This is a genomic window from Burkholderia sp. L-4 (assembly GCF_056856535.1).
The window spans coordinates 2,943,772-3,001,442 of sequence record NZ_JBXEOX010000002.1 but is presented as its reverse complement, the minus strand read 5'-3'; the positions used below and the strand labels follow the sequence as shown (position 1 = coordinate 3,001,442).

At 66.1% G+C, this 57,671-nt stretch carries 46 protein-coding genes and 1 pseudogene (1 of these 47 running past the window's edge); 26 read left to right on the top strand and 21 right to left on the bottom strand.

Annotation, left to right across the window (positions count from 1 at the left end):
• Positions 1–120: 120 nt before the first annotated feature.
• The 3 genes from AC1VVG_RS30370 to AC1VVG_RS30360 all read right to left on the bottom strand — a co-directional run bounded on the left by AC1VVG_RS30370 (position 121) and on the right by AC1VVG_RS30360 (position 3,662).
• Complete coding sequence (locus AC1VVG_RS30370) at positions 121–519, bottom strand: hypothetical protein (protein WP_473375567.1); 399 nt, start codon at positions 517–519, stop codon at positions 121–123.
• A 211-nt stretch (positions 520–730) separates the two neighbouring features.
• Positions 731–1,645, bottom strand: a complete 915-nt coding sequence (locus AC1VVG_RS30365; protein ID WP_049028318.1) for a glutaminase — start codon at positions 1,643–1,645, stop codon at positions 731–733.
• A gap of 1,600 nt (positions 1,646–3,245) precedes the next feature.
• Positions 3,246–3,662 (bottom strand): DUF6538 domain-containing protein, encoded by a 417-nt coding sequence (locus tag AC1VVG_RS30360; protein WP_482837161.1) that lies wholly within the window; start codon positions 3,660–3,662, stop codon positions 3,246–3,248.
• Between the two features lie 333 nt (positions 3,663–3,995).
• Here AC1VVG_RS30360 and AC1VVG_RS30355 point away from each other — a divergent pair, with 333 nt between their 5' ends.
• A complete protein-coding gene (locus AC1VVG_RS30355; RefSeq protein ID WP_034189512.1) occupies positions 3,996–4,706 on the top strand; it encodes a response regulator in 711 nt (236 codons plus the stop codon).
• A 64-nt stretch (positions 4,707–4,770) separates the two neighbouring features.
• Positions 4,771–5,901 (top strand): ATP-binding protein, encoded by a 1,131-nt coding sequence (locus AC1VVG_RS30350; RefSeq protein WP_034189329.1) that lies wholly within the window; start codon positions 4,771–4,773, stop codon positions 5,899–5,901.
• A gap of 18 nt (positions 5,902–5,919) precedes the next feature.
• Here AC1VVG_RS30350 and AC1VVG_RS30345 read toward each other — a convergent pair whose 3' ends face one another.
• Complete coding sequence (locus tag AC1VVG_RS30345; RefSeq protein ID WP_034189330.1) at positions 5,920–8,328, bottom strand: patatin-like phospholipase family protein; 2,409 nt, start codon at positions 8,326–8,328, stop codon at positions 5,920–5,922.
• A 270-nt stretch (positions 8,329–8,598) separates the two neighbouring features.
• Here AC1VVG_RS30345 and mreB point away from each other — a divergent pair, with 270 nt between their 5' ends.
• The 5 genes from mreB to AC1VVG_RS30320 all read left to right on the top strand — a co-directional run bounded on the left by mreB (position 8,599) and on the right by AC1VVG_RS30320 (position 21,974).
• Complete coding sequence (gene mreB / locus AC1VVG_RS30340) at positions 8,599–9,633, top strand: rod shape-determining protein (protein ID WP_034189331.1); 1,035 nt, start codon at positions 8,599–8,601, stop codon at positions 9,631–9,633.
• 230 nt (positions 9,634–9,863) lie between these two features.
• Positions 9,864–10,523 carry a YdcF family protein gene (locus AC1VVG_RS30335; RefSeq protein WP_034189332.1) on the top strand — a complete coding sequence of 220 codons (660 nt, stop codon included), beginning with the start codon at positions 9,864–9,866 and terminating at the stop codon, positions 10,521–10,523.
• Positions 10,524–11,251: 728 nt separating this feature from the next.
• Positions 11,252–19,249: an autotransporter-associated beta strand repeat-containing protein gene (locus tag AC1VVG_RS30330; RefSeq protein WP_482837159.1), complete on the top strand. Its 7,998-nt coding sequence runs from the start codon at positions 11,252–11,254 to the stop codon at positions 19,247–19,249.
• A gap of 154 nt (positions 19,250–19,403) precedes the next feature.
• A complete protein-coding gene (locus tag AC1VVG_RS30325) occupies positions 19,404–21,626 on the top strand; it encodes an amylo-alpha-1,6-glucosidase (RefSeq protein WP_034189334.1) in 2,223 nt (740 codons plus the stop codon).
• A 96-nt stretch (positions 21,627–21,722) separates the two neighbouring features.
• Positions 21,723–21,974, top strand: coding sequence for a hypothetical protein (locus AC1VVG_RS30320; protein ID WP_006482135.1), 252 nt, complete (start codon positions 21,723–21,725; stop codon positions 21,972–21,974).
• Between the two features lie 518 nt (positions 21,975–22,492).
• Here AC1VVG_RS30320 and penR read toward each other — a convergent pair.
• The gene (gene penR / locus AC1VVG_RS30315) at positions 22,493–23,383 is read right to left on the bottom strand and encodes a beta-lactamase transcriptional regulator PenR (RefSeq protein WP_482837157.1); all 891 of its coding nucleotides are present in this window, start codon (positions 23,381–23,383) and stop codon (positions 22,493–22,495) included.
• Between the two features lie 125 nt (positions 23,384–23,508).
• Here penR and blaPEN-bcc point away from each other — a divergent pair, with 125 nt between their 5' ends.
• Positions 23,509–24,456, top strand: a complete 948-nt coding sequence (gene blaPEN-bcc / locus AC1VVG_RS30310) for a PEN family class A beta-lactamase, Bcc-type (RefSeq protein ID WP_124607671.1) — start codon at positions 23,509–23,511, stop codon at positions 24,454–24,456.
• A 480-nt stretch (positions 24,457–24,936) separates the two neighbouring features.
• On the opposite strand, the gene AC1VVG_RS30305 is transcribed toward blaPEN-bcc, so the two are convergent.
• The 5 genes from AC1VVG_RS30305 to AC1VVG_RS30285 form a co-directional block, all read right to left on the bottom strand.
• Positions 24,937–25,137 carry a DUF805 domain-containing protein gene (locus AC1VVG_RS30305; RefSeq protein WP_034189337.1) on the bottom strand — a complete coding sequence of 67 codons (201 nt, stop codon included), beginning with the start codon at positions 25,135–25,137 and terminating at the stop codon, positions 24,937–24,939.
• 512 nt (positions 25,138–25,649) lie between these two features.
• Entirely contained in the window at positions 25,650–26,018 is a 369-nt protein-coding gene (locus tag AC1VVG_RS30300) for an antibiotic biosynthesis monooxygenase family protein (RefSeq protein ID WP_343727453.1), read from the bottom strand.
• A gap of 33 nt (positions 26,019–26,051) precedes the next feature.
• Positions 26,052–26,498, bottom strand: a complete 447-nt coding sequence (locus AC1VVG_RS30295; RefSeq protein WP_034189339.1) for a MarR family winged helix-turn-helix transcriptional regulator — start codon at positions 26,496–26,498, stop codon at positions 26,052–26,054.
• 240 nt (positions 26,499–26,738) lie between these two features.
• Positions 26,739–28,115 carry an ATP-binding protein gene (locus AC1VVG_RS30290; RefSeq protein ID WP_059556826.1) on the bottom strand — a complete coding sequence of 459 codons (1,377 nt, stop codon included), beginning with the start codon at positions 28,113–28,115 and terminating at the stop codon, positions 26,739–26,741.
• Positions 28,112–28,774 (bottom strand): response regulator, encoded by a 663-nt coding sequence (locus AC1VVG_RS30285; protein ID WP_124670256.1) that lies wholly within the window; start codon positions 28,772–28,774, stop codon positions 28,112–28,114. Before AC1VVG_RS30285 ends, AC1VVG_RS30290 begins: the two co-directional genes overlap by 4 nt.
• 231 nt (positions 28,775–29,005) lie before the next feature.
• On the opposite strand from AC1VVG_RS30285, the gene AC1VVG_RS30280 reads away from it, so the two are divergent.
• The 8 genes and pseudogenes from AC1VVG_RS30280 to AC1VVG_RS30245 all read left to right on the top strand — a co-directional run bounded on the left by AC1VVG_RS30280 (position 29,006) and on the right by AC1VVG_RS30245 (position 35,479).
• Positions 29,006–29,359 carry a YgiW/YdeI family stress tolerance OB fold protein gene (locus AC1VVG_RS30280; RefSeq protein ID WP_034189342.1) on the top strand — a complete coding sequence of 118 codons (354 nt, stop codon included), beginning with the start codon at positions 29,006–29,008 and terminating at the stop codon, positions 29,357–29,359.
• A gap of 55 nt (positions 29,360–29,414) precedes the next feature.
• A complete protein-coding gene (locus AC1VVG_RS30275) occupies positions 29,415–30,275 on the top strand; it encodes a MurR/RpiR family transcriptional regulator (RefSeq protein ID WP_049032225.1) in 861 nt (286 codons plus the stop codon).
• A gap of 59 nt (positions 30,276–30,334) precedes the next feature.
• A complete protein-coding gene (locus AC1VVG_RS30270; protein ID WP_069245977.1) occupies positions 30,335–30,760 on the top strand; it encodes a GNAT family N-acetyltransferase in 426 nt (141 codons plus the stop codon).
• Positions 30,761–30,944: 184 nt separating this feature from the next.
• Positions 30,945–32,610, top strand: a pseudogene (locus AC1VVG_RS30265) (hypothetical protein).
• 130 nt (positions 32,611–32,740) lie between these two features.
• Positions 32,741–33,601 (top strand): isocitrate lyase/PEP mutase family protein, encoded by an 861-nt coding sequence (locus AC1VVG_RS30260; protein ID WP_034189346.1) that lies wholly within the window; start codon positions 32,741–32,743, stop codon positions 33,599–33,601.
• A 141-nt stretch (positions 33,602–33,742) separates the two neighbouring features.
• Positions 33,743–33,922, top strand: a complete 180-nt coding sequence (locus AC1VVG_RS30255; protein ID WP_482837155.1) for a hypothetical protein — start codon at positions 33,743–33,745, stop codon at positions 33,920–33,922.
• A 14-nt stretch (positions 33,923–33,936) separates the two neighbouring features.
• Positions 33,937–34,203, top strand: a complete 267-nt coding sequence (locus AC1VVG_RS30250) for a YodC family protein (RefSeq protein ID WP_049032821.1) — start codon at positions 33,937–33,939, stop codon at positions 34,201–34,203.
• A gap of 106 nt (positions 34,204–34,309) precedes the next feature.
• Positions 34,310–35,479, top strand: coding sequence for a cytochrome P450 (locus AC1VVG_RS30245; RefSeq protein WP_482837154.1), 1,170 nt, complete (start codon positions 34,310–34,312; stop codon positions 35,477–35,479).
• Positions 35,480–35,494: 15 nt separating this feature from the next.
• On the opposite strand, the gene AC1VVG_RS30240 is transcribed toward AC1VVG_RS30245, so the two are convergent.
• Entirely contained in the window at positions 35,495–35,821 is a 327-nt protein-coding gene (locus AC1VVG_RS30240; RefSeq protein ID WP_034189349.1) for a superinfection immunity protein, read from the bottom strand.
• A gap of 90 nt (positions 35,822–35,911) precedes the next feature.
• Positions 35,912–36,331, bottom strand: a complete 420-nt coding sequence (locus AC1VVG_RS30235; RefSeq protein WP_049032816.1) for a rhodanese-like domain-containing protein — start codon at positions 36,329–36,331, stop codon at positions 35,912–35,914.
• 114 nt (positions 36,332–36,445) lie between these two features.
• Here AC1VVG_RS30235 and ftrA point away from each other — a divergent pair, with 114 nt between their 5' ends.
• The 6 genes from ftrA (at position 36,446) to AC1VVG_RS30205 (ending at position 42,761) form a co-directional block, all read left to right on the top strand.
• A complete protein-coding gene (gene ftrA, locus AC1VVG_RS30230) occupies positions 36,446–37,408 on the top strand; it encodes a transcriptional regulator FtrA (RefSeq protein ID WP_034189351.1) in 963 nt (320 codons plus the stop codon).
• Positions 37,409–37,493: 85 nt separating this feature from the next.
• Positions 37,494–38,564: an NAD(P)H-dependent flavin oxidoreductase gene (locus tag AC1VVG_RS30225; RefSeq protein ID WP_482837152.1), complete on the top strand. Its 1,071-nt coding sequence runs from the start codon at positions 37,494–37,496 to the stop codon at positions 38,562–38,564.
• Between the two features lie 79 nt (positions 38,565–38,643).
• Entirely contained in the window at positions 38,644–40,098 is a 1,455-nt protein-coding gene (locus tag AC1VVG_RS30220; RefSeq protein ID WP_034189352.1) for a M20 family metallopeptidase, read from the top strand.
• Positions 40,099–40,153: 55 nt separating this feature from the next.
• Positions 40,154–41,263 (top strand): malate/lactate/ureidoglycolate dehydrogenase, encoded by a 1,110-nt coding sequence (locus AC1VVG_RS30215; RefSeq protein ID WP_482837151.1) that lies wholly within the window; start codon positions 40,154–40,156, stop codon positions 41,261–41,263.
• Entirely contained in the window at positions 41,260–41,883 is a 624-nt protein-coding gene (locus tag AC1VVG_RS30210; RefSeq protein WP_482837150.1) for a TfoX/Sxy family protein, read from the top strand. The genes AC1VVG_RS30215 and AC1VVG_RS30210 overlap by 4 nt, the downstream gene beginning before the upstream one ends.
• Positions 41,884–42,182: 299 nt before the next feature.
• Complete coding sequence (locus AC1VVG_RS30205) at positions 42,183–42,761, top strand: NnrU family protein (RefSeq protein ID WP_059556818.1); 579 nt, start codon at positions 42,183–42,185, stop codon at positions 42,759–42,761.
• A gap of 20 nt (positions 42,762–42,781) precedes the next feature.
• Here the strand turns inward: AC1VVG_RS30205 and AC1VVG_RS30200 are convergent, their stop codons facing one another.
• Both AC1VVG_RS30200 and AC1VVG_RS30195 read right to left on the bottom strand, forming a co-directional pair.
• Entirely contained in the window at positions 42,782–43,039 is a 258-nt protein-coding gene (locus AC1VVG_RS30200) for a hypothetical protein (protein WP_482837148.1), read from the bottom strand.
• Positions 43,040–43,092: 53 nt separating this feature from the next.
• On the bottom strand, positions 43,093–43,830 hold the full coding sequence (locus AC1VVG_RS30195; RefSeq protein WP_482837146.1) for a sulfite exporter TauE/SafE family protein: 738 nt from the start codon (positions 43,828–43,830) through the stop codon (positions 43,093–43,095).
• Positions 43,831–44,084: 254 nt separating this feature from the next.
• Between AC1VVG_RS30195 and AC1VVG_RS30190 the strand changes: the two genes are divergently transcribed.
• The gene (locus AC1VVG_RS30190) at positions 44,085–44,519 is read left to right on the top strand and encodes a hypothetical protein (protein WP_034189357.1); all 435 of its coding nucleotides are present in this window, start codon (positions 44,085–44,087) and stop codon (positions 44,517–44,519) included.
• Between the two features lie 225 nt (positions 44,520–44,744).
• On the opposite strand, the gene AC1VVG_RS30185 is transcribed toward AC1VVG_RS30190, so the two are convergent.
• The 7 genes from AC1VVG_RS30185 to AC1VVG_RS30155 form a co-directional block, all read right to left on the bottom strand.
• Positions 44,745–44,888 (bottom strand): hypothetical protein, encoded by a 144-nt coding sequence (locus AC1VVG_RS30185; protein WP_185733089.1) that lies wholly within the window; start codon positions 44,886–44,888, stop codon positions 44,745–44,747.
• Complete coding sequence (locus tag AC1VVG_RS30180; protein WP_080287874.1) at positions 44,885–46,357, bottom strand: TolC family protein; 1,473 nt, start codon at positions 46,355–46,357, stop codon at positions 44,885–44,887. Before AC1VVG_RS30180 ends, AC1VVG_RS30185 begins: the two co-directional genes overlap by 4 nt.
• On the bottom strand, positions 46,354–48,447 hold the full coding sequence (locus AC1VVG_RS30175) for a peptidase domain-containing ABC transporter (RefSeq protein WP_034189359.1): 2,094 nt from the start codon (positions 48,445–48,447) through the stop codon (positions 46,354–46,356). The genes AC1VVG_RS30180 and AC1VVG_RS30175 overlap by 4 nt, the downstream gene beginning before the upstream one ends.
• A 34-nt stretch (positions 48,448–48,481) precedes the next feature.
• On the bottom strand, positions 48,482–49,807 hold the full coding sequence (locus tag AC1VVG_RS30170; protein ID WP_124670260.1) for an HlyD family secretion protein: 1,326 nt from the start codon (positions 49,805–49,807) through the stop codon (positions 48,482–48,484).
• 24 nt (positions 49,808–49,831) lie between these two features.
• Positions 49,832–50,785, bottom strand: a complete 954-nt coding sequence (locus AC1VVG_RS30165) for a CPBP family intramembrane glutamic endopeptidase (RefSeq protein ID WP_482837143.1) — start codon at positions 50,783–50,785, stop codon at positions 49,832–49,834.
• Between the two features lie 166 nt (positions 50,786–50,951).
• The gene (locus AC1VVG_RS30160) at positions 50,952–51,413 is read right to left on the bottom strand and encodes a hypothetical protein (protein ID WP_185732745.1); all 462 of its coding nucleotides are present in this window, start codon (positions 51,411–51,413) and stop codon (positions 50,952–50,954) included.
• A 110-nt stretch (positions 51,414–51,523) separates the two neighbouring features.
• Positions 51,524–54,286 carry an outer membrane protein assembly factor BamB family protein gene (locus AC1VVG_RS30155; RefSeq protein WP_482837142.1) on the bottom strand — a complete coding sequence of 921 codons (2,763 nt, stop codon included), beginning with the start codon at positions 54,284–54,286 and terminating at the stop codon, positions 51,524–51,526.
• Between the two features lie 970 nt (positions 54,287–55,256).
• On the opposite strand from AC1VVG_RS30155, the gene AC1VVG_RS30150 reads away from it, so the two are divergent.
• The 3 genes from AC1VVG_RS30150 to AC1VVG_RS30140 all read left to right on the top strand — a co-directional run.
• Positions 55,257–56,546 (top strand): NAD(P)/FAD-dependent oxidoreductase, encoded by a 1,290-nt coding sequence (locus AC1VVG_RS30150; protein ID WP_482837140.1) that lies wholly within the window; start codon positions 55,257–55,259, stop codon positions 56,544–56,546.
• Between the two features lie 16 nt (positions 56,547–56,562).
• Complete coding sequence (locus AC1VVG_RS30145; RefSeq protein ID WP_034189364.1) at positions 56,563–57,120, top strand: helix-turn-helix domain-containing protein; 558 nt, start codon at positions 56,563–56,565, stop codon at positions 57,118–57,120.
• A gap of 153 nt (positions 57,121–57,273) precedes the next feature.
• On the top strand, positions 57,274–57,671 hold the 5' end (the start) of the coding sequence (locus AC1VVG_RS30140) for a glutamine synthetase family protein (RefSeq protein WP_034189365.1). Its footprint extends 949 nt past the window's final position; 398 of the gene's 1,347 nt are visible here — the first part of the coding sequence; its start codon is at positions 57,274–57,276; its stop codon lies off the right edge, out of view.

Here is a 57,671-nt window from a genome sequence, read left to right as displayed (position 1 = left end):
TGCCGTGCTGCCTTCGACGACCGAGTTTGGCCAGTTTCTGCCTTCGCTAGACAGTTGCCGACTGTCGATAGTCACCGCAGACAGGCAACTTTCTTCGACCGGAACGGTAGACGGGCGCTGTTAAGCCTTAACCTTCGTAAGATAAAAAATACAGGCTTTGGCGTCAGCGGCGACTTCGCCGTGTGGGCTAACCACAAGTTGCCGGATCATGTGCATTTCGCTTGGGCAGCTGATTACCGCCGCAATTTGAATGGCGCGCCTGACCAAATCGGGCTGCTCGGATGCCAACGCCGTCCGCACTACAGCGCAAGCTCTCTCGCTGAAATCCGGGATGGTTTGCGAGAATTCTTCAACAATTCTCCGCAAGTGATCCACGCCCACATAGCCCGGCGGCTCTCGTCGAGTCTGTCCCCAAGTGAATGAGTTTCCGTGCGGCCCACGTGTCGCCAGCCAGCGCCAAACCTCGTCGGTTGGATCTCCACCGAGCCTAATTATCTCGTTGACGATTTTTCTATTCATAGGGACTGACCGCCCATAAGAACGACAAACTATCGATGGGACCAAATGTCCGATGCTGTAAGTGTGAGGGTGAGCGGCTGCTATCGGCAAGTTCAACGGTCTGTTATGGGTCGATTGCTACCGATGGCCGAATTCCCCATTGAGCGCTCTGCGCACGCCGATATGAATCTGCCGCCGTCGCGCCACATGAGGCACGCTTGACTTCGACGCTTCAAAAGATCGAGCGCCCCGAATAGGTCGTCAACCATTCAAGAGCCCTGGTCCCCGCCAGCGAGTTCCCGTTCGCATCCAGCCCCGGCGCCCACACGCACACGGCCATTTCACCCGGCAGCACCGCGACGATCCCCCCGCCGACACCACTCTTCGCCGGCAACCCGACCCGATACACGAAATCGCCGGCCGCGTCGTAAGTGCCGCAGGTCAGCATCAACGCCGACAGCCGTTTCGCGGAACTCGGATCGACGATCCGCTCGCCCGTCACCGGCGCGACGCCGCCGTTCGCAAGGAACAGCGCGGCGCTGGCAAGCTCGACGCAGTTCATCGTGATCGCGCACTGGCGGCAATACGCGTCGATCACCGTATCGGGCGGCATCTGCATGTTGCCGAAGCTCGCCATGAAATGCGCCATCGCGCGGTTGCGCTCCGCGTGCTGCAACTCCGACAGCGCAACGCGCGAATCGTAGTTGATGTCGTTCGCGCCGATCGTCCGCCGCACGAATTCGACCAGCGCCGTTTCGGCCTTGACGAAGCGGCGGCACAGCACGTCGGTGACGACCAGCGCCCCCGCGTTGATGAACGGATTGCGCGGCTTGCCGCGCTCGCTTTCGAGCTGCACCAGCGAATTGAACGCGTTGCCGGACGGCTCGCGGCCGACCCGTTCCCACAGTTCGTCGCCGAGCAACTGGAACGCGAGCGTGCACGCGAACAGCTTCGAAATGCTCTGGATCGAGAAACGCTCGTGCGCGTCGCCGACCGTGTAAACGTTTCCGTCGAGTGTCACGACAGCCATCCCGAACTTGTCGGCAGGCACTTTCGCGAGTTCGGGAATGTAGTCGGCAACCCGTCCCTGGCCAATCCAGGGGGCGAGTTCGGTATGGATGCGTTCGAGGATCGGCTGGTAATTCAAGATGAAAATAAAGTGATTAAAAATCAATTGGTTGCGCGGATTCTCCCCCTGTCACACTGCTACGCACGGTGCATGCTTGTGTGACAGTGGAATCACGCGCGGTCGCTAATTTATCGGCGTGATCGTACCAGCCTTCCACGCGCGGAGACGCACGACCCGGAATCGGGCTTTCGTCACGAATGGCACATCGCGGTAAACGCACTGTTCCGCGCACAGCTTCAACACAACGCAGAGGCAGTCCCGGCTTGAGCGTAATTCAAGCCTGCATCAATCAAGCGGCCTACAACGCGTTCTACGATCTGGCCGCGTGCGCTCTTGAGACGCACAACCCGGAACGGGCCGCACAGCGAGTCATCGAGGCACGGGACTATCTCCCACAGTCGGATGTGAATCGGCTGGTTCCGGAGCTTGAAGGCGATTATTACGAGTTCACTTAGCAGTTGAACTTGTTCGACGTGTTCACGATCGGCGAAAGCATCAATTTGATGCCGCAGCGAGCGCTACAAGGACAAAGTCAAGGTGATGGGCGACTTCCGAGGAGCGCTCTGAGAACGAGTGATAGTTGTCGAGTGGCCTCAAGGTCGAACTGCTGGGCAGCAATCTACGCGACGGAAATAACGAAGAAAGGTGGAGGGTGCGGATTAGGCAAAGGCTTGCTGAACAAGGCTCGCAAACGTTCACACGGGAACGCTGTTTGTTTTCTTCCTCAGGTTCCCGCAACACACCGATAAAAGTCTATTGCCTGAACGGGCGCGGTGTCTGGGCGTTGTCACGGTGAAAGTGAACAAGAATCTTGTTGGACTCCGCTTTGAGGCGCGTTACGATTATGTTCAGCAGGGTAATTCTGCCTTGCTAAACAAATGGGGCGAGCTACCGCCGGCCTAGGAACCTGTGTAGCTCGCCCCACCACTTCAAAGGACTCATATGAGACCCGATCCAGCAACCCTCTACGTTGTTCTCGCTGTGACTTACGCCTTGATGGCACTGATCCACAGCCATCCGTAGAGCGCCTTTGTATCCTATAAACAAGTTTGTAGGATAACCGCAGTCTAGCACTGTGGTCTAAGGCGTCAATATAAACTCGCGGTTCTTTCGGGTGTTCAACCCGAGGGTAGCGCTTTGCCTCCGCCTGTAGTTTGGGTGGAGGCTTTGTCATGCCTATAAGGAGTTGATGCACTCGATTGCTGAGTACCAAAGCCTTCGTGAGAAGGCCGTAGCTGTATCCCTTACCGAGATTCCCGAGGTCCGTCCCTATGCCCGCCGCCATGTTGAGCAGCTACAACATCAAGGTCACGCCGGGGTAATCATCAAACAGCTTTGCCGAGAAGCGAAAAGTAGCCGCCGCACGACTGACGATGCGGGGCTGACGAATCGGGAAGCGCTCTACGCGGGACTGAATGCGTTCCGCTCCGCGCTGGAGACAGCGAAACAGACCAAACGCAAGGTCTCCAAGATCGAACACAAGGGTGGGAAGTACAACCCCCTCAACGCCGTCGATGTCCCCGCCCAGGCGGCCGCAACATGGGACGCGATTTGCGGCATGCTGGGCCGGATGGCAGACCCGGATAGACCGCTGAGTGCGCAGACTCTCGCCGGAGCCTTAGCGGGCCGCCTCCGCAATCTGACAGGCGGTGCGCCGGAGTACGGCGAACTTGGCTACGAGCGGGCCGCATTGCTTCTGCTGGATCATTTCTGCGCGGCTACTGGTTGGCTGGAGGAGCGAACCGGCGAAGCCAAGATGATGAGTCGCACGCGCAAGCCGAACACGTTCCACCTCACGGCGCGATTCATGGACGAGGTAGCGGGCGATGGTCTCGCGGTGGACTTCGCGGAACGGCGACCGATGCTTGTCCCGCCTGTGCCGTGGACTACGTTCGCAACGCATGGCGGATACCGAGCGATCCGAAGTATTAAGCGAGATTGTGTATTCCTTCTTCCCTAGACGCTGAACGAGGTCGAGCGGAACACGACGGCGGAAGTAGTAGCGGTTACCCCGTTTGAACAGGTGAGTTGACATGCGTGTGGTACACCCATGTGTGACAGTCAGAATCCGCGGGATGCTTTACTGGCGTGGGTTTCCCGTCGGCGTTGGTCTGCAGATGAGTGTAACCGGAATCGGCTGGTAATTCATCAAGTCAGGCGGGTAGAGGCATGTCCCGGATTCCGGCGAGCCCGTATGGAACCGTCCCGGCGCCGATTCGTCAAGCGCAACCGACATCGCGCCCTTATTTTCAAGACCGCCAAACGGGCAAGCGGCGGTCGCAGTATCATGCGGTACGTTTCGGCCGATGGCCGGCGTCCGGCACCGGCCGGCGCCGCCGCGGCTTCCCTGATGATCCGACCGCTGCCCATGTCTTTTCGTATCCTGCTCGTCGAAGACGACACCCGCCTGTCCACGCTGATCGCCGGCTACCTGCGCAAGAACGACTACGAGGTCGACACTGTGCTGCATGGCGACGCCGCGGTGCCGGCGATCCTGTCCATTCGTCCCGATCTCGTGATCCTCGACGTGAACCTGCCGGGCAAGGACGGCTTCGAAATCTGCCGCGAGGCGCGCAAGCAATACGACGGCGTGATCATCATGGTGACGGCGCGCGACGAGCCGTTCGACGAGCTGCTCGGCCTCGAATTCGGCGCGGACGACTACGTGCACAAGCCCGTCGAGCCGCGCATCCTGCTCGCGCGGATCAAGGCCCAGTTGCGCCGCGCACCCGTGCGCGCGGCCGAAGGCACCGCGCCGCAGCCGGAGCGTTACGCGTTCGGCAAGTTCTCGATCGACCGTACCGACCGCACTGTCGTGCTGCCCGACGGCAGCACGCCCGACCTGACGTCGGCCGAGTTCGACCTGCTGTGGGCGCTGGTGTGCCATGCGGGCGAAGTCGTCAGCCGCGACGACCTGATGCTGCAGCTGCGCGGCGTCGAATTCGACGGCCTCGACCGCACGATCGACGGGCGCATCTCGAAGCTGCGCCGCAAGCTGCGCGACGACGCGAGCAACCCGCAGCGGATCAAGACGATCCGCAGCAAGGGTTATCAATTCAGCAAGCACGCGTGGGAATGACGCCGCCAGCGCGCGACGCCGTCACGTTCCGCGCGGGCATTGCGCCCGCAGGCCGGGAGCCGCGATGATCCGACGAACCCGTTCGCACCCCGATGCACCGCCGCTGCCGACGCTGCGCTACGTCAAATGGCGCTGGCTGCATTTCCGCCGCGCATGGACCGACACGCGCGCCGACCGCATTCCGAGCTGGTCGCGCCTCTACGTGCGCACCTATCTGCATCTGCTCGGCCTCGTCCTGCTGACCGCGCTCGTGCCGGCGCTCGCGCTGTGCGTCGAATTGTCGCCGCAGGTCGTGTGGCATGCGTTCGACGCGCTGCCCGGCGACATCTATATCGTGCTCGCGTTCGTGTTCGCGGCGCCCGCCCTGGCGGCGTACCGGTGGATGCGGCCGGTGTGGTCGGATCTCGTGATGGTGCGCGAACGCGCGATCGACTTCACGGGCGGGCGGTTCAACACGCGCGCGCGCGAATCGCACAGCGTGATCATCGGCCCGCTCGCCCGCACGCTGAATGCGCTCGCGATGCGCATGGAGCGCCTGATCGCCGCGCAGCGCGATCTGACGAACGGCATTTCGCACGAGCTGCGCACGCCGCTCGCGCGCGTGCGTTTCGCGCTCGAAATGCTGCGCGAACCGGCTTCGGCGGCGGAATACCAGGGCGCGCTCGAGAGCATCGCGCAGGACGTGACCGAGCTCGAGGAATTGATCGACATGAGCCTGACGTTCGCGCGGCTCGAATACAGTTCGCTGCAGTCGAACCTCGAGATGACCGCGCCGGTCGCGTGGTTCGAACACCAGATCCACGACGCGCAACTGCTGTATCCGGAGCGCGCGATCGAGGCGCGCATCGCGATCGCGTCGGATCTGCGCGTGAAGATGGACCGGCGGCTGATGTCGTACGCGATGCGCAACCTGCTGCGCAACGCGAGCAAGTACGCGAAATCGCATATCGTCGTCGGCCTCTCGCTCGTGCACGGCAACATCGGGATCTTCGTCGAGGACGACGGCCCCGGCGTGCCGGAGAGCGAGCGCGAACGGATCTTCGACGCGTTCGTGCGCCTCGATCGCCGCACGGGCGGCTACGGGCTCGGCCTGTCGATCACGCGGCAGGTGCTCCACGCGCACAACGGCCGGATCGCGGTCGTCGATCCGGTCGAGCTCGGCGGCGCGCGCTTCGAGATCAGCTGGCCGGTCTAGCGATACGCCGCCGCGCGCTCAGTATGTGCGGCCGAGCTGCAGGTAGAAGTTGCGGCGGCCGCCGGGGGCGAGCGCCACGCCGATATAGACGGGCCCGAACGCGGTCGACAGGCTCGTGAAGAACGTATAGCTCTGCTTGAGCGCACCGCCGCCGATCTGCTGGCCGCTCGACCAGACGTTGCCGACTTCCGCGCTGGCGCCGACCGACAGCGCCTTGATCGGCGACGCGTTGAACGTCATCAACTGGTTCATGTAGGTGATCTGACCGTACGCGAGCTCGTTGCCGTTCAGCTGGTCGGCCGCATACGCGGACAGGTGCTGGAAGCCGCCGAGCGTGAAGTTGAACGCGTTGATCAGGTTGGTGCCGCCGATGCTCTTGCCGCCCTCGATCGTCGCGCTGACGCTGTGCCGCCCGAACTGCTGCGCGATCATCGCCTTGCCGTAGATCTCGGTGTACGGCGCGTTGTTGATCCCGTCGTCGAATGCCGATGCCGAGCGGCCGTTGCGCGACACCAGCGAGCGTTCGACGCGCAGTTCGCCGAAGTAGCCCTTGCGGGGGAACATCGGATCGTCGAGCTGATCGATGACGAACCGCGCGCGCGCGGTCAGCGCCTGGGACGTGAAGCTCGGCCACAGCAGGTTCTGGCCGCTGCCGTCGTCGAACGGCAGGTTGTAGGTCGGCGAGCCGTGCCCGGTCACGTAACCGATGCCGATCCGGAAATCGCCGAGCCGCGCGATCGGCAGGCCGAAATCGATCCCGGCGCGCGCCGTCTGCATCAGGTACTGCGTGATCTTCACGTCGCCGGTGTCGTCGTACAGGTTCGCGTAGCGGCGCTGATACTCCGCGTACGGCGACAGGTAGACGCCGTACGCCATCGACAGCGGCTGGCGGAATTCGACGCGCGCCGACTGCAGGTCGCTGCCGATCGTCGTATCGGCGCGGAATTCCAGCCCCGATTCGGTGAGCCACGGCCGCCGGTAGCCGACGTGCAGGCGGAAGCCGCCCTCGTCGGTCGAACTGCTCGACATGCCGAGCCCGAACAGCAGGAAATTCGGCCCCCAGTACTTCTCGCGCGCGTTGATCTCGAGCACGTTGTCGTCGCCGTGGCTCACGATCTGCTGCGTGACGCTCTCGAAATTGCCGCCCGTCGTGAGGCCGAGCAGGTCCTGGCTGACGGTCTGCGGATCGTAGGTGTCGCCGGGCTTCACGTGCAGCGCGTTGCTGACGACCCGCTTCGGCACGCCGCCGCTGGTCTGGATGTCGATGCGCGTGATCCGGATCGGCGGCGGCAGCGGCTGTGCGTGCGCGGACCGGTAGGCGGCGTACTGCTCCGGCGTGAGCGCGAAACGCCGCAGTTTCGGCAGCGCGGCGGTCGCGGCGGCCGCGCCGGCGGCGATCGCCTGCTTCGCGTTCTGGAAATCGGTAAACGCGAGCCCGCCGAGATCGGGCGTGAGCAGCACGTCGTGCGTGTCGAGCTGCTTGCGCTGCGCGGTCACGTTCTGGCGGATCAGGATGCCCACCATCTGCTGCATCACGTCGGCGGGCGACGCAAGCGCGTCGAGCGGGCGCAGTTGCGAGCCGATGTCGACGGCGATCACGACGTTCGCACCCATCTGCCGCGCGGTGTCGACGGGCAGGTTGCTGACGAGCCCGCCGTCCACGAGCGCGCGCCCGTTGATCTCGGCCGGTGCGAACAGACCCGGCATCGCCATGCTCGCGCGGATCGCGAGCGGCAGCGAGCCGTGGTCGAGCACGACCATCTGGCCCGTCTGCAGGTCGGTGGCGACCGCGCGGTACGGGATCGGCAGGCGGTCGAACGGCTGGTTGGTCGGCACGGCGGCCGTCCAGTTCGCGAGCAGCGCCTGCAGCCGGTTGCCCTGCACGAGGCCGACCGGCGCCTTCACGCCTTTCTTGCCGAAGCCGAGCGTCAGCCCGTTGATGTACAGCCGTTCGTCTTCCCGGCTGGTTTGCGGCAGGTCCGCGCGGTCCGTCACGTCGAACGCGATGTCCGCGAGGTTGACCTCCGACAGCCGCTTCTGCATCTCGCCGGCCGCCATCCCGCTCGCATACAGGCCGCCGACCACGGCGCCCATACTGGTGCCCGCGATGCAGTCGATCGGGATCCGGTTGTCTTCCAGCACCTTGAGCACGCCGAGGTGCGCGTAGCCGCGCGCGCCGCCGCCGGACAGCACGAGGCCGACCGACGGGCGGCCGGCCGGGCCGCCGTCGGCCGTGCAGGCGTTCGCGGGCGTAGCGGGCGCGGCGGGCAGCGCCGCCGGTGCGCCCGCGGCAGCGGTAACGGTCGGGGCGGCGGCGGGTTCGGTGGCCGGCAGCGGCTGCGCGGCGACCGTGCAGCACCAGAAGGCGACGAGCGTCGTGCAGAGCGGGCGCACCCGCGCCCAGCGGGAGGAAACGGTCGCTGTCATGGTGGAAATACCTGGCGTGATCGGGCGTCTGAGGCCTGCCGGGAGCAGGCAAGACCGAGAGATTACCGTGTTTTACAGGCGCAACGCGAGCGGCCGTTTCGGAGTCCGATGCCCGCGAAGTGTCATTTTCGGCAAATTCGCCGCGAAAAAATCATCGGAATTGCCTAAAGTATCGGAACGATTTGCCGCTAAGCTCGTGATGGGGCGGCACGCACGCGCCGCGACAATGCGGCGCGGCTGTCCCGGCCCGTTCGCTCACAAAGGTTTGATATGTCGACACCGCTGTTCGGAAAGTTGTTTGCGCAACCCGTTGCGATCGACCCTGGAACGGCGAGTACGCGGATTTATACGCACGAGCGCGGCGTGGTGCTGAACCAGCCGTCGGTCGTCTGCTTCCGCAAGGGCGGCGCGACCGACGCGCGGCCGACGCTCGAGGCCGTCGGCGAACTCGCGAAGGCGCTGCTCGGCCGCGAACCGGGGCATCTCGAAGCCGTGCGGCCGATGCGCCATGGCGTGATCGCCGACGCGCACGCGGCCGAACAGATGATCCGCAGCTTCATCGACATGTCGCGCACCCGGTCGCGCTTCGGCCGCCGTGTCGAGGTCACGCTGTGCGTGCCGTCCGACGCGACGGCCGTCGAGCGCCGCGCGATCCGCGAAGCCGCGTTCGCGGCCGGCGTATCGGACGTCGAACTGATCGAGGAGTCGCTCGCGGCCGGGCTCGGCGCCGGCCTGCCGGTCACCGAGCCGGTCGGCTCGATGGTCATCGACATCGGCGGCGGGACGACCGAAGTCGCGGTGATCGCGCTCGGCGGCATCGTCTACCGCGAGGCGATCCGCGTGGGCGGCAGCCAATTCGACGCGGCGATCGTCAATCATGTCCGTAACCTGTATGGCGTGCTGCTCGGCGAGCAGACGGCCGAGCACGTGAAGAAGACGATCGGCTCGGCCACCAGCGCGGTGCCGCGCACGTCGACGCGCGCGGTCGGGCGCGGCATCGGCGACGGCCTGCCGCGCTCGGTCGAGCTGTCCAACCATGACGTCGCGGACGCGCTGGCCGCGCCGCTCAAGCAGGTGATCGGCGCGGTGAAGTCGGTGCTGGAAAACGCGCCGGCCGAACTCGTGACCGACATTGCCCATCGCGGCGTGGTGCTGACGGGCGGCGGCGCGTTGCTCGCCGACCTCGAACGCCTGCTGTACGACGAGACGGGGCTGGTCGCGCGGATTGCCGACGAACCGGCCACCTGCGCGGTGCGCGGCGCCGGCGAGGCGATGGGGCGGCTGTCGATGTGTCCGGTCGATTGAGCCGGGCCAGGGGCGCCCGGGCATCGTTGCGCGGTGCGGACCGTCACATTCTTTCGATCTCCCTGTTGCCGGCGCGTATCGCCGATCATCGTGCCGACCGGCCGCTGATCGTCCGGCATCGGTTCGCCGTGCGGCCATGCGCGAGCGTGTCGTGCCGGCGCGTTGCGCCCATCCAGGGCCGGGCTGTCCGAAACGGCCGATACACCTGACGACCCGAGAGACCGACCACCTTGAAATATCGAACCAGACGGAGCCTTGCGGCACGAGCGGGCCGCCTGCTGGCCGTGTTTGCGTGCCTCTGGGGCGCGGCGGCCATTGCGATCGTCGCGTACGGGATGCGCATGCCGGGCGAACCGGCCGATGTCGCCGTGATCTTCGGCAACGCACTCGACGAGACGGGCGCGCCGAAGCCCGTGCTCGCGGCCCGGCTCGATGTCGGCGTGCGCTGTTACCGCGCGGGGCAGTGCCCGGCGTTCCTGGTCAGCGGCGCGATCGACGGTCCCGGGCTGAACGAGGCGACGGCCATGCGCGACTATCTCGTCGCGCGCGGCGTGCCGGCCGACCGGATCGCCGTCGACGACCAGGGCGACAACACGCTCGCGACCGCGCAACACACGCTCGCTTACATGCAGGCGCACCACGTGTCGCGCGTGCTGATCGTCAGCCAGTACTATCACCTCGCGCGGGCGAGGCTCGCGTTCGAGCGCGTCGGCATCGCGCGCGCGAACATCTCCGCCGCGTATCCGCATCGCTTCCAGTGGCGCGATGTCTATTCGAGCTGGCGCGAGGTGCCGGCTTACGCGATGTATGCGGTGCGGCTGTGGGCGAATCCCGACGCGCAGCCGCGGTCGTTCCGGCCGATGCTTTATCTGATGAGCCTGTTTTCGTAACGCGCGCGCCGCGGGGCGAACGCTTCGGGTGCACGCGGTTTCGTTTTTTCTTCCGGTTTTCCTGTCCTTTTCTCTCCCCCCGGCACGGGATGTATTCGCCGCGTGGCAAGCGATAACGATTCGCATTGCAGTTTGAACGCAGGGGCGAAAATCGAAGCAATTTGGCCGGGTGCCTGAAAATCAGGGGTTTATTTGATTGTTAAGTAAGCGCTGATTTTCAGTTCTACAATTTCGATAATTAAAATACTGCGCTGCGGAATTCATATACCTTGAATCGAAGTTGCGCATCAGCGTTTTCACTGATGCTGTGATTCCGTTATTTTTGCGAAAAATCAAATCGGAAAGACGAAAAACATGCGTAAAGTCGTCGCCGGACATCTTGCGGTGGGTAAAAAATACAGGCTCGCTATCCCTTGATCTGATGGGTAAACATCGACTGGAAAACGGTTTGAGTTTGATATAGCCTTGTCTGACAAAAGCAGGGTAGTAATCAAATAAACCAGAAAGTCGCTGCAGAAAAACAGGGGCCGCCATCATGTCATTCGACTAGTCTTGCGTCTGCAATCCCGAATCCGGGCTGATTGAAAATCAGCCATGAATAAACCGGCGTCGCATCGCGACCGCCGGGGCGGACGCTTTTGTCCGTGATTTTCTGCTGCGCGCCGTCCGGTGCGGCCGAAATACCGCAATACCCATATCAAAAACCAAAGCTAAAAACGAGGGAAAGCATGAACCTTGCGCGTTCGAAAAAAGCCGGTGAGCCGTTTCCGAGACTGCTGTTGCCCACGGGCGTTTTCCTGGCATTGTCCGGCGCGGGTATCGTGCCTGCCCATGCGGTCTGCAGCACGGCGGGCACGACGGTGACCTGCTCCGGCGTCGCGAATCCGCTGGCGCCCAGTTATGCGAACAGCGCGAACAACCTGCACGCGACGGTCAACCCGGGCGCGAGCGTGGGCGTGCTGCTCGGCGTCGGCGGTACCGCGTTGTCGCTGACGGGCAGCAACAACACGCTGACCAACAACGGCACGATCGACCCGTCCGCGCTCGGTTCGGGGCTCGGCGTGCTGTCGAGCGGCGCGGTGGTCGGCAATGCGTCCGCGAGCAACACGACCGTCACCAACAACGGCACGATGAACGGCACGACCGGCGTGGCGATCAGCGGCGTGACGGGCATGGCGCTGTCGGTCCAGAACGGCACGGGCGGGACGTCGACCATCACGAACACCGGCACGATCGGGTCCAATCCGCTGGTCGGCGCGACCCTCTCCGGCGCGGATGCGCCCGTGGTCGCCGCGTACGGCGGCGGCACGGTCAACATGTCGAACAGCGGCACGATCAACGGCCGCGTGTCGCTTGGCACGAACGGCACTCCCGGGCAGGGCAACACGTTTACCAACTCGGGCACGATCAACGGCGGCGTGTCGATGGGCGCGAACAGCAACAATACGTTCAATGCCGTGACGGGCTCGTCGGTCAACACGGCGGGCGGCACCGGCGGCGCGTTCAACATCACCGTCGGCCCGGTCACGATCGGCGTCGCGGCGACGGGTGTCGTCGATGGCGGCGCGGGCGGCAACAACACGCTCAACCTGCAGCAGGGCACCAGCGCGAACGGCACGATCGCGGCCAACAACTACATCAACTTCAATCACCTGAACGTCCAGAACGGCAACTGGACGATCAACGGCGCGTCGACCGCGCAGGACGCGACGCTGGCGGGCGGCGTCGCGATCATCAACAACAATGGATCGCTCGGCACCGGTAACGTCACGGCCACCGGCGGCGCGCTGCAGGCAGGTGCGGCGGGGCTCGACGTCTCCAACAACGTGACGCTCGGTGCGGGCGGGCTGACGGTGCAGGGCGCGACCGGGCTCGCGCTGTCGGGCACGGTGTCGGGTGCCGGCGCGCTGACGAAGAACGATGGCGGCACGCTGACGCTGTCGGGCGCGAACACCTATGCGGGCGGCACGAACCTGAACGCCGGCGGCCTGGTGCTCGGCAACAACGCGGCGCTCGGCACGGGCGCGCTGAACGTCAACGCATCGGCGTCGCTCGACACGAGCGCGAACGTGACGCTCGGCAATACGGTGAATCTCGCCAACGGTGCGGCGCTGACGGTCGGCGGCAGCAACGATCTCGGGCTGGCCGGCGCGATCAACGGAAACGGCAGCCTCGTGAAGAACGGCGCGGCGACCACGACGCTGACCGGCGTGAACACGTACACGGGCGACACGACCATCAACGGCGGCACGCTTGCGCTGAGCGGCGCCGGCAGCCTGGCGTCGACCGGGACGGTCAACCTGACCGGGGCGGGCGCGGCGCTCGACGTGAGCGGCGCCTCGGGCGCGCGGACGATCGGCGCGCTGGCGGGGGCGGCCGGGACGAGCGTGAACCTCGGCGGCAATTCGCTGACGCTCAACGGCAGCATCAATGCAACCTATGCCGGCACGATCGGCGGTGCGGGCAGCGTGACGCTGTCGGGTACGGGCACGCAATCGCTGACGGGCACGAACGTGTACACGGGCGGCACCAACCTGAACGGCGGCAACGTTGTCGTCGGCAGCAATACGGCGCTCGGCAGCGGTGCGGTGAACGTGAACGGCTCGTCGTCGCTCGATGCGACCGCCAACGTGTCGCTGGCGAACGGCGTCAACATCGCGACGGGCACCACGCTGACGCTCGGCGGCAGCACGTCGCTCGGTCTGGGCGGCACGATTTCGGGCGGCGGCGGTCTCGTGAAGAACGGTGCGGCGACCACGACGCTTTCCGGCGCGAACACCTACACGGGCGGCACGACGCTGAACGCCGGCGGCCTGGTGCTCGGCAACAACACGGCGCTCGGCACGGGTGCGCTGAGCGTCGGCGGCGCGGCGACGCTCGACACGAATGCGAACCTGTCGGTGGCCAACGCGATCGATCTCGGCACGGGTGCGACGCTGACGCTTGGCGGCAGCAATGCGCTCGGGCTGAACGGCGCGATTTCCGGCACGGGGGCGCTCGTGAAGGACGGTGCGGCGACGACGACCCTGACCGGCGCGAATACCTATACGGGCGGCACGACGATCAACGCCGGCACGCTGGCGATCGGCGCGGGCGGCAGCCTGTCGTCGACGGGCGCGGTGAACCTGGTCAATCCGGGCGCCACGCTCGACATCAGCGCGGGCGGTGCACAGTCGATCGGCGCACTGTCGGGCGGCGTCGGCACGAGCGTGAGTCTCGGCGGCAGTGCGCTGACGCTGGGCGGCACCGCCAGCGGCACGTTCGGCGGCGTGATCGGCGGCACCGGCAGTCTGACGCTGTCGGGCACCGGCACGCAGACGCTGAACGGCGCGAATGCATACTCCGGCGGCACGAACCTGAACAGCGGCAGCCTCGTCCTCGGCAACAACGGGGCGCTCGGCTCCGGCACGCTGAATGTCGGCGGTGCGGCGACGCTCGACACGAACGCGAGCCTGTCGGTCGGCAACGCAGTCAACCTCGGCGCGGGCGCGGCACTCACGCTGGGCGGCAGCAACACCCTCACGCTGGGCGGCGCGATTTCCGGTGCGGGCAGCCTCGTGAAGAACGGCGCGGCGACCACGACGCTGACCGGCGCGAACACGTACACGGGCGGCACGACGATCAATGCCGGCACGCTGGCGGTCGGTGCGGGCGGCAGTCTCGCATCGACCGGCGCGATGAACCTCGCGAATGCCGGCGCGACGCTGGACTTGAGCGCCGCGACGGGCGGGCAGACGCTCGGCGCGCTGTCGGGTGTCACGGGAACGAACCTCAATCTCGGCGGCAACGCGCTGACGCTGGGCGGCACCGCGAGCGGCACGTTCAGCGGCGCGATCGGCGGCACCGGCAGCCTGACGCTCGCCGGCACCGGTACGCAGACGCTGAACGGCGCGAGCACCTATTCGGGCGGCACGAACCTCGACAGCGGCGGCCTGGTGCTCGGCAACAACACGGCGCTCGGCACGGGCGCGCTGAGCGTCGGCGGCGCGGCGACGCTCGACACGAATGCGAACCTGTCGGTGGCCAACACGATCGATCTTGGCACGGGTGCGACGCTGACGCTCGGCGGCAGCAATGCGCTCGGGCTGAGCGGCACGATTTCCGGCGCGGGTGCGCTCGTGAAGGACGGTGCGGCGACGACGACCCTGACCGGCGCGAACACCTATACGGGCGGCACGACGATCAACGCCGGCACGTTGGCGGTGGGCGCGGGCGGCAGCCTCGCGTCGGCCGGCGCGATGAACCTCGCGGGTGCCGGCGCGACGCTCGATCTGAGCGCCGCGACGGGCGCGCAAACGCTCGGCGCACTGTCGGGCGTCGCGGGGACCCACCTCAACCTCGGCGGTAACGCGCTGACGCTGGGCGGCACCGCCAGCGGCACGTTCGGCGGCGTGATCGGCGGCACGGGCGGCGTGACGCTGTCCGGCTCCGGCACGCAAACGCTGACGGGGGCGAACACGTACACGGGCGGCACGACGATCGACGGCGGCAGCACGCTCGCACTCGGCGCGGGCGGCAGCCTCGCGGCGGGCAGCACGGTGAATCTCGCGGGCACGGGGGCCGCGTTCGACGTGAGCGGCGCGACGGGCGCACAAACGCTCGGGGCGCTGACCGGCACGACCGGCACGAACGTGAATCTCGGCGGGAATGCGCTGACGCTGAACGGCAGCGGCAACAGCACGTTCGGCGGTGCGATCGGCGGCACGGGCGGCGTGACGCTCGCGGGCACCGGCACACAGACGCTGACGGGCGCGAACACGTACACGGGCGGCACGACCATCAACGGCGGCAGCACACTCGCACTCGGCGCAGGCGGCAGTCTCGCGGCAACGGGTGCCGTGAACCTCGCGGGCACGGGTGCGACGTTCAATCTGAGCGGCGCATCGGGCGCGCAGATGGTTGGTCCGCTCACCGGTGTGGCCGGCACCATCGTGAGTCTCGGCGCGAATGCGCTGACGCTGAACGGCAGCGGCAACAACACGTTTGGCGGCACGATCGGCGGGACGGGCGGCGTGACGTTCGCCGGTACCGGTACGCAGACGCTGACGGGGGCGAACACCTATACGGGCGGCACGACGATCAACGGCGGCAGCACGCTGGCGCTGGGGGCGGGCGGCAGTCTCGCATCGGGCAGTGCGGTGAATCTCGCGGGCACGGGGGCCACGTTCGACGTGAGCGGCGCGACGGGCGCACAAACGCTCGGGGCGCTGACCGGTACGACCGGCACGAACGTGAGCCTCGGCGCGAATGCGCTGACGCTGAACGGCAGCGGCAACAACACGTTTGGCGGCACGATCGGCGGCACGGGCGGCGTGACGCTGGCCGGGACGGGCACGCAGACGCTGACGGGCGCGAACACGTACACCGGTGGCACGACGATCGACGGCGGCAGCACGCTCGCGCTGGGGGCGGGCGGCAGTCTCGCATCGACCGGCGCGGTCAACCTCGCCGGCACGGGCGCGACGTTCAACCTGAGCGGCGCATCGGGCGCGCAGACGATCGGCTCGCTGGCCGGTGCAACTGGCACGAACGTGAACCTCGGCGCGAACGCGCTGACGCTGAACGGCAGCGGCAACAGCACGTTCGGCGGCGCGATCGGCGGCACGGGCAGCGTGACGCTGGCCGGGACGGGCACGCAGACGCTGACGGGCGCGAACACGTACACCGGTGGCACGACGATCAACGGCGGCAGCACGCTGGCGCTCGGCACGGGCGGCAGCCTCGCATCGACCGGCTCGGTGAATCTGGCAGGCACCGGCGCGACGTTCAACCTGAGCGGTGCGTCGGGCGCGCAGACGATCGGCACGTTGACCGGCGCGGCTGGCACGAACGTGAGCCTCGGCGCGAACGCGCTGACGTTGAACGGCAGCGGCAACGGCACGTTCGGCGGCGTGATCGGCGGCACGGGCGGCCTGACGCTCGCGGGCACCGGCACACAGACGTTGACGGGCGCGAACACCTACACGGGTGGCACGACGATCAACGGCGGCAGCACGTTGGCGCTGGGTGCGGGTGGCAGTCTCGCATCGGGCAGCACGGTGAATCTCGCGGGCACGGGGGCCACGTTCAACCTGAGCGGCGCATCGGGCGCGCAGACGATTGGCGCGCTGACCGGCGCGGCCGGCACGAACGTGACGCTCGGCGCGAATGCGCTGACGCTGAACGGCGGCGGCAACAACACGTTCGGCGGTGCGATCGGCGGCACGGGCGGCGTGACCTTCGCCGGCACCGGCACACAGACGCTGACGGGCGCCAACACCTACACGGGCGGCACGACGATCAACGGCGGCAGCACGCTGGCGCTCGGCGCGGGCGGCAGTCTCGCATCGACCGGCGCGGTGAATCTCGCCGGCGCGGGTGCGACGTTCGACGCGAGCGGCGCGACAGGCGCGCAGACGATCGGCAGGCTGACCGGCGCGGCCGGCACGAACGTGACGCTCGGCACGAATGCGCTGACACTGAACGGCGGCGCGAGCGGCACGTTCGGCGGGACCATCGGCGGCGCAGGCGGCGTGACGGTGGCCGGTGCGGGCACGCAAACGCTGACGGGCGCGAACACGTACACCGGTGGCACGACGATCAACGCAGGCAGCACACTCGCACTCGGTGCGGGCGGCAGCCTCGCATCGACGGGCGCGGTGAATCTCGCCGGCGCGGGTGCGACGTTCGACGCGAGCGGCGCATCGGGCGCGCAGACGGTCGGCGCGCTGTCGGGCGCGGCCGGCACGAACGTGAACCTCGGCAGCAACGCGCTGACGTTGAACGGCAGCGGCAACAGCACGTTCGGCGGCACGATCGGCGGCTCGGGCGGCGTGACGGTGGCGAGCGGCACGCAGGTGCTGACCGGCGGCAACACGTACACGGGCGGCACCACGATCGCGGCCGGCGGCACGCTGCAGCTCGGCAACGGCGGCACGTCGGGCAGCGTGGCCGGCAACGTCGTCGACAACGGGGCGCTGGTCGTCAATCAATCCGGCAACGTGACGATCGCGAGCGTGCTGTCCGGCACCGGTTCGCTGACGCAGGCCGGCAGCGGGCAACTGACGCTGACGGGCACGAACACGCTGAGCGGCCCGACCACGGTCAGCGCGGGCACGCTTGCCGTCAACGGTTCGCTCGGCCAGTCGAACGTCACCGTGCAGAGCGGCGCGACGCTGACGGGCACCGGCACGGTCGGCGGCCTCGTGGTGCAGGGCGGCGCGACGGCGGCCGCCTCACAGCCGGGCGCGGCGCTGAACGTGGGCGGCAACGTCACGTTCCAGCCGGGTTCGACGTTCCAGGTCGCGGCGGCGCCGCAGCAAAGCGGCAGCCTCGCGGCGGGCGGCACGGCGACGCTGAACGGCGGCACCGTGCAGGTGATCGCGAACCAGAGCGGCTACCAGCCGAGCACGACCTACACGATCCTCACGGCAGCGTCGGGCGTGCAGGGCACCTTCAGCCAGGTGAGCGCGAACTACGCGTTCCTGATGCCGACGCTCAGCTACGATCCGGGCCACGTGTACCTGCGGCTCGTCGAGAACGGCACGTCGCTGCCCGACGTCGCGACGACGCCGAACCAGCGTTCGGTCGCGGCCGCGCTCGGCGGCCTCGGGGCCGGCAACCCGCTGTACGACGCGGTGCTGGCGACCGACGCGCCCACCGCGCGGCGCGCGTACGGGCTGCTCGACGGCGAACTGCAGGCGAGCCTGAAGAGCATGCTGCTGCTCGACAGCCGTTATGTGCGCGACGCGGTGACCGATCGTGTTCGCCAGGGTCTCGCGCCCGGGGCGGGGCCGCTTGCCGCGCTGTCGTCGGGCGGCGCCGCGCTGTGCGGCGACAACACGGCCGGCGCGGTCGACCCGATGCTGCCGCCGGAACGCCGGATCGGTTCGCGCGAGGGCTGCTACGGCGGCACGCCTTATCAGCCGGTCGTCTGGGGGCAGGCATTCGGCGGCCGCAGCCGGCTCACCGGCGACGGCAACGCGTCGACGATCAACCGCAGCATGACGGGCTTCATCGCCGGCGCCGACATGGCACTCAACGACAAGTGGCGTGCGGGCCTGGCGGCAGGCGTCACGCACAGCTCGCTCGACAACGACCAGAGCTCGTCGGCGGCCGTGAACAGCTACTACCTGTCGCTGTATGGCGGCGCGCAGTACGGCGCGCTCGGCGTGCGCGGCGGCGCGTCGTACACGTGGTACCGGATCAACAGCGACCGTTATCCCGGCTTCGCGGGTTTCTCGGATCACGACTCGGCCGGCTACAACGCGAATTCGGCGCAGGTGTTCGGCGAAGTCGGCTACGCGCTGCCGGTCGGGCCCGTCGCGATCGAACCGTTCGCGGGCCTCGCGTATGTGAACCTGCATACCGACGGCTATACGGAAACCGGGGGCGCGTCCGCATTGCGCGCCGGCGGCGAGACGACCCACGTCGGCTTCTCGACGCTCGGCCTGCGCGCGGCGTCGCAACTCGGCGCGATCGGGAGCGGCACGTTCACCGCGCGCGGGACGGTCGGCTGGCGCCACGCGTTCGGCAACGTGCGGCCGTCGTCGGCGTTCACGTTCGCGAACGGCGGCACGTCGTTCCAGGTGTCGGGCGTGCCGATCGCGCGCGACAGCGCGGTGCTCGAAGCCGGCATCGACGCGAACATCACGAAGCGCCTGACGCTCGGCCTCACGTACAGCGGCCAGTATGGCAGCGGCGTGCGCGACAACGCGATCCTCGGCAACATCCTGTGGAAGTTCTGACCGGCAACTGACGTGCCCGCACGCGGCGCCCGCGACGACGGCAACGTCGCGGGCGCCGCGGCCGTTTCGTCGCTGCGCACGTGCCCCGTTCTGGCCTATCCTGTGCGAAACACGCGACGCGCGCCGCGCGTTGCGCCTCGACACAGGAGCATCGATGCCGAATCACGCCGAAGCCACGACGACGCAGGCGCCGCAAGTCGCGCCCGTCGCCCCGACCGCCGCGTCGGGCCCCGCCTTCATCGCGCCCGAAGCCGATCCGCAGGCGCTCGCGCGCAACAACCAGTACGTGCTGAAATCCGGCGACGCGTTCGTGGTGAGCGACGCGCTCGGCGACATCGGCGGGCATGACGACGGCCTGTTCGTCGACGACATGCGCGTGCTGTCGACGTGGCGCCTGACGTTCGGCGGCCGCGCGCCGTCGCTGCTGTCGGGCGCGACGAGCGCCGACAACGCGTCGTTCACCGCGCACCTGACGAACCGCCCGCTGCCGCCGCTCGGCGGCCACGAGACGCCCGAGGGCGTGATCCATATCGAGCGGATGCGCGTGCTCGCGGGCGACGTGCTTTACGAAGCGCTGACGCTGACGAACTACGGCGCGAGCGAGGCCGAGGTGCCGCTGTCGCTGTCGTTCGCGGCCGATTTCAAGGACATGTTCGAGGTGCGCGGCACGCAGCGCCCGAAGCGCGGCACGGTCGTTGCTCCGCGCGTCGATGCCGGCGCGGTGCGGCTGCGCTACGACGGCCTCGACCGCGTCGAGCGCAACGTGACCGTGCATTTCTCGCCGGCGCCCGACGCGCTGTCGGTCGATCGTGCCGACTACACGCTGACGATCGCCGCGCAGGCCTGCGTGTCGATCTACCTGACCGTCGATGCGACGCTCGGCCCGGCGCACGGCGAAGGGCCCGGGTGCGGCCGCGTCGCGCTGCGCACCGCGCTCGTCGGCGTGCATCGCGAGATGCGTGCGCGGCGCGAGTCGATGGCGCGCGTGAACACCGGCAATCCGCTGTTCGACGCGTGGCTCGATCGTTCGCTCGCGGATCTCGGGCTGCTGACGACGCAGCTCGATACGGGGCCTTACCCGTATGCGGGCATTCCGTGGTTCTCGACGCCGTTCGGCCGCGACGCGGTGATCACGTCGTTGCAGATGCTGTGGCTGCAGCCGTCGCTCGCGCGCGGCGTGCTGCGTTTTCTTGCCGAGCACCAGGCGCGTGAAACCTCCGCCTTCCGCGACGCGGAGCCTGGCAAGATCATGCACGAGTTCCGCCGCAGCGAGATGGCCGCGACGGGCGAAGTGCCGTTCGCGCTGTACTACGGCGGTGTCGACACGACGCCGCTGTTCATCGTGCTGGCCGGCGCCTATGTCGAACGCACCGGCGACGATGCGCTGATCGACGAGCTGTGGCCCGCGCTCGAGCGCGCCGCGCAATGGGTGATCGACAAGTGCGACCGCAATCCCTACGGACTGCTCGATTACCAGCGCACGTCGGAGCGCGGCCTCGCGAACCAGGGCTGGAAGGACAGCCACGATTCGGTGTTCCATGCGGACGGCCGTTTTCCCGACGGGCCGATCGCGCTCGTCGAAGTGCAGGCCTATGCGTGCGCGGCGCTCGATGCGATGTCGGCGTGCTCGCACCGGCGCGGCCACGCGGCCGACGCGACGCGCTACGCGTTGCGCGCGAAGGCGCTGCGCGACCAGGTCGACGCGTTGTTCTGGATGCCCGAGGGCCATTTCTACGGGATCGCGCTCGACGGCCATGGCGACCTGTGCCGCGTGTTCGCGTCGAACGCGGGGCACCTGCTCGCGTTCGGGCTGCCCGATGCCGAGCGCGGCGCGGCGGTGGCCGGCGTGCTCGGCTCGACGCTGTTCCAGACGGGGTGGGGCATCCGCACGCTCGCGGCCGGGCAGCCGCGTTTCAACCCGATGGCCTATCACAACGGGTCGGTATGGCCGCACGACAATGCGCTCATCGCGCGCGGCCTGGCGCGCTACGGCGACAAGACGGCCGCGGTGAACCTGTTGCGCGCGCTGTTCGAGGCGGCGGTGAGCTTCGAGATGCGCTTGCCGGAGCTGTTCTGCGGGTTCCCGCGCCGGCGCGGCGAACCGCCGACCGCGTATCCGGTGGCCTGCCTGCCGCAGGCCTGGGCGGCCGGTGCGCCATTCATGATGCTGCAGGCATGCCTCGGTGTGAGCATCGACGCGACGCGCCACGAGGTGCGCGTCGAGCGTCCGGCGCTGCCGGAGGGCGTCGACTGGCTGCGGATCGACGCACTGCGCGTCGGCGACGAAACCGTGTCGTTGACGTTCCGCCGTGTCGACGGCCAGGTCGTCGCGGCGGCGGAGCAGCCGGGGCGGGTGAAGGTGGTCGCGGTGCTGTAGCGCCGTGCTGCACGAACGTTGCGCGATGTCGCGCCACGTTCGTGCGCAGCGGCATAGAATCGTGACATGACCCTTGAACGATGGAGGAGGTAGACGATGACGACCGACAACCGGCCCGACGACGGCGAGCACAAGCTCGAAAACCTGGAGGCGGCGGTCGACCACCTGCACAAGTCGATCGAATCGCAGAGCATCGCGGTCGGCGCGGCGAAGGGCATCCTGTTCAGCCTGATCGAAACGCTCGGCGCGCTGATCGGCGATCCCGACCTGCCCGAGCATGCGCGTTCGGGTTACGAAGCGTTGCGCGACAAGGCCAGCGAATTGCGCGGCGGGCTCGACCGGCATTGATCCACGGCGTGCGCCGACGCGAGCCGCACGGGCCGCGCCGGCGCTGCCCGATTCTGCGGATGAAGCACAAAACCCCGTGCACTCAATGAGTTAGGCGCCCGGTGCGCAGGATATCCACAAGCTTGCCAACACAATCTGTGGAGAACCGGCCGGCCTTCGGCCGCACGTGTGCTGCGCTCCCGATGTGTGCCCGGGAGGCCGTTCGAATGATGGTGCGGTGCCACACCATTGACCGGTCAAGGTCCTGATATCGAATCCCCTTGTGTATCAAGATGTTACGCGCCGGATCCGGCGGATATCCACAGGCTTGCCAACAAATTCTGTGGACAACTTGCCATCGATTGCGTCGCATGGGTTGAGTATCGGGCCCGAATGCGGCATGCGCGCGAGGCGCGTGCACAAAGGCTGCCCGATGTGTGGGTCGGAACGCAAATTCGTGCGCGATCAAGGGCTTAGGTCCCGGGTGCCCAGGATATCCACATCCTTGCCAACACTTTCTGTGGACAAGGGCGGTTGCGTTACGCGTCCGGTGTCGTGTCGGCCGCCTCGGCCACGATCCAGTCGCGAAAGAGCGTCATCGCGGGCGTCAGCGGTTTCGATTTCAGCGACGTGAGCCAGTAACCGCCCGCGCACACGTCGATGTCGAGCGGTCGCGCGAGCAGGCCGAGCTGCAGTTCGCGTGCAAACATGCAGGCCGGCGCGAGTGCGATGCCCGCACCCTGCATCGCGGCCTCGACCATCAGCCGCGATGAATCGAACACGGGCCCGTTGACCGTCCACGGCTCGAGCTGCGCGGCGTCGAACCAGCCGTGCCATTCGTCGGTGCGGTACGAGCGCAGCAGCGTTTCGTTCGCGAGATCGGCCGGCCGCGCGAGGCGCCGCGCGATCTCCGGCGCGCACAACGCGGTGAGCGGTGCATCGAGCAGCCGTTCGTTGCGCGTCGCCGGCCAGTTGCCTTCGCCGAAGCGGATCGCGAAATCGAGGCCCTCGGCGGCGAGATCGACGACGTTGTTGTTGGTGCGCAGCCGCAGTTCGACGAACGGATGCGTGTCGTCGAACTGCTTCAGTCGCGGCATTAGCCAGCCTAGGGCAAAGGTGCCGACGACGCCGAGTGTCAGTACCTCGCGGAAGCGCCCGCCGTCGAACTGCTTGAGCACCGTCTCGATGCGGCTGAACGCATCGCTCAGCACGGGCAGCAACGCCCGCCCTTCGTCGGTGAGCCCGAGGCCCCGCGGCAGCCGCGTGAACAGCGTGCAGCCGAGCCGCTCCTCGAGCGAGCGCACCTGCTGGCTGACCGCGGCCTGGGTCACGCTCAGTTCGAGGCCGGCGCGCGTGAAGTTCAGGTGGCGCGCCGACGATTCGAACGCGCGCAACGCATTGAGCGGAAGATGAGGGCGGAGCTTAGTCATAAGAATTTCTTTTGTCAGCGCTCAATTATCGTTGCTTGTCGGCTAACCGTAAAGTCTCGATAGTGCTGTCTCGGCGCCGCCGTTTCAACCTCGATTCGCCGCCATTCCACTCCGAGACAACCGACATGACCTACTCATCGAAACGTCGAACCCTGTTGCTGGCCGCCGCGACGGCGCCGCTCGTCCTCACCGTCACCGCGTGCGCGTCGCGGCAGGCCGCGAAGGCGGACGCGGCCGATCCGGCAGCGGTGGCCGCGGCGGCGGCTGCGGACGCCGTGGCGCCCGCCGCTGCCGCGGCGGCGCTGGCCGATCTCGAGCGCGACGCGGGCGGCCGTCTCGGCGTGTGCGCGATCGACACCGCGAGCGGCCGGGTCATCGCGCATCGCCCGGACGAGCGCTTCCCGTTCTGCAGCACCTTCAAGGCGATGCTGAGCGCGGCGGTGCTCGCGCAGAGCGTCGATCGCCCGGGTTGGTTGCAGCAGCGCGTGACGTACACGAAGGCCGATCTCGTCAACTATTCGCCGGTGTCCGGGAAGCATGTCGGTTCGGGCATGACGGTTGCCGCGCTGTGCGAGGCCGCGATCCAGTACAGCGACAACTCGGCCGCGAACCTGCTGATGAAGCTGATCGGCGGCCCGTCCGCCGTGACCGCGTTCGCGCGCTCGATCGGCGACGACACGTTCCGGCTCGATCGATGGGAGACCGAACTGAATACCGCGCTGCCGGGCGACCCGCGCGACACGACGACGCCCGCCGCGATGGCGGCGAGCATGCGCGTGCTCACGCTCGGCGACGCGCTGCCGGCCGCGCAGCGTGCGCAGCTTGTCGCGTGGCTGCGCGGCAACAAGGTCGGCGACAAGCGGATCCGCGCAGGCGTGCCGGCAGGGTGGACGGTCGGCGACAAGACGGGCACCGGCGACTACGGGACGACGAACGATGCCGGCGTCATCTGGCCGGCGTCGGGCGCGCCCATCGTGCTGGTCGTGTACTACACGCAGGCGCAAGCCGATGCGCGGGCGAAGGACGGCGTGATCGCGTCGGTCGCGCAAATCGTGGCGCGGACGTTCGGTTGAGTCGGGCGGCGCGGCGAGCGTGAACGCGATCCGCATGCACGCCGTGCCGCAGTCGTGACCCGCGCGACCAAACGTTGTGCGATCAACGACTTAGGTCGCGCATGCTCAGGATATCCACATGCTTGCCAACAAAAACTGTGGACAAGCCCGCGTGCGGCCGCGTTCGGCGCGGCGTGCGCGGCCGTGCCCTGTTTGAGGCGGCGCGGACAAAGTCTTTCGGATCAAGCGCTTGGCTGCGGTATGCGCAGGCTGTCCACACGCTTGCCAACACAATCTGTGGACAAGCGCGCCGGTCGGCGCCGGTGGCGACGCGTCACGCCGCGCGAGGGCACGCAACCGGCGATATGCCGGCTGCGTGCCGCGTTTGAGGCGGCGCGGACAAAGTCTTTCGGATCAAGCGCTTGGTCGCGGTATGCGCAGGCTATCCACATGCTTGCCAACACAATCTGTGGACAAGCTCGCGGGCCGTCGCCGCGATAGTCAGCGCTGCCGATCGTCGACCGCGGGCCAGCGCGCGAACGCGAATACCCACAACATGATGAAGTTCAGGACCGGGACGAACATCGTCAGGATCCACCAGCCCGAATGTCCGGTGCGCCGGACGATGCGGACGTACGGATAGACGACGATGGCGACGAGCACGAGCGAGACGAGCAACTGCCACGCGGTGAAGTGTTCCATGGTCTTCCTCGGAGTGATGGTGATGCGTCGTGGTACGGCTCGCATGATCTTGATGCGTGACCTGCGCGGGCGTCAAGGCGCGGGTTGAGCGTAGCCGTCGTGCCGGATCGTTCGTGCACGCTTGCGCCACGCGTTGCCGCAACGGTGACCCCGCGCACGAACCTCAGGCCGATCAACGGGTTAGCGCATGCATGCTCAGGATATCCACAAGCTTGCCAACACAATCTGTGGGTAAGTGGCCGGCACGGCAGCCGGCCGGCGTGCATGCGGCGGTCGTTGCGTGCATCGTCGTGGCGTCGTGATGCGAACTGGGGCGAAGTGGCGAGCGCGACGGCCGTCGCCCGGACCTCGTCTGCATCACGCGTGCCAAAGTCCATCGGATCAAGGGTTTAGCGTCGCGGTGCGCAGGATATCCACAAGCTTGCCAACATTTTCTGTGGAGAAGTCCGCGTTCGCGATCGGCCGGTGCGATACCGGCGGATGCCACGCGTTGCCACGTGACGCACGCGCACTTACGCGGTGCAGATACCGGCGACACCGACTTTCTGGAACAGGTGCGGGCTGGCGACGGCGGACGGCGGATAGGCCGACAGCTTGGCGACGAACGCCGGATGCGTGAAGGCCGCGCGAAATGTAGCGGTCGATGCCCAGATCGCGTAGTTCAGGTAGGTCGGACTGTCGCCGAGTGCGCGATGCAACTGGGTCGAGATGAACCCCGGCTGCTGCTTCATGAATGCCGCGTCGTCCTTCCAGGCGGCGAGAAAGTCCGCTTCGTCGGCGGGTGCCAGGGTGAACACGTTGACGAGAACGACCGGCTCCGCGTCGATCGCGATCTGTTGCTGGATCGGAAAGGCCGGATCCATCGGCTTGAAGTGGGGCATGGGAATTCCTGGTGAGGTGGCGGGCTGGCGGGGTTACGCGAGGCCGTCCTGGCCGTGCGCCCGGGACATCGCCGACAGCACGCGAATGGCGGCATCGAGGTCGGCCGCACTGAAGTCGCCGGCGATGTCGCGGACATGCTGCTGCCACTGCTCGGCCACGGCCCGATAGGCCGCTTCGCCGCGCGGCGTCAGCGCATACAGAGGGGAGCGCTTGTGCGCCGGGTTGGGCAATGACAGGACGAGCCCTTCTTCGGTCAGCACGTTGACCTGTTTCAGCACGGCTTGCCGCGTGATGCCCATTGCATCGGCAATCTGCGGGATGGTCGGCGCGTCCGGCGCCATCGAGATCGCGCCCAGCACCTGCCAGCGCGCACTGGTCAGGCCGTGCGGGCCGGAAAAGGTGTTGCCCCATTCGATCAGCAGCCCGTTCAAGCGGAATACGGACAGCGCGACGGTGGTCAATTTTTCGGATTTCGTCATATCCCGCTCGCATCATGAGTTGACAACCACTTTACAAAATAGACAACTGGTTGTCAAATTGAATGCGCGGATCAAACGAATCGTCCACGACGATCGACGGGCGCGCGGCTGCCCCGGGCTGGCGCATTTGCCGCGCATGCCCGACAAATCCTTTCCGATCAAGGGCTTGGTGTCGTTAATGGAACGTTGTCCACAAGCTTGCCAACATAATCTGTGGACAAGCTTCCGGTCACGTGCGCATCAGACCGGTGCGGGAAACCGCACCGTGACGGTCAGCCCGCGCCCGCCCTGCGTGGTGCCGAGCGCGACCGTCGCGCGATGCTGTTCGGCGATTCGCTTGACGATCGACAGCCCGAGCCCGCTGCCCGACGACGTGACGGCCTGCGCGCCTTCGCCGCGATAGAAGCGTTCCCACACGTCCGTGCGTTCGGCTTCCGGAATACCGGGGCCGTCGTCGGCGACTTCGAGCACGGGCGTCGTGCCGTCGACGCGCGCGGACACGTCGACGCGCGCGCCTGCGCCCGCATAGCGGATCGCGTTGTCGACGAGGTTGTTGAGCAGCACGCGCAGCGTGTCGGCATTGCCCGCGGCCATCACGGGCGCGGCGACGATCGCGCCGAGATCGATCCGGTGCGCGTCGGCGACGCGCGCGCGGTCCGACACCACCGACCGGCACAGCGCGGCGAGATCGACGGGCTCCGACGTCGAGGCGGCCGCCTGCGCATCGGGTTCGAGGCGCGCGAGCGTCAGCAACTGCTCGGCGAGGTGGCCGAGGCGCGTCGTGCCCGCCTGGATCTGCGCGAGAATGTGCTCGCGCTCCTCGGCGGTCGCCGCGCGCCGCAGCAACTGCGACTGGATCGACAGCCCCATGATCGGCGTGCGCAACTCGTGCGCGGCATCGGCGATGAAATGCCGCTGCAGCGTGAACGACCGGTCGAGCCGCGCAAGCAGGTCGTTGATCGCTTCGGCGAGCGGGCGGACCTCGTTCGGCATCGACGCGACGTCGACCGGCTCGAGGTTGTTCGCATTCCTGCGTTTCAGGCCCGATGCGATCGTGCGCAGCGGCCGCAACCCCGCGCCGATGCCGAACCACAGGCCGATCGCGAGCAGCGGCAGCATCGAGAACACCGGCCACAGCAGATGCACGGCGATCCCGGCGATCGCTTCCCAGCGGGCATGCCGCGCCTGCGCGAGCCGGATCGTCGTGCCGCCGCGTTCGGTCACGTAGGTGCGCCACGACTGGCCGCCGACGTCGACGCTCGCGATACCCTTCTGCGCGGGTGCCGGCAACTTCGAATCGCGGTCGGTCGAATACACCAGCGTGCCGTTGCGCCACACCTGCAGCAGCACCGCATCGGGGTCGCTCGCCTCGAAACCGTGCTTGCCGTTTGCACGGTCGCTGAACGACAGCTCGCCATTCGGGCCGACGACGATTTGCTTCGACATGCTGCGCATCTGGTCGTCGAGCAGGTCGTCGAGCTCGCGCAACGCACCCCAGTAGGTGCCCGCGCTCGCGACCAGGCCGATCACGCACGCGGCCGGCAGCAGCCACGTCAGCAGGCGTCGCCGCAGCGACGCGTTGCGCCAGCGTGCGATCGCGCGTTGCACGTGCGTCATGTGCCGTCACCGATCCGGTAGCCGACGCCGCGCACCGTGCGGATCATGTCGTGGCCGAGCTTCTTGCGCAGGTTGTGGATATGCACCTGTACCGCGTTGCTCTCGATTTCCTCGCCCCAGCTGTACAGCCGCTCCTCGAACTGCTCGCGCGAAATCACCGCGCCCGGTTCGCGCATCAGCTCGTGCAGCAGCACGAACTCCTTCGGCGACAGCGGCACTTCCTCATTGTCCAGCCAGACGAGGTGCTTGACGGGATCGAGCCGCAGCGGGCCGATCGCGAGTGTCGTCTGCGCGCGGCCCGCGTGGCGGCGGTTGACCGCGCGGATGCGGGCGAGCAGTTCGTCGAGTTCGAACGGCTTGACGAGATAGTCGTCCGCGCCGCTGTCGAGGCCCGCGATGCGGTCGGGCACGCCGTCGCGCGCGGTGATGATGATCGCGGGCAGATTTTCGTCGCGGCGGCGCAGCGCGGCGAGCACCGACAGGCCGTCGCGGTTCGGCAGCCCGAGATCGAGCAGCAGCAGGCCGTAGCCGGTCGAACGCAGCGCGAGCGACGCGGCATCGCCGTCCTTCACCCAGTCAACCGCGAAGCCTTCCTGTTTGAGGCCCTGTTCGAGCCCGCTGCCGATCAGCGGATCGTCCTCGACGAGCAGTACGCGCATGGATTCGTGTCTCTTCAGCAGGGCGCGGCAACGCCCGGGATTCCCATGATAAGCGCGCGCGTCTTAGGTCAAGCTTAAATGCGGAGGGCGCCGCCGCCATTTCGTACCTGTCCAATGCGGCACCGTGTCGCCTCGGCGCGCCCTTCAGGTTTGCTTAATCTTACGGTCCGTAATCTGGTGCCGTCGCGTTCAACGGAGCGCGGCGTCACATCCAAGAAGAGGACCGACATCATGAAACACCTGGCCAGAATCCTGGCGGTTGCACTCGCCACGCTGCCCGCCGCCGTCTATGCGCAATACACGGGGCCATCCGCGCTGACCACGACGACCGTGAAGGAACTGCTCGCCAACGGCAAGGACGATCAGCACGTGCAGTTGCAAGGGCGCATCGTCAAGCACGTCGGCGGCGAGGACTACGAGTTCGCCGACGCCACCGGCACGATCCGCGTCGAGATCGACCACAAGCTGTGGGCGGCCGGCCAGCCGGTCAGCGACAAGAACGAAGTGAAGGTGACCGGCGAATTCGAGCGCAAATGGTCGGGCAGCGTGAAGGTCGACGCCGATCACGTCGAAGTGCTGCGCTGACCGGTGCGCGCGGGGCCGGTGATACCATGAGCGACCGGTTCCCGTTCCCATCACGATGGCTGCCAATTTCGACGAACTCGCGTCCCGGATCCGGGCGCAATTTTCCGAGCTGAGCCCGCAATTCCAGGCGGGCGCCGCCTTCCTGCTCGACCATCCCGACGAAGTCGCCACGTCGTCGATGCGCAAGGTCGCGCAGCGCGCGCAGGTGCAGCCTGCGTCGCTCGTGCGGCTCGCGCAGCAATTCGGTTTTCCCGGCTGGAACGAGTTGCGCGATCTGTGCGTCGCGCGCGTGCGCGCGCGGCCCGAGCCGCTCACGCAGCGCGCGCGCTCGCTGGTGCGGCCCGACGCGAGGGCGTCGCTCGCGCATGACCTGCTCGCCGCGCAGCAGCACAACCTGTCGGCCACCGCCGCGCAGAACGAGCACGCGCTCGCGGACGCGGCCAGGCTGATCCGCAAGGCATCGCATGTTCACGTGGCGGGGTTCCGCTCGTGTTATCCGGTCGCGTTCGGGTTCGTGTACGGCTACCGGCTGTTCCGCCCGACCGTGTCGCTGCTCAACGGCGTCGCCGGTTCGCTCGAAATGGAGCTGCGGACGATCGCGAAGCAGAGCGTGACCGTGGTCGTCAGCTTCGCGCCGTACTCGGCGGAAGCAACACGCGTCGCGCAGGCCGCGAAGGAGCAGGGCAGCAAGATCGTCGCGATCACCGACAGCGCGGTGGCGCCGATCGCGCTGCACGCGGACGCGCAACTGATCTTCACGCACGACAGCCCGTCGTTCTTCCCGTCGCTGGTGGCCGCGCATGCGATGGCCGAGGCGCTGGTCGCGCAGTTGCTCGCGCTCGAAGGCAGCGATGCGATCGCGGCGCTCGAGCGCACCGAAGCGGCGCTGCACGCGAAGGGCGCCTACGTGGTCTGACGCGCGCGGTGCGTGCGGCTCCAGCCAATTCCCGTTCACGATTCAACCCGACGCAACCGATGACGTTCACCTACGAAGTGACCGACGCGGGCGACGCGGACGTACGCAAGCAGATCGTCGCGCCGCTCGTCCGGTTCAACGAAAGCCAGGCCGGCCCGGCCGAGTTCCGGCCGCTGGCCGTGGTCGTGACCGACGCCGCCGGCGCGGTGGTCGGCGGCCTGTGGGGCGGCACGGCGTTCGGCTGGCTGCACGTCGACCTGCTCGTGGTGCCCGAGGCCGCGCGCGGCCAGGGCGCCGGCACGCGCATCATGGATCTGGCCGAGGCGGAGGCGCTCGCGCGCGGCTGCCACAGCGCGTGGCTCGACACGTTCGATTTCCAGGCGCGACCGTTCTACGAAAAGCGCGGCTATGTCCGCTTCGGCGAGCTGCCGGACTATCCGGTCGGGCACACGCGCATTTTCCTGACGAAGCGGCTCGCGGGCTGAGCGGCGCAGCGTCGGCAGGTTGACGATGTCGCCGGCCGTCGCCTACGATACCGGGCAGCGATGCAGGTCGCTTCCGGGTCCGCGGAAAGGGTTGAACCCACCTGTGTCGCATCCACTCGAGGTTTCCCCATCCTTTGTGCTGGCGGTATTGCGGACCTTCGGCCATCCATGCACGAGGATCCGCATGAACACGCTGCCTCCCAACGCCCATCCCGATCATCTGAAAAAGCAGGCCAAGGCATTGTTGCGCCTGTACCGGCAGGGCGACGCCGGTGCCGTCGCGCGCTTTGTCCGGTCGCTCCCCGCCGCCGCGAACCGCACGCACGACGAAACACGCGCGCTCGGGCTCCGCCTGCACGACGCGCAGTCCTGCATCGCGCGCGAGTACGGCTTCGCGTCGTGGGCCGATCTCGGCGCGTTCGTCGAAATGCGCGCGCTCGCGCGGCAACCGCGGTCGGCGCTGATCCGGCGCTGGCTCCACCTCGCCTACGGCGGTGAGGTGACCGGCGGCGTCGATGCGCCCCGGCCGCGTGTCGCCGCGCAATTGTTGCTCGACCATCCCGATCTCGTGTCGGCCGATCCGGCCATCGCATGCGCGGCGGGCGATCTCGACGCGGTGAAGGCGGCGCTGGCCGCCGATCCCGGCTGGATCGCGCGCGCCGGCGGTGCGTTCAAGCTGCCGCCGCTGGTCGCCGTCACGCATTCGCGGCTCGGGCGGATTCCGGCGTTCGCCATCGGGCTGCGCGACTGCGCGCGTCATCTGCTCGATGCAGGCGCGGATCCGAACCAGCGGATCGGCAACCGGTTTCCGCCGGCTTCGCTTGCCAAGCCCGACGAGTCGGCGCCACTGTCGGCGCTGTACGGCGCCGCGGGCGTCAATCGTGATCCGGCGCTCACGGCGATGTTGCTGGAAGCCGGCGCCGACCCGAACGACGGCGAATCGCTGTATCACTCGCTGGAGAATCCGGCCTGCACGCGCGTGCTGCTCGAGCACGGCGCGCAAGTGGGCGGCACGAATGCGTTGCGGCGCGCGTTCGACATGCGCGACGCGGCGGCGCTCGAACTGCTGCTCGCGCATGGCGGCGACGCGAACGAGCCGCCCGGCGCGGGCCTCGCGCGGACCTGGGGCGCGCCGTTGCTGCGCGCGATCGGCGTGCGCTGCTCGGCGCCATGTCGCCGCGCTGCTGGCGGCCGGCGCCGATCCGCGCGCGTGCACGCCGGCGGGCGTCAGTGCGTACCGGCTGGCGATGCAGGCCGGCTTGACCGACGTCGCGGCGCTGCTGCGCGCAGCCGGCGCGGAAGAGGCGCTCGGCCCGGACGACGCATTCGTGGCGGCCTGTGCGCGTGCCGACGCCGACACCGCGCGGCGTATCCGGGCGCGCCATCCGGAACTGCCCGGCGCGCTGACCGAGGACCGGCTGCGACAACTGCCGGATGCCGCCGCATGGGGGTCGCGCGACGCGGTGAAGGTCATGGTCGAGCTGGGCTGGCCGATTGCCGTGCGCGGCGGTGACTGGGACGCGAGCGCGCTCAATCACGCGGTGTTCCGCGGCGATGCCGATCTGCTGGCGTTCCTGCTCGCGCACGGCGCAAGCTGGCGCGAGCCGCACGGATTCGGGAGCGACGCGCTCGGCACGTTGTCCTGGGCGTCCGTCAACGAACCGGAGGGCGTCGACGTACCCGACTGGGAAGCGTGCGCACGCGTGCTGATCGCACATGGCGTGCCGCAGGCGGTGCGCGATCAGTCGCATCCGGACGCCGTGCTGATCGACGGCCGCACGATGCAGTTCTCCGAGGCCGTCGCCGACGTGTTGCTCGGCATCGACGGCGGGCCGGCTGCATCGACGTAAGCGCCGGCTGCCGGCGCGCGTCCCGCGCGTCGGTTTTTTTCCGGTCGCGCGACGACATTTCGGCCATCGCTGAAACGTCGCGCGCACGACCGGCGTAAGCTCACCCGTCATCACCATCCGGGAGTCCACGATGACCCGTTCCGACTTGCAGGCGCGCCACGCCGAAGTTTTCCGTTCGCTGCACACGCGCCCCGGCGCGTTCATCATCCCGAACCCGTGGGACGCCGGCACCGCGCGCCTGCTGGCGATGGCCGGTTTCGAGGCGCTTGCCACGACGAGCGCCGGCTACGCGTTTTCGAAAGGGCAGCCCGACAACGCGATCGACCGCGACGCGATGCTCGACCACATTGCCGATCTCGTCGCCGCGGGCGGCCTGCCGGTGAGCGCCGATCTCGAGAACGGCTTCGGCGATGCACCCGACACGGTGGCCGAAACGATCCGGCTGGCGGCCGAGGCCGGCGCGGTCGGCGGCTCGATCGAGGACGCGACGGGCCGCGCCGACGCGCCGATCTACCCGCGCGGCGCGGCGGTCGAGCGCATCGCGGCGGCCGTCGACGCGGCGCGCGCGCTGCCGTTTCCGTTCACCTTGACCGCGCGCTGCGAAAACTACCTGCACGACCGCCGCGATCTCGACGACACGATTGCCCGGCTCGTCGCCTATCGTGACGCGGGCGCCGACGTGCTGTATGCGCCGGGCATCACCGACGCCGACGAAATCGCGGCCGTGACGCGGGCGGTCGGCGCGCCGGTGAACGTCGTGATGGGGCTGCAGGGCGGCTTGCTGAGCCTGGACGAACTCGCGGCGCTCGGCGTGAAGCGCGTCAGCGTCGGCGGCGCGCTGGCGCGGGCCGCGCTCGGCGCGTTCCTGCGCGCCGCGACCGAGATGGCGCGCGACGGCACGTTTACGTTCGCACAGGCGGCCGTGCCGGGGCGCGACATCAACCGCTGGTTTGCGGCACCCGATAATTCGCCGGTTTTGTTCGGAGAATGACGGCCAATTAAACATGGGATCGTTTCCAGCGGAAACGTCGATTGACAATAATCAACCTATTTCGCGTCTGAATTAACCGTCGATGACGGCGCGAAAACCATCGTTTATTCTCCGCATTTCCCCCGGTTGCCCCGATCCGCCGTGCAGGCCGCGCTGGATCGGGCGATCGGCGGCCCGCCGCGCGTGTCGATGGCGCGTATCGTTGCATTTTCTCGATCAATGTATTTTCGTGTGCGGCAGTTGCCGGCCGTTTTTTTGATTGATAATCTGCGGCACATTCAAATGACCGGTTGGCGGGCCGCCGGGAATATCAATATATAAAATCCGAGAGAGCGATGACGATCCGAGAAAATCAGCGCGTCAGGTTTCGCGTCGGCGATGTCGTGACGCTGAAAACGGGCGGGCCGCGCATGACCGTCACCTATGCGGGGCCGGTCGTGTTCGACGACGGCGACTGGCTGATCTGCCAGTGGTTCGACGAAAACGGCGAATTCCGGCAGGAAATGTTCCATCACGACACGGTGCTGCCCGAGCCGCGCGCGATTTCGGCCGGGCGCGTCCGGATGCGCATGCAGTCGCACCGCGACCGGTCGGCCGCCTGACCGTTGCCTTGCCTCGCGTTGCGAGGCCGCGGCGCGTGGCGCCCGTGCCGCGACATTTCACGTGAACCCGAAACATGCGGCGGTGCACGCCATCGATACTGAGCGCATGAACCCGACCGATCCCATTGCAGCGGTGACGCACCGCGATCCCTATCCCTACTATGCGACGCTCGTCGACGGGCCGCCGCTCGCGTTCGACGCCGCGCTCGGCCTGTGGGTCGCGAGCTGCGCGTCGACCGTGACGGCCGTGCTCGGCCATCCGGCCTGCCGCGTACGCCCGCTGGACATGCCGGTGCCGCCCGCGTTGCGCGGCACGACGGCCGGCGCGCTGTTCGGCGAGCTGGTGCGCATGAACGACGGCGCGTCGCGGCACGACGTACCGAAGCAGGCGTTGCGCGCGGCGTTCGCACCGATCGACACGGAGGCGCTGCGCGCTCGCGCGGCGCAGCTTGCCGCGCGACGGTTGCCGGCGCCTGGCGACGCCGACGCGCTGAATACATGGTGCATGACCGTGCCCGTGTGTGCGGTTGCCGATCTGCTCGGCTTCGACGAAGCGCAGCTGGACGACATCGCGGCGCGGGTCGTCGACTTCGTCGCCGCGCTGTCGCCGTTGTCGGATGCCGCGGCGCTGGCGCGCGCAAGCGAAGGCGCGCGGCAATTGCTCGACCGGATGACCGAGCGCGTCGCGCAGACGCGTGCGCACGACGGCACGCTCGTCGCCGCCGTGCAGCAGGCAGCGCGCGCGTCGGGCTGGCAGGCAAGCGGCGCGCTGGTGGCGAATCTCGTCGGGTTGTTGTCGCAGACCTGTGAAGCGACGGCCGCGTGGCTCGGCAACACGCTGGTGGCATGGCACGGGGAAGCCCATGCCGCGCGCGCCGTGCCGGACGACACGGCGCTCGACGCCTTCGTCGCCGAAGTCGGGCGCTTCGATTCACCGGTGCAGAACACGCGCCGCTTCGTCGCGGCGCGCACGACGATCGACGGCGCGACCGTCGAAGCCGGCGACGCGATCCTCGTCGTGCTCGCCGCGGCGAACCGCGACCCGGCCGTGCATCGCGAACCGCACCGGCTGATGCCCGGCCGCGCGGCGGGGCCGAATTTCGGCTTCGGCACGGGGCCGCACGCGTGCCCGGGCGAGCGGATCGCGCGGGCGGTGACGGCGGGGGCGTTCGGGGCGTGCTTGCGCGCAGGCGGCTGGCCGCCGCACGAGGGACTGCACTGGACTTACCGCGCGTCGACCAACGTCAGGATGCCGAAGTTCGACGCGGCACGGTGAAAGGGAAAAAGGGACTTAACGGCAGCCTTGCTTCTCGGCCCATTGCTCCTGGGCCGCGACGCGGCGCTGCACGCGTTCGACGAGGCCGGACGAGAACGTCCGCATGCTGACGCCGCGGCGCTTCGCGAGGATCGTCTGTGCGACGTCGGTACGCGGGTTCGGCTGGCACGCCCAGTACAGCGTCATCAGCCAGCCGATGCCGGTCCATGCGAACAGCGCGTTGAACATCGCGATCGTCAGCTTGTCGTGCCGGCCGCGCCGGTCGGCAATGACGGCCGGCAGAAAATAGATCGCGATCGCGGCGACTGAACCGGCCACTTGAATCAGGACTGCATCATGCATGGTGCTGCTCCGTCCGAACTGCAATGTGGCTGATTGTCGCGCTTTTTTCGTTCGTGTGCTGGCAATTGATTGTTGCGTTTTTAATGACGATCAGTCGGCTTCGGCGCCGATCGGCTGCACTTCGTTGCTCAACGCGAAACCTTCGTCGCGCCAGCCCGTCACGCCGCCGATCATCAGCTTGACCGGCCGGCCGAGGCGCGCCAGCTGGATCGCCGCGCGTGCGGCGCCGTTGCAGTGCGGGCCCGCGCAGTAGACGACGAACAGCGTACCGGCCGGATAGCCGGCGAGCTTGCTCTCGATGATCTTGCGGCGCGGCAGGTTGCGTGCGCCGGGCACGTGGCCGGCGGCGAACTGGTCGGGGCCGCGCACGTCGAGCAGCACGAAGTCGGGTGCCCCGGACGCGAGCGCGTCGTGCACGTCCCAGCAATCGGTCTCGAATCGCAGCGACGCCTCGAAATGGGCGAGGGCGGCGGGGCTGTCGGCGGCGGGCACGTCGGTGACGTAGGACATGGGCAGGTTCTCCGGGTGGAAGGGGCGCGGAGCGCGCCGGGATGAGAGGCAGTATCGCGGTTCGGCCCGCTTTGCGGCAGTGGCGCGATCGACAAGTTCCGGTAACATTGCGCCATGCATGATCATCTCGTCGTCGCGCTCGCCTACGATCGCCTCTGCACATTCGAATTCGGCTGCGTGGTCGAACTGTTCGCGCTCGAGCGCCCGGAACTCGGCGTCGACTGGTATCGCTTCGCGGTATGCGCCAGCGAGCCTGGGCCGGTGCGCGCGGCGGGCGGCATCACGGTCGCCGCGCCGTACCGGCTCGCGATGCTCGATCGCGCGGACACCATCGTGATTCCCGGCTGGCGCGATCCGGACGAACGGCCGCCCGAGCCGTTGCTGAAGAAGCTGCGGGCCGCGCATCGGCGCGGCGCGCGGCTCTGCTCGATCTGTTCGGGCGTGTTCGTGCTCGCGGCGGCCGGCGTGCTCGACGGGCTCACGGTGACCACCCACTGGCGTTACGCGGAACGCCTGCAGGCGCGCTATCCGGCGCTGCGCGTGAATCCCGATGCGCTGTACGTCGACGAAGGGCAGATCGTCACGTCGGCCGGTTCGGCGGCGGGGCTCGACATGCTGCTGCATCTGGTGCGGCGCGACCACGGCGGCGCGATCGCGAACCGGGTCGCGCAGCGCCTCGTGCTGCCGCCGCACCGCGATGGCGGGCAGGCGCAATTCGTGCCGCGCCCGGTCGCGCCGGGCGGCACCGACCGGCTCGCGAAGCTGATCGACTGGATGCGCGCCCATGCGGCCGAGCCGCACACGCTGGCATCGCTCGCCGCGCAGGCCGCGATGAGCACGCGCACGCTGCAGCGCCAGTTCGCGGATGCGACGGGGATGTCGCCGCTCACGTGGCTGATCCGCGAGCGCGTGAACGTCGCGAAGGACATGCTCGAGGCGCAGCCCGCGCTGCCGCTCGCGCAGGTCGCGGCGCGCGCGGGGTTCGGCTCGGAGGAATCGTTGCGCCGGCATTTCCGGCGCGTCGCGGCGACCAGCCCGGCCGCATACCGGCGCGGCATGGATCGCGGCGGCACGTAGCGCACGCGGCATCAGGCCGGTTGTGCGCGACGAGACGAAGAACAACCCGCGTGGCGACGACCATGCATGGCGAAAAAGGATTCCGATGACGACACTGCCTTCCCGTTTGCCGTTGATCCAGGCCCCGATGGTCGGTTCGCTGAGCCCGCTCGCGATCGCCGTGTGCGAAGCCGGCGGGCTCGGTTCGCTCGCGTGCGCGGCGCTCGGCCCGCAGCAGTTGCGCGACGAGATCGCGGCGATCCGCGCCCGCACGCCCGCGCCGTTCAACGTGAACTTCTTCTGCCACACGCCGCCCGCGCCCGACGCCGAGGTCGACGCGCGCTGGCGCGCGGCGCTCGCCGGCTACTACGCGGAAGCCGGAGTCGATCCGGCCGGCGTGAAGGGCGGCCCGGGCCGCGCGCCGTTCGACGATGCGACGTGCGCGGTCGTCGAGGAATGGCGGCCGGCCGTCGTGAGCTTCCATTTCGGGTTGCCGGACGACACGCTGCTCGAACGCGTGCGGCGTACGGGCGCGCGAGTCGTTTCTTCCGCGACGACCGTCGCGGAGGCGCGCTGGCTCGATGCGCGCGGCGTCGACGCGATCGTCGCGCAGGGCGCGGAGGCCGGCGGCCACCGCGGGATGTTCCTGACCGACGACATCCATGCGCAACCGGGCCTGTTCGCGTTGCTGCCGCAGATCGTCGACGCGGTGCGCGCGCCGGTGATCGCGACCGGTGCGATCGCCGACGGGCGCGGCATCGCGGCCGCGTTCGCGCTCGGCGCGCGTGCGGTGCAGATCGGTACCGCCTACCTGCTGACGCCGCAGGCCGGCCGGTCGGCGCAGCATCGCGCGGCGGTGCGCGCGGCACGCGACGACGGCACGCGCATGACCAACCTGTATACCGGCCGCCCCGCGCGCGGGCTGCTGACGCGCTTCATGCGCGAACAGGGGCCGATGAGTGCCCTTGCGCCCGCGTTCCCGCTCGCGACGACCGCGGTCGATCCGCTGCGTAGCGCGTTCGAGCGGCAGGGCCGCGACGATTTCTCGCTGCTGTGGTCGGGCGAGGCCGCGGCGCTCGCGCGCGAGGCGGATGCCGGCACATTGACGCGACGCCTGTGGGACGACGCGCTGGCCTGCGCGGCAGGGCTGCGCGACGCGTTCCCGAAGGTCGTCTGAACGGCCAGGAGGGGGCGCCGGCGGGGGAGCATCGGCGTATGATCTGGGTTTTCGTCAGCCCGATCCAGGCACCCCCATCATGACTTCCGTCGACACGACCCCCGTCCTCGACCATGACAAGCTCGTTACCTTCGTCGAGCGCAAGTGGAACGATGAAATCCTCCATGCCCTGACCGACTACATCGCGATTCCCGCGAAGAGTCCCGCATTCGACCCCGACTGGGCGAAGCGCGGCTATCTCGAGCGCGTCGTCACGGACGCCGCGCAGTGGGCCGAACGGCAGCCCGTGAAGGGCCTGACGCTCGAAATCGTGCGCTTGCCGGGCCGCACGCCGGTGATCTTCTTCGAGACGCCCGCCACGCGCTCGGGCAGCACCGATACGATCCTGCTGTACGGCCACCTCGACAAGCAGCCCGAATTCGACGGCTGGCGCGCGGACCTCGGCCCGTGGACGCCGAAGCTCGAGAACGGCAAGCTGTACGGCCGCGGCGGCGCGGACGACGGCTACGCGATCTACGCGAGCCTCGCGGCGCTCGGCGCGCTCGACGAGCAGGGCATCGAGCGGCCGCGCTGCGTCGGCCTGATCGAGACCTGCGAGGAGTCGGGCAGCTACGACCTGCTGCCGTACGTCGATGCATTGCGCGACCGGCTCGGCCAGGTGTCGCTCGTCGTCTGTCTCGATTCGGGCGCCGGCAACTATGACCAGATGTGGCTCACCACGTCGCTGCGCGGCCTCGTGTCGGGCGACCTGCAGGTCGAGGTGCTGGAAGAAGGCATCCACTCGGGTGTCTACGGCGGCATCGCGCCGTCGAGCTTCCGCGTGATGCGCCAGCTGTTCGAGCGCCTGGAAGATGCGAAGAACGGCAACCTGCTGCCGGGCGTGTTCCATTGCGAGATTCCGTCGAGCCGCGTGCGCGAGGCCGAAGCGGCCGCCGCGATTCTCGGCGACACCGTATGGAAGGGGCTGCCGTGGGCGTGCGGCGCGGACGGCAAGCCGGTGCTGCCGACCACGACCGATCCGCGCGAGGCGCTGCTGAATTCGACATGGCGTCCGTCGCTGTCGGTCACGGGTGCGGCCGGCATGCCGGCGCTCGCCGATGCCGGCAACGTGCTGCGTCCGCGCACCGCGTTCAAGCTGTCGCTGCGCCTGCCGCCGCTCGTCGATGCCGCCCAGGCCGTGCAGCAGCTGAAGGAACTGCTCGAACTCGATCCGCCGTACAACGCGAAGGTCACGTTCAAGCCGGACGCGGGCGCCGCGACGGGCTGGAGCGCGCCCGATCTCGCGCCGTGGCTCGCGTCGTCGCTCGACGCCGCGTCGCGCCGCCACTTCGGCGCCGACTGCGCGTACATGGGCCTCGGCGGCACGATCCCGCTGATGAACGTGCTGCAGGAAGGCTTCCCGTCCGCGCAGTTCATGGTGTGCGGCGTGCTCGGGCCGAAGTCGAACGCGCACGGCCCGAACGAGTTCCTGCATGTGCCGTACGCGAAGAAGCTGACCGCGGCCGTGGCCGACGTGATCGCGACCGCGCGCTGAGCGTCGCAGCGTCCGAAGCATCGATTGCCCGATCCGACTTGATGGAGTGTTGCCGATGACCGTCCTGCCGACGCCCGCTACCGAACCGCTGCGCATGCGCGCCGAACCGCTGCACGCATTCGTCGCGGCACTCTGGGAGCGGGCCGGCAGCAGTGCGCGCGAGGCAGCGCTCGTCGCCGATCACCTGGTCGGCGCGAATCTCGCGGGCCACGACTCGCACGGGATCGGGATGATCCCGAATTACGTCGCGTCGTGGCGGGAAGGGCAGTTGCAACTGAACGGGCACGCGTCGATCGTGCGCGACGGCGGCGCGGTGCTGACGATCGACGGCGGCCGCGGTTTCGGCCAGGTGATCGCGTTCGAGGCGATGGTCGAGGGAATCGAGCGTGCGCGGCGCATGGGGATCTGTGCGATCGGGCTGCGCGACGTCCATCACCTCGGCCGCATCGGGCACTGGGCCGAGCAGTGCGCGCGCTCGGGGCTCGTGTCGTTCCATTTCGTCAACGTGCCGGGCGACCTGCTGGTCGCGCCGTTGCACGGCACCGATCCGCGCTTCGGCACGAACCCGTTCTGCGCCGCGTATCCGCGGGCGGGCAAACCGCCGCTGCTGCTCGATTTCGCGACGAGCGCGATCGCGTACGGCAAGACGCGCGTCGCGTACAACCAGGGCAAGCACGTGCCGGCCGGGTCGCTGATCGACCATCGCGGCCAGCCGACCGACGATCCGGCCGTGATGCACGAGCAGCCGTTCGGCGCGCTGCTGCCGTTCGGGCTGCACAAGGGGTATGCGCTCGCGGCGATGTGCGAGATCTTCGGCGGGGCGCTGGTCGGCGGGCATACGACGTACGGCGATACGCTGCAGAAAACGAGCGCGATCGTCAACGGGATGCTGTCGGTGCTGATCGACCCGAACGCGTTCGACGCGGCCGACGCCGAGCGCGAGGCCGATGCGTTCGTCGCGTGGGCGAAGGCATCGCCGCGGGCCGGCGATGCGCCGGTGCGGATGCCCGGCGAGCCGGAGGATGCCAGCCGTGCCGCACGCGGGGCCGCCGGCATCCCGGTCGACCGCGCGACGTGGCGGCAGATCCGCGAGAGTGCGACGGCCGTCGGTTTCGACGACGCCGAGCTCGATGCGTGGACGCGGCGCTGCGAGGCCCGCGCATGAGCTGGCAAGCGGAGAAGGCGCACGGCGAGGAGATCGCGTATCAGCTCGCGCCGCTCGGCACGGTCGCGGTCGCCCGGTTCTTCAGCGGCGCGGCGTTGCGGCTCGACGGCGTGATGTTCGGCTTCATGTCGCGCGGGTCGCTGTTCCTGCGTGTCGACGACGTGAACCGTCCGGCGTTCGTCGCGGCGGGCATGGGGCCGTTCTCGTATACCAGGCCCACGCGCACGGTCGCGCTCGAGGGCTACTACGAAACGCCGGCCGACGTGCTCGAGGATGCGGGTGCGCTGTTCGACTGGTGCCGCGGCGCGTATCGTGCGGCGTTGCTGGCCGGGCCGCCGAAGCGCAAGGCGAGGGCCGTGCCGAAGCCGGCGTCGAAGGCGGGTGCCGGGACGGCAGCGAAATCGGCATCGAAATCGGCATCGAAAGCCGCGCCGAGAGCGGCACTGAAATCCGCGCCCAAGCCTGCGCCGAACCCGGCGCGGAAGACGGCATCCACGGTGGCGGCGAAATCCGCGCCGAAATCCACGGCCGAACCGCTCTCCGTGCCGAAAGCCGCGCGCGTATCGAAACCTGCGCCGAAACCGGCATCGAAACCGCCGGCGAAGCGCAAGCAGACGTAATACCGGCCGCGCGAAGCGACAGCCGCGCGATGTTCGCTTTCCTTTCTTTCAGGCGTACCCATCACCGGGCGACCGGTGCGTCGTACGGCCGCAGGCCCGCACGACCGGACGTACGAACGCGTCAAGCTTGACGCGCCGCACATCCTGCATGCTTCACAACGGCAGTCCCGGCGTTTATGATCGGCGCGGGTTGCGCCGCCGGGCGCGGCCCGCGCCGGCCTTGCCGCCGGCTCCGCGAACGGCGCATCGTACGTCGCGCGGAACGTATCCCCACTCATCATTCCAGACGGAGACAGTCGATGCTCGTCCTGATTCTCGGTTTAGCGATCTTCCTCGGTGTGCACTCGATCCGGATCGTCGCCGGCGGCTGGCGCTCCACGACGATCGAGCGGATCGGCGAGAAGGGCTGGAAGGGCGGTTATTCGATCGCGTCGGTCGTCGGCTTCGTGCTGATCGTCTGGGGGTACGGGATCGCCCGCTCGGGCGCGACGCTGCTGTGGGTGTCGCCGGTCGGCGTGCGCCACCTGACGGGCATGCTGACCGCGGTCGCGTTCGTGCTGATCGCCGCGTCGTACGTGCCGCGCAACCGGATCAAGACGCTCGTCGGACACCCGATGCTGGCCGGCGTGATGGTCTGGGCCGTGGCGCACCTGCTCGTGAACGGCACCGTGCATGCGGTCGTGCTGTTCGGTGCGTTCTTCGTGTGGTCGATCGTCGATTTCGTCGTGTCGCGTGCGCGCGATCGCCGCGACGGCGTCCGCTACCCGGCCGGCGCGCTGTCGGGCGACATCGTCGCCGTGCTGGGCGGGATCGTCGTCTGGGCCGTGTTCGCGCGGTTCCTGCACGGCCCGCTGATCGGCGTGCGGCCGTTCGGCTGAACGCGCACGCCGGCCGCCCGTCAACGCATCCTCGCCAGGAACGAGTTCATCACCGACATGAACGATTCGAACAGCACGGTCTTCATCGCGACGGCCGCACCCGTGAAGCCCGCGATGTTGGACAGCGACACTTGCGGCGATTTCTGGTTGGCCTTGTCGGTCCACGGCATGCACAGGATCAGGATCGACACCGAGCCGACGTAGCACACCATCACGCGCACGATCACGCCGCCAAGCGCGATCATCGTGATGTGCCGTTGCTTGAGGCTTTGCCTCAACGCGTTGTCCGCCTCTCCTGCCTCTCGTTATCGTTGGGCGGGAAGCGCGTGCGTCAGATCGGCTTGACGAACAATCCGATGGTCAGCACGACGCCGATGCAGACGATCCCGATCCGCAGGATGCGTTCGTTCACGCGATGCAGCGCCCACGTGCCGAGCAGCCCGCCGACGATCGCGCCGCCGCCGAGCGCGAGTGCCGATCCCCAGTGCAGGTGCGGCGACGTCACGAACAGCACGACGGCTGATGCGTTCATCACGCCCGCGAGTGCGTTCTTCGTCGACATCGCGTGACGCGGCGACAGACCGGCCATCGTCAACACGGCCATCATCAGGAAGCCGAGTCCGCCGCCGAAGTAGCCGCCGTAGATCGCGATCATGAATTGCGAGATCGCGGCAGGGACGGTGCCGAGGTGCGCCGCGCCTTCGCGCGGCTTCCGGAAGAAGCTGCCCCACGCGAACACGATGGTCGCGAACAGCACGAGCCACGGTACAAGGCGCGAGAAGATCGACGAAGGCGTCTTCAGCAGCAGCAGCCCGCCGAGTGCGCCGCCGACCACGCTGATCGCGAACAGCGCGCGAAACGACAGCTTGCTCGCGCCGCGCACCATTTTTCGGCTGGCCCAGCCGGTCGTGACCTGCGCGGGAAACAGCGCGACCGTCGACGTGATGTTCGCCGCGAGCGGCGACATGCCCGACACGATCAGCGCGGGCAGCGTGACGAACGAGCCGCCGCCGGCGAGGGTGTTCTGCAGGCCGGCCCAGAGGCCGGCGAGGATGACGAGAGCGAGCATCGGAGCGCAACGAGGGAGGTGGCAGGCCCGCTTGCCGGATACGGGCAGGCGCGGTGGACGCCCGATGGTAATGCAGGATCGCGCCCTTCGGTGCTTCGCCGCCTCGTGGCGCGAGCGCGGTCCGGGTGCGCAGGCGCAGCCGTGCGCGTGGCGTTCGAGCCGGGAACACGCCCGATTTAACGCTTCATTACGATAGGCTTAACGGAATGGTGCTAAATTCCCGTCGATATCTCGAAAATCAGAAGGGCGGACAGATGCTGAAGAAACTGGGTGTGATGGCAGTGGTGGCCGGCGTGACGGCGATGGTGTCGTTGCCTGCCGTGGCAGGCGATACGAATAACGCACTGGGCGGTGCGTTGGGCGGCGTCGCGGGCGCGGCGGTCGGCAATGCGATCGGCGGCAGCACGGGCACGGTCATCGGCGGTGCGGTAGGCGGCGGCGCGGGCGGTGCGGTCACGTCGAACAAGCGCGAGCGCACGGGCGCGGTCGTCGGCGGCGCACTGGGCGGCGGCGCGGGCGCCGCAGCGGGCAATGCGATGGGCGGTACGGCGGGCGGTCTCGTCGGCGCAGCCGTGGGCGGCGGCGCGGGCGCGGCGCTGGGCGGCCACGTGTCGCGCAACAACGCCCGTTCCAACGACCACTATCACGGCAACAAGCACAAGAAGAAGCGCAACAAGCACTACGACTGAGCGTCGGTTTCCCGGTGCGTGCCGGTCGTGCCGGGTGATCGACCGCGTATGAGCGGCGAGGGCGGCGGTCCGGCCGACGTCCGTCTTTCCGCCTTCGATGCGCCGTGCGTCGAGCATCCGATGCTGGAGGAGGCGTCAAGCCGCGTCGACTGCGTCGCTTGATCGCCTGCGCCGACCAAGCGCCCTGGTTGCACGACCGGTACTGGCGTATCGACAAGCTGACGTTCAGGCATCGTGGCCGTCTTGGTCATCGGTCCGGCAACGGATGACGTTGATGCAGTGATTGGCACAGGCAAGGCCCGGATAAGAAGTCGCAGAGAAGGCAAGAAAAATCTCCGTCGTAGCGTTGTTGATGACGAATATCTTCATGGCGCTTCAGCGTGCGGCGTCCAACGCTCGCCGTCGAGCGTCCCAATCGAAAATGCCAGCACTAGCCTCGACACACGCCAATCGGCCTGAGATTGCACGACCTGACGTCGCGCCGTTGCGAGGGTAGTTTGGGCGTTCAGAACATCGAGCAGGGGACCGACGCCGGCACTGTAGCGTTTGCTCGCCACGTCGTACGCTTCCTGCGCGCTTTCCTGCGTCGAAGAGGCGACCTGTAGATTGGCCGTCTTCGTTATCACGTCCTGATAGTTGCGCCATACTGCCGACGCGACTTCCAGTTCGGCTTTGTGCAGGCTTGCGCGGTCGATATCAACTTGAGCTTCCGATGCCTGACGGTGATACTCCTGACCAAACCCTGAAAAGATCGGGATGCTGATCTGAATTCCCACATATTTGCTGTACGTGCGCGTGTCGCGTGGAAATGCGCCTAATGACTTGTCGTTGCTCAACGAGCCGGACAAGGAAATCGTGGGCAGTTCCTCCCTGTGTGCAAGTTTCGCGTTCGCGTCGTCAGCTTCGATCAGGGCTTGCGCCTCGCGTACCTTCGGGTTGACAGCTTTTGCGAGCGCCAGCAGATCAGCAATCGAAGACGTGAAATTCACGTCCGGTTGAGCGCCCGCGCTCACATCGACTTCAATGGAGGTTTCGACGGGAATTCCCATGCGTAGACACAAGGTGCCCTGCGCTGCCTTGAGCGCACCTGTCGCGTTCACGCGTGTGTAAATTGCTTCCTGCCACGCGGCCTTTGCCTGCAATTCATCGTTCAGTGTACCGGCGCCTGCAAGGTGTTTATGCCGGGCAATCTGAAAGCTTCGTTCGGCATTCGCCTCGGCGTTGCCCGCAGCATCAAGTGTGCTTTGTGCAGTCCAGACTGAGTAAAACGCCGCTGCGGCCTGTTCGAACACAGATTGCAGTGCTTCGGTATGGCTCGCCTTGGAAAGCTCAAGAAGACCGTTATAGTAGGCCAGATTCGCGTCACGCCTTCCGAAATCGAAGAGCACCCACGAGAGCCGCAACTCGCCATAACGATCCGATGCGCGGCCCATCGCATCAGGCAGTGTCGGACCAGATAGGGTTTCGGTTTCAACTGTACGCGAACGTGTGCCACTGGCGTCTAGCGTCGGCAACCACGCAGATTTTGCGACACCCACCTGAGCCGCGTTCAAGACCATGTTCGCCCAGCTCTCGCGCACGGTCGGATCGCTGCACAGAGCGCGGCTGACTGCGTCATACAGGGAAACAGGCGAATGAAGGCTCGCGTCGCTACAGGCGCCTGTAGCGCGTGCCATCCGGTTCAAATAGGGCGACACGTCTTCCAGTCCTCTTCGCGTCGAAAAAGGATCGAGTTGCGCATGCGTCAGCGGAACGACGAGCATGGCGACCGCGAGGCAGGCAACAACGAGCGCACAACGGTATGAAAGCGTCTGAAGCGCGACATTCTTCTTTCTCATGCTGTTTCCCGAACCTGCCCAAGTTCGATGACGCGATCAGCTGTTGCGATGGTTTCAGGACGGTGCGCGACAATGATCCGCGTGATGTTCAGCTTGCGCATCGCCGCGTTCACGGCGCGCTCGTTGTTCACGTCAAGATGGCTCGTCGCCTCATCGAGCAGGAGCAGTTTCGGACGGCGGTAAAGGGCGCGTGCGAGCATCACGCGTTGCCGCTGACCTGCGGACAGGGCAGACCCCATGTCTCCGATATAGGTGTAGTAGCCCATCGGCATCGCACGAATATCAGCATTGACGGAAGCCATTTCCGCGCATTCCGTGATCCACGCGAAGTCGGGCGTTGGATCGAAGAAACTGATGTTCTCGGCAATCGATCCGGCGAACAGTCGATCCTCTTGCATCACGACGCCGATCAGGGAACGATAGTTCGCAAGCCCCATTTGCCGAATCGGTATTCCGCCCGCGATAATTTCCCCAGAATACGGTGCCAACAAGCCTGCGAGCAGTTTCAGCAACGTGGTTTTGCCTTGGCCAGATGGCCCGACAATTGCAACAGCTTCGCCGGCCTCAACACGCAGATCGAGGTTGTCGATGATCTTCGGTCCGTTCTTCGAATAGCTGTATGACAATTTCTTGACTTCGAGCGTCGGCACAAATTCATCCACGTCCGGCGCTCGCATCACTTCATCCGGCTCCCGTTTCGTGAGCACGATATCCGCCAGTCGCGCCGCGTGAAGTTTGAGAATTCGCAGCTCGTAAACTTTGTCGATCAACGCAGTAAAGCGTGCGGTGAACTGCCCACGATAGGACAGGAAGGCGAACAGCATCCCGAGCGAGAGCGACCGGTCAATGACGGCAAGCGCGCCGAAGTAGGTTACGAGAATCGCTTCGAGCCCGAAGATGAAATGATTGCTTGTGGTGGCGATCAGTTGAAGCCGCCGCGTTCGCAGATCGGCGTTCTTCTCGCTTACGATCACATTCAGCCAGCGGGCTAGCCGGTCCTCCGCCTTACCAAACAGGCGCACGCTCTGAATGCCTCGGACTGATTCCATGAGCAGACTTTTGCCTCGTGCGGCGAAAACAATCTGCTTCTGGTTCGACATGCGCAGTGCGCCATAAATACAGGCGCGCAAGATCGCGTAGAGCACCACGGCAACCACACTGATAAGCGATAGCCGGGCGTTGTAGACGATCATGATAATGATGGTGCCGATCGACATGAGACCATCGAGCACGGATTCAACGAAGCCGACCGTCAGCGCTTGCTGGATCGTGTTGACGCTATCGAAGCGGGAAACGATATCGCCGATGTGACGTTTGCCGAAATAGTCGAGCGGCAGATTCAGCAGATGTCTGAACACGTTCGCCAACCATTGCACATTCACGAGCGTGCTGAACGTCGTGACAGCCCACGATCGCATTGCCTCTGTCGCGATATGGATCACCAGCACCAACCCGAAACCCAGCGCCAAAATCAGAAGTAGGTGTCGATCGCCGGTCGTAATGGCTTGGTCCGTGACCCATTCGGGATAGAAAGGTGCAACGATGGTGAAGACTTCAAGCGCAAGGGCGAGCAGGAAGATTCTGAGCAGCCCGCGCCCGACACCACTTGCACGACCCATCAGGGAACGCAGACCGATTTCCTGCTTGTCCCGGCGAGGCTGAAAGGCCGGCGTCGGCAAGAGTTCCAATGCCATGCCGCTGAAATGCAGCGACAATTCCTTGAGCGGCATGCGCCGCGCGCCGAGCGCGGGGTCAACCAACATCACATGATCGCGGCCAACTCGTTCGAGGACGACAAAATGCCGAAAATCCCAATGCAGAATGCACGGCAGCCGCAGCAGGTGAAGCTCTTCCGGCTCCAGTCGAACCGCGCGCCCGGCAAGATCGAGTGATGCGCCGATCTTGACAAGATCGAGCAGCGTCAGCCCCTTGAGTGATGGCGAAAAGCGTCGCCGCAACGTTGGCAGATCGGTGTCGTAGCCATGAAACGTTGCGATCATGCTGATGCAGGCAAGTCCGCATTCCGTTGCTTCGGTTTGCAAATGCACGTCAACACTACGCCGAAATCCGAATTGAAGTTGGCGGTTCATGGTTGCTCTGGTTAGGGTAAAGCGTGAACTGCGGTCAGGGTGAGCGGCGGGTTAGCGTGTACAGCGGTTCCAGCACCCATTCGTACAGCTTGCGCGTATCGAGCACTACGTCTGCGTCGACGCGCATCCCGTCCTGCAAGGGAATCGACTCGCCGTAGGCGTTGATGGTCTGTGAATCGAGCGCAACCGTAATCTGATACAGGTTCTCGGACCTGTCGGCATCGCCCGTTTCGGTTGCGGTCTGCAATTGCGACGGGCTCAAGGCGGTGCGAGCGATCTGCGTGACCTTGCCCGCGTAGGCCCCAAATTTCTGATACGGGAACGCTTCGTATCGCAATTCGACGGGCGCGCCGATCTTGACGAAACCGACTGCCTTGCTCGGCGCAAACAGTTTCACGTCGAGGCTCCCGCCTTGCGGCAGTAGCGACATCAAAGGTGTTGATCCGTTGACCGACTGGCCGGGACGAGTGAGCAGAGCCGTTACGGTGCCTGCGATTTGCGCCGGTATCGTGATTTCTCGGTTGGATTCGTTGTCGGCGATTTCGCCGTCCACCTGTAGCATTTGCCGACGGATCGAGTCCAGTTGGTTTTGTTCATCAAGCGGTGCATTTCGAAGATCAGCCTTAACCTGCGCGAGTTCCACTTGAGAGGCCGTACGTTGCTTTCGCAGGTCTTCGAGTTGCGCCTGACTCATCAGCATGCTTTGCTCATGCTGCTCGAATTCGGATTGGGACACCACATCGTCACGCCGCAATTGTTCGAACCGCGCACTGTCGATTTCTGCCAGCTTTGATCGCGCCTCAAGGGTCGTGATTTCCGTCTCCAGATGCCGAATACCCGCGCTCAGTTCGATGGCCTTCGCCTTGAGCATCGCAATGTTCTGTTCGACGATGCTTTGTATATGCCGCGAGTCGCCTTCCAGGCTGGAACGCCGCGCATTCAGTTCAACACCGATCTGCTGCCGCGAGTTGCCGCCAGCGATAGTGCGCTCTGTTGACACGACGACCAAAGGTCGGCCGACATTAACCACGTCTCCTTCGTTGACGAGCACGCGGATAACCGTGCCGACCGTTGGCGCGAATATCTCCGCCGCGCCGTTGTCGATCATGACCCGGCCTTGTACTTCCTCCTTTCGCGTGTACTCGCCGAAGATCATGAACAACACGACGGCGGTCGCGATTGCGAAGAACACGATGCTGGTCGTGAGGCTGCGTGCCGAACCCGTCAGCACAACCTCACCGAGCCATTGATGCTGACGAAATTCGAGCGCAGCGGGGCGGAATAGCAATGCACGGTTACTTTGCCGTGGCTGTTTCTCTTCCGGCTGCTCTGCGTTGGGGACGGTCGATATCTCGCTCATGCTTATCTTGTTGTCAGCGGATGATCACACGCTCTGAGCATCGATGGCGCTTGCGGCTTCTTTAGATACAAACCAGCCGTTCGTCTTCTTCAAAAACCAGTACATCAAAGCGAAAGGCAGGACACCTTTGAGCATGGCAAAGACAACCGCGTCAGCTATCAGGACTGGATTGTTTACGAATCCGGACGTTGAAATTTGCGCATGTTGCTGCGCGTGGGAGAACAGGATCGGCAGCATCATTGCGCAGATGTTCATCATCGTATGCGCCCCGATCGACAGTTCCAGTCGTTGATCGCGTAAACTCAATGCAGAAAACCCAAGCGAGCAAAAGAACAGTGTCGTTTTGATGGGCCAGTCGTAATGTGTGTGGTAGATCGCGAAGAGGGCGGCAACGATTGCGACGACGATGAGCGGGGAACGCACATATTGCCCGAGCGTTTGCGTCAACCACCCACGGAAAAACAATTCCTCGGCGAACGCGAGAACGAGAATGCCGAGCCACGCGCCAAGCATCCCTAGAATCCGACCAAAACTTAGAATGTCCTGCAGCGGTTGAAGATGCCCGAACGGAAGCGTCCATGCGCCAATTCGAATCGACGTATAGATGGACATGACTAAGGCTGCTATCACGAAGGCAGGAAGATAAAGGACCGCGCCGAACAGGCAACGCCGAAGTCGGAAACGCAGGTCGACGGAAATCAGGGAGAGGTACGGGCGTCGCAAGACGATCTTGCATGCAAGCCAGAAGCCTATGATGCCCGTGGTGCTGGCTGTATTGGTGTACAGCGAGATAGCTGCCCGAGCGGCATCAAAATTCTTGAAATACAGCGTCCATCCTGAAAACATCAGGACTCCAAGCGTGCCGATGATACTGACGATCGCGCTAAGAAGGATCGTCGATGCTGTTGCTCGCCAATCAGTTCGGCCAAGCTTGGCAAGATCAATAAACGCACGCGCTATATTGTCTTCATTTTTCATGGAATTATGATCGAGTGAAACAACGGTTGCTTGCTTTTGGCGACGCAATTTTCGGTGCGCTGTGTGGTGCTATACCGATGAAGATAAGGCGTCCAGTCGCGGGACCAGTAGCGCGCCGTCATTCATCGATCAGGCTTGGTTCATAGCCTGTACACCAGAGCGTTGCTTAGTGGTTGTGACCGCCGCCGCCGATACCGAGCCCGTGAGCGGCAGCGCCAACCGCGTATCCTGCGGCGAAACCGATCGGAGAAGATTGGAAGGAGCCGAGGTTGGCAGTTTCAGCCTGACCTAACGACAGACCCTGTTGCGCGGCGTCATATCCGGCAACGGCCGCACCGCCCCACGTGGACATTGATTCGTCCTGCAAGCCCTTCGTGGCTTCCGCGAGTTGACCGTTGTTTTCAGCCTGCCCGATGGAATCGTTGGCATCGGAGTTGAAGCCTGCGTCGGCCAACGACGTCGCGTCGCTGCCTACTGCCGAATCGGCTGCGGAATCACCGTCGCCGTCACCATCCCCGTCGCCATCGCCATCGCCGTATCCGCCACCATCACCATCGCCGTCACCGCCGCCATCACCATCACCACCAGCCACGTAGCGCAGCAAATCCAGATCGTCAATCGTTTGCATGTGATTCACTCCTGAAGTATGCGGGTTTGACGTCTACATCCACAATGGCACCCGCGCAGCCATTGATTCACAATCGGTTGTCGAAACAGCTGACGCGAAAAGGTTGTGCGTCAGGATTCCGAGCGTTGCAGCACTTGCGACGGCGGTTGCGTGTGCGCCTGCTCGATGAATGCGCCGCGCACTGGAAGGGGATTTGCGTCGTCTGCTATCGCCCACGTCAGGCAAGGAGCGACTTCCCAGGTTGAGGCCGGAATATCCGGCAGCGCCGCGATGAACGACTCTTCGTCCGTCCATCGATGCAATGTCGATACAGGCAAGAAAGCTTGCGTCTGATTGCCATTTCGGCATATCAGTGCATCCCGATCCATGCGGAAGTGACCGCGACAGCGCGAGCGATCAACAGGACGGCCTCTGAATATCAGTGACAGGAACATGTGCGATGCACCGGCACCTTGGTCCGGCAGGGACTGTTGCAGATCACGCAAGTTCGCTATCTTGGGTGCCGGCACAAGCTGCGTTGTGAACGCTGCATCCATGTACCGAGTGACGGCCAGAGCGGAAAGTCGATCTACCACGCCCGAGAGCGAATCTTCCAGCTCATCCTGCTTTCGCGGATCGAGCAACCACGACACGAAGCGCGTCAGTGTCGTCGCGTCGTATGGAAGCGGAACGCCATAGGCCGGCCACGACATGTCATCGGTCTGTCGTTTAACGGTATGACGGTAAAGCGTGTGCCCTTCGCTGGGCGTCAGTTTGGCGTTGCGCAGCGCGTGCAGATACTGGCCGTGTTCGTTGCAGTATTCAGGGGAGTTCGGCAGCCCACCGCCGAGCTTGCCGCCTGCCGTTGCGCGCACGAGTATTCCGAATTTCTCGTGATCCAACTGATCGACTGCGACTTGCTCAAGCGGTCCGAACAGACTTACGCCAATGGCGGTATCGCGAAGCGAATCGACGGCCAGGTTCGCGCACGCCTTCGTCACCGCCACGATGACCGACAATTCCGGTGATAGGTCGCTTGAGTCGAACGTCCATTGACCGCCGCGCCCGATGCGCTGCAAAGTCGCGCGATTTCGCAGGCTCACGAAGACACCACCTTGCGGGAGAGCGCCGGTCAATTTGTATCCTAGCGGATCAGGCAGAGCGGTGCGATTCGCAATTGCATCGACAGCACGCCGCGCAAGCTGTAATGCGGTCACGTCGACCGTCGACTGCCCGTCTTGTGCTGGTTCGCGCACGACTGGCGGCGTCACGGACACGCCGTACAGGCGATTGGCCGTCGTCGCAACCGTGAGCATCTGATTAACCGCGTCATATTCGACGGCGGTTGTCACGGCATCAGGAAGCTGAAACACACCGGCGAGCGCAAACGTTTGAGGATCGATTGCACGTACGCGCCCGTTCGTGCTTCCGAACCAAATCCATGGGCCGATGCGGGCAGGAGACGAAAAAATCTTGGAGTGCGCGCCGATCTTCGCGATGCCTTCGCCGGTCGCCAAATCGATCACATACAGGTACTTGTCCGTAGAGCCGCAGTAGGCGCGAGCGCCGTCGATCAGCGGTGTTGTGTAGACGGCGTTGCCGGTCTGGATGCAGAACTTCAGTTCGCCGCTATCGAGGCTTACGCCGCGAATGCCGCCGTCGAACGATCCGAATACGACTTGCCGGCGATCGGGATCGAGTGCGGGCGCATGCTTGACCGCGCCGTTCGTCTGAAATTGCCAACGGAGTGCGCCGGTACGTGCGTCGAGCGCCAGCAGGGCACCGTCGTTCGTGCCGCAGAGCACAAGCGAATCATCAGCGGCATAGAGCGGGGAGCCGTGGACGTAGCAACGGACCGGGCATTCCCAGACCTTGTGACCGGTTTCAGCGTCGATCGCGGCTATGCCGCCGCCTCGCGTTGGACTGGCGTATTCAACGCCGATAAAGACCAGATTCAGGTCTGATGCGTAGGCCGGTGAAGAGCCAATCCAATCGGGTTCGACGTATCGCCAGATTTCCCGGCCGCTTTGGGCACACAACGCGTACAGGTTACCGTCGTAGCCGCCGAAGAAAACGCGTCCGGGCGTCACGTACGGCGTAGACCAAATCCCTTTTGAGCGCGCCGCCTCGATCTTGAAACTCCAGCGCGTTTCGCCGCTTGCGCCATCGATGCAGCGCATTTCGCCGCTGTCGGTTCCGAAATAGATCAAGCCGCCTTGCGCGCGCGGTGCGGATTTCGGTACGACATAGTGGTGATTCGCGGAGGTCGCTTTGCTGAGCCAGCGCACGAGGAACGAAAGCTGCGTCGAATGGCTCGTCGGAACCGACAGTTTCAGGCCGAAATCACCTAGAACGTATGCGGACTCTACTGTAACGCCATGTCGCTTTTGCCAGTCCTCACCCGTATTGGACTGGTAGTCGATCACGCTCCACACTTTCCAGATGGGGCGATCAATTTCCGCTAATACAACGCGTGATTGTTCAATGCTCGCGCCGCTGTTGAAAATATCATCCACGAGCAGAATAGGTGCATCCGAAACCTCGCCTTCGATCGCGTTCATCCGGCCATAACGCTTACGCTCTTTGTGAATGATGAAGCCGCCGAGATGGTGCCCTTTGCGTGCGCCGGCCATAAGAATCGCAGCCACGAGCGGGACGGCGGCCATTTCCATGCCGCCGACCTGAAACGGCAGTTGATCCGCATAGCGATTCCAGAATAAATCCGCAAGCGTATCGAGTCCTTCCGAAGAAAGAAGGAGTGGTCGCAAATCGATCAGCCATTTAAGGGACTTTCCGCTTGACGATACAAGCTTGTATTTTGGTGCGCGAAATATGCATTTCGACTCAATTAAATTGCGTAACGCGGCCCGCCTGTTCAGGTTGGAATCATTCATGGTTTTTTTGTCGGTCGATTATTTCACGTGTCCCCGCCGCGATTCGCCTGTACAGGCGGATTACATCAATCCCCATCGCACTATGTGGGATCTTGCGATTGCCAAGAATTTCAGTTATATTAACGAAAGATTGCGGATGCATTCCGCATTTGACGCTCGGAATCACCTGCGTGGAGTTCGAATTCTGCATTTCTCATGCGAAGCAAAGTGAAGGTATTTTTAGAATATTTTCACGAATGAATTCATTGTGAATTTTTTATTGGTGGTATAGGTGAGATTATTCCGCGCGACAGAAGCTAAATATTAAATTTAGAGATAATAAAAAGCGCGGTCATCGAAATTAAATTCTCGTTGAAACCGATTTCAGTCGAGTGGGTGCTTTGGAGCGAACACGCCGGTGTTCGCAACCTGAGCGGCCTAAGAAGGCCCCTGACACGGTGTCTTTGTCTTATAAACGCGACAAAGTGCCGGATGCGTGATCGTCAACCTGGCATCAAATGAAAGGTCGGCGTGTCAGATTAATTTGACATAATTAACATGGCGCCGAAAAGTCTGTGGTAGCCATAGGGAATTCCGAGTTCTGTACGCGTGCACTCCTGGTCAGGGGTGTACCGCTGCATTGCACGAGCGGGCGGCGGAGTAAGGAAACGCCGGCTTGATGCAGTCAACAGTCGCCCATACGCGACTTCAGCGCGCAGCAGCCGGTGCATCGGTCGGTGGTCGATCACGCTGTAGCGCCGAGGGCGTGTGGCGACCTCTTCAAGCTATTGTTTTATTGAGGAACATTCGCGGGCATTCGCAGCCGGCGTGGGTCCTTGCAAGTTCCGATTCGAACGAAAAAAAATTCAAGTTGGATGCATCTCGACAGCCATGCCGGTTCATCCGACCGGGTTTCCGCCCGCTTGCTTCCGTGAAATTGCCGTGCTAATTTTTCATGAAATTTCTCGGCGTAATTTTCACGGGAGCGCGCATGTTCGTGCAGTCCGACCGTCACGTCGCAAGCTACTACGCCGGCACCTACCCGGCGTCGATCCCGCATCGTCCCGCACTGGACGAACGCATCGATGCCGACGTGCTCGTCGTCGGCGCGGGCTTCAGCGGGCTGCATACGGCGTTGCGCCTGGCGCTGGCCGGCAAGCGCGTGGTCGTGCTCGAAGCGAGCCGCGTCGCGTGGGCGGCGTCGGGGCGCAACGGCGGGCAGGCGCTGCTCGGCTGGTCGTGCGACATGCAGCCGCTCGAGGATTCGCTCGGCCGCGACGGCGCGCGCCGGCTGTGGGACAGCATGCGCTGGGCGGCGGCCGAGGTGCGCGAACTGCCGGCGCGGCACGGTTTCGACATCGACTACCGGCCGGGCAGCCTGTGGGCGGCCGTACGGCCGCGTCGCGCCGCGATGCTTGCGCAGGCGCGCGACGAGGCGGCCGAGCGCTGGGGCTACGACCGGTTGCGGGTGATCGGCCGTGACGAGCTGCCCGAATGGATCGGCGGCAAGCGTTATCTCGCCGCGCTCCACGATCCCGAGGCCGGCCACCTGAATCCGCTGAAGCTCGCGCTCGGCCTCGCACAGACGATCGAGCGCGCGGGCGGCCGTATCTTCGAGCAGAGCCGCGTGCTCGACTGCCGCGAGACGGCCGGCGGCCACGTCGCGCGCACGTTACGCGGCGAAGTGCGTGCCGACGTACTCGTGCTGGCATGCAACGCCTACGTCGACCGCCTCGATCGCGAGCTTGCGCGCCGGCTGCTGCCGGTCGGCACGTACCAGGTCGCGACCGCGCCGCTTGCGCCCGACGTCGCGCGTGCGCTGCTGCCGCAGAACAGTTGCGTGATCGACAACCAGTTCGTGCCCGACTACTTCCGCCTGAGCCCCGACAACCGGTTGCTGTTCGGCGGCGGCTGCACGTATCTCGGCGGAATTCCGGCCGATATCGCGGCGGCGACGCGGCCGCACCTCGAACGCGTGTTCCCGCAACTGGCCGGCGTGCCGCTCGACTACGCATGGGGCGGCCATATCGACATCAGCATGCGCCGCACGCCTGACATCGGCCGACACGGGCAGCGTTTCTGGCTGCAGGGCTTCTCGGGGCACGGCGTGCTGCCGACGCTGGCCGGCGCGCGCGCGGTGGCCGACGCCGTGCTCGGCGACGAACGCCTGCTCGCGCAGTACCAGCGCATCCGCAACCCGCGTTTTCCCGGCGGCGACCGGCTCGCCGCACCGCTGGAAGCGATCGGCAAGGCCTGGTACCGTTTGCGCGATGCCGTCTGACCCACCGGAACCCGTCATGAACGAACAGGAAGAGATAGAAAGTCTGGCGATCCTGATCCGCGACCTGCGCAAGCACCGCAAGGTCACGCTCAACGATCTGGCTGAACGGATCGGCCGCTCGGTCGGCTTTCTGTCGCAGGTCGAGCGCGGGCTGTCGCGCCCGACGGTCGCGGATCTCACCGCGATCGGCGAGGCGCTCGGCGTGCCGACCACGTACTTCTACAGTCTGAGCAAGCCGCGCAGCGTGCCGTGGGTCACGCGGCCCGACGAAAGGCGCACCGTGTATTACGCGGCCGGCATCACCGATATTCTCGTGTCGCCGAACATGCGCTCGCGCTTCTCGATCCTCGAGAGTCATCTCGCGCCGGGCGCGAGCAGCGGCGAGCGGCCGGTCGACGACAGCGACGAGCAGGGCGGTTTCGTGCTCGAAGGAGAACTGACGATCTGGATCGACGGCGACGACACGCCGGTCACGCTCGGCCCGAACGACGCATTCCAGTTGCCCGCGCACAAGCGCTTCCGTTACGCCAACCTGACCGACGTGCCGACGCGCGTGATCTGGGTATTCACCTGAGTGGTCGGCGGGGCACGCGGTGTCACAGGCCGCCGCGCTACGCAGCCTGTTTGTAGTACTGATTGAAATGCGGCGTGCAGGATCACGCGTGCCGCGCGAATCCGGTTCGCCGCGTTGCGGCGCCGCCATACCAGGACATGGAAAGGATGAGACATGGCTGACGTCGTTCCCGCGCTGGTCGATGAAGTCCGCGCGTTCCGGCAGGCGCACCCCGAGATCCGTTATGTCGACCTGATCTGCCTCGATTTGCCGGGACACTTCTACGGCAAGCGTTACCCGATCGATGCGCTCGAAAAGGTCGCGGCCGGTTCGCTGCTGAAGCTGCCGCAGAACTGCGTGCTGCTCGGCACGCAGGGCGGCCTCTACAAGATCGGCGACTACTGCTTCAACGACGGCGATCCCGACGCGCCGCGCCGCTTGATTCCCGGCACGCTGAAGCCGGTGCGCTGGGAGCGGCAGCCGCTCGCGCAGATGCTGATCAGTTCCGACGGCACCGATGCGCCGATCGAGTTCGAGCCGCGCGAGGTGCTTGCGCGCGTGCTGCGGCGGTT

What these genes read in the sequence shown, in the direction of transcription:
- AC1VVG_RS30195 (WP_482837146.1), bottom strand. Translation starts at nt 43,830, where the DNA reads ATGCTCGCTCTCGTCATCCTCGCCGGCCTCTGGGCCGGCCTGCAGAAC.
- AC1VVG_RS30245 (WP_482837154.1), top strand. Translation starts at nt 34,310, where the DNA reads ATGAACCCGACCGATCCCATTGCAGCGGTGACGCACCGCGATCCCTAT.
- AC1VVG_RS30190 (WP_034189357.1), top strand. Translation starts at nt 44,085, where the DNA reads ATGCTGAAGAAACTGGGTGTGATGGCAGTGGTGGCCGGCGTGACGGCG.
- AC1VVG_RS30170 (WP_124670260.1), bottom strand. Translation starts at nt 49,807, where the DNA reads ATGAGCGAGATATCGACCGTCCCCAACGCAGAGCAGCCGGAAGAGAAA.
- AC1VVG_RS30345 (WP_034189330.1), bottom strand. Translation starts at nt 8,328, where the DNA reads ATGACAGCGACCGTTTCCTCCCGCTGGGCGCGGGTGCGCCCGCTCTGC.
- AC1VVG_RS30350 (WP_034189329.1), top strand. Translation starts at nt 4,771, where the DNA reads ATGATCCGACGAACCCGTTCGCACCCCGATGCACCGCCGCTGCCGACG.
- AC1VVG_RS30215 (WP_482837151.1), top strand. Translation starts at nt 40,154, where the DNA reads ATGACCGTCCTGCCGACGCCCGCTACCGAACCGCTGCGCATGCGCGCC.
- AC1VVG_RS30220 (WP_034189352.1), top strand. Translation starts at nt 38,644, where the DNA reads ATGACTTCCGTCGACACGACCCCCGTCCTCGACCATGACAAGCTCGTT.
- penR (WP_482837157.1), bottom strand. Translation starts at nt 23,383, where the DNA reads ATGACTAAGCTCCGCCCTCATCTTCCGCTCAATGCGTTGCGCGCGTTC.
- AC1VVG_RS30370 (WP_473375567.1), bottom strand. Translation starts at nt 519, where the DNA reads ATGAATAGAAAAATCGTCAACGAGATAATTAGGCTCGGTGGAGATCCA.
- AC1VVG_RS30145 (WP_034189364.1), top strand. Translation starts at nt 56,563, where the DNA reads ATGAACGAACAGGAAGAGATAGAAAGTCTGGCGATCCTGATCCGCGAC.
- AC1VVG_RS30160 (WP_185732745.1), bottom strand. Translation starts at nt 51,413, where the DNA reads ATGCAAACGATTGACGATCTGGATTTGCTGCGCTACGTGGCTGGTGGT.
- AC1VVG_RS30295 (WP_034189339.1), bottom strand. Translation starts at nt 26,498, where the DNA reads ATGACGAAATCCGAAAAATTGACCACCGTCGCGCTGTCCGTATTCCGC.
- AC1VVG_RS30290 (WP_059556826.1), bottom strand. Translation starts at nt 28,115, where the DNA reads ATGACGCACGTGCAACGCGCGATCGCACGCTGGCGCAACGCGTCGCTG.
- AC1VVG_RS30325 (WP_034189334.1), top strand. Translation starts at nt 19,404, where the DNA reads ATGCCGAATCACGCCGAAGCCACGACGACGCAGGCGCCGCAAGTCGCG.
- AC1VVG_RS30270 (WP_069245977.1), top strand. Translation starts at nt 30,335, where the DNA reads ATGACGTTCACCTACGAAGTGACCGACGCGGGCGACGCGGACGTACGC.
- mreB (WP_034189331.1), top strand. Translation starts at nt 8,599, where the DNA reads ATGTCGACACCGCTGTTCGGAAAGTTGTTTGCGCAACCCGTTGCGATC.
- AC1VVG_RS30280 (WP_034189342.1), top strand. Translation starts at nt 29,006, where the DNA reads ATGAAACACCTGGCCAGAATCCTGGCGGTTGCACTCGCCACGCTGCCC.
- AC1VVG_RS30210 (WP_482837150.1), top strand. Translation starts at nt 41,260, where the DNA reads ATGAGCTGGCAAGCGGAGAAGGCGCACGGCGAGGAGATCGCGTATCAG.
- AC1VVG_RS30235 (WP_049032816.1), bottom strand. Translation starts at nt 36,331, where the DNA reads ATGTCCTACGTCACCGACGTGCCCGCCGCCGACAGCCCCGCCGCCCTC.
- AC1VVG_RS30150 (WP_482837140.1), top strand. Translation starts at nt 55,257, where the DNA reads ATGTTCGTGCAGTCCGACCGTCACGTCGCAAGCTACTACGCCGGCACC.
- AC1VVG_RS30240 (WP_034189349.1), bottom strand. Translation starts at nt 35,821, where the DNA reads ATGCATGATGCAGTCCTGATTCAAGTGGCCGGTTCAGTCGCCGCGATC.
- ftrA (WP_034189351.1), top strand. Translation starts at nt 36,446, where the DNA reads ATGCATGATCATCTCGTCGTCGCGCTCGCCTACGATCGCCTCTGCACA.
- AC1VVG_RS30205 (WP_059556818.1), top strand. Translation starts at nt 42,183, where the DNA reads ATGCTCGTCCTGATTCTCGGTTTAGCGATCTTCCTCGGTGTGCACTCG.
- AC1VVG_RS30360 (WP_482837161.1), bottom strand. Translation starts at nt 3,662, where the DNA reads ATGTCAACTCACCTGTTCAAACGGGGTAACCGCTACTACTTCCGCCGT.
- AC1VVG_RS30180 (WP_080287874.1), bottom strand. Translation starts at nt 46,357, where the DNA reads ATGAGAAAGAAGAATGTCGCGCTTCAGACGCTTTCATACCGTTGTGCG.
- AC1VVG_RS30300 (WP_343727453.1), bottom strand. Translation starts at nt 26,018, where the DNA reads ATGCCCCACTTCAAGCCGATGGATCCGGCCTTTCCGATCCAGCAACAG.
- AC1VVG_RS30285 (WP_124670256.1), bottom strand. Translation starts at nt 28,774, where the DNA reads ATGCGCGTACTGCTCGTCGAGGACGATCCGCTGATCGGCAGCGGGCTC.
- AC1VVG_RS30185 (WP_185733089.1), bottom strand. Translation starts at nt 44,888, where the DNA reads ATGAAGATATTCGTCATCAACAACGCTACGACGGAGATTTTTCTTGCC.
- AC1VVG_RS30305 (WP_034189337.1), bottom strand. Translation starts at nt 25,137, where the DNA reads ATGGAACACTTCACCGCGTGGCAGTTGCTCGTCTCGCTCGTGCTCGTC.
- AC1VVG_RS30225 (WP_482837152.1), top strand. Translation starts at nt 37,494, where the DNA reads ATGACGACACTGCCTTCCCGTTTGCCGTTGATCCAGGCCCCGATGGTC.
- AC1VVG_RS30260 (WP_034189346.1), top strand. Translation starts at nt 32,741, where the DNA reads ATGACCCGTTCCGACTTGCAGGCGCGCCACGCCGAAGTTTTCCGTTCG.
- AC1VVG_RS30320 (WP_006482135.1), top strand. Translation starts at nt 21,723, where the DNA reads ATGACGACCGACAACCGGCCCGACGACGGCGAGCACAAGCTCGAAAAC.
- AC1VVG_RS30250 (WP_049032821.1), top strand. Translation starts at nt 33,937, where the DNA reads ATGACGATCCGAGAAAATCAGCGCGTCAGGTTTCGCGTCGGCGATGTC.
- AC1VVG_RS30155 (WP_482837142.1), bottom strand. Translation starts at nt 54,286, where the DNA reads ATGAATGATTCCAACCTGAACAGGCGGGCCGCGTTACGCAATTTAATT.
- AC1VVG_RS30175 (WP_034189359.1), bottom strand. Translation starts at nt 48,447, where the DNA reads ATGAACCGCCAACTTCAATTCGGATTTCGGCGTAGTGTTGACGTGCAT.
- blaPEN-bcc (WP_124607671.1), top strand. Translation starts at nt 23,509, where the DNA reads ATGACCTACTCATCGAAACGTCGAACCCTGTTGCTGGCCGCCGCGACG.
- AC1VVG_RS30330 (WP_482837159.1), top strand. Translation starts at nt 11,252, where the DNA reads ATGAACCTTGCGCGTTCGAAAAAAGCCGGTGAGCCGTTTCCGAGACTG.
- AC1VVG_RS30275 (WP_049032225.1), top strand. Translation starts at nt 29,415, where the DNA reads ATGGCTGCCAATTTCGACGAACTCGCGTCCCGGATCCGGGCGCAATTT.
- AC1VVG_RS30355 (WP_034189512.1), top strand. Translation starts at nt 3,996, where the DNA reads ATGTCTTTTCGTATCCTGCTCGTCGAAGACGACACCCGCCTGTCCACG.
- AC1VVG_RS30165 (WP_482837143.1), bottom strand. Translation starts at nt 50,785, where the DNA reads ATGAAAAATGAAGACAATATAGCGCGTGCGTTTATTGATCTTGCCAAG.